This is a genomic window from Streptomyces pseudoechinosporeus, from assembly GCF_054783935.1.
In genome coordinates this window covers 41575-99245 of sequence record NZ_BAAGPS010000032.1, presented here as the reverse complement: position 1 = coordinate 99245, position 57671 = coordinate 41575, and the positions used below count along the sequence as shown (strand labels likewise).

49 protein-coding genes and 2 pseudogenes (1 of these 51 running past the window's edge) are annotated in these 57671 nt (G+C 69.4%); 15 read left to right on the top strand and 36 right to left on the bottom strand.

Translation table 11 applies throughout. The features are described 5' to 3' along the window. Together ACYVO6_RS30415 and ACYVO6_RS30410 are read left to right on the top strand one after the other, a co-directional pair. A protein-coding gene (locus ACYVO6_RS30415) for a GNAT family N-acetyltransferase (RefSeq protein ID WP_461066748.1) crosses the window boundary here: on the top strand, window positions 1–493 show its 3' portion. 545 nt of this gene lie to the left of the window's left edge; the window shows 493 of its 1038 coding nt (coding positions 546–1038); its start codon lies off the left edge, out of view; its stop codon occupies window positions 491–493. A gap of 65 nt (window positions 494–558) precedes the next feature. Next, window positions 559–1410 carry a transglutaminase family protein gene (locus ACYVO6_RS30410; protein WP_461066746.1) on the top strand — a complete coding sequence of 284 codons (852 nt, stop codon included), beginning with the start codon at window positions 559–561 and terminating at the stop codon, window positions 1408–1410. A gap of 113 nt (window positions 1411–1523) precedes the next feature. On the opposite strand, the gene ACYVO6_RS30405 is transcribed toward ACYVO6_RS30410, so the two are convergent. After that, window positions 1524–3479 (bottom strand): hypothetical protein, encoded by a 1956-nt coding sequence (locus ACYVO6_RS30405; RefSeq protein WP_461066861.1) that lies wholly within the window; start codon window positions 3477–3479, stop codon window positions 1524–1526. Window positions 3480–3516: 37 nt separating this feature from the next. Between ACYVO6_RS30405 and ACYVO6_RS30400 the strand changes: the two genes are divergently transcribed. After that, window positions 3517–3915: a hypothetical protein gene (locus ACYVO6_RS30400; RefSeq protein ID WP_461066865.1), complete on the top strand. Its 399-nt coding sequence runs from the start codon at window positions 3517–3519 to the stop codon at window positions 3913–3915. A 222-nt stretch (window positions 3916–4137) separates the two neighbouring features. Here the strand turns inward: ACYVO6_RS30400 and ACYVO6_RS30395 are convergent, their stop codons facing one another. The 3 genes from ACYVO6_RS30395 to ACYVO6_RS30385 all read right to left on the bottom strand — a co-directional run bounded on the left by ACYVO6_RS30395 (window position 4138) and on the right by ACYVO6_RS30385 (window position 5847). Beyond that, window positions 4138–4530 (bottom strand): DUF6113 family protein, encoded by a 393-nt coding sequence (locus ACYVO6_RS30395; RefSeq protein WP_461066744.1) that lies wholly within the window; start codon window positions 4528–4530, stop codon window positions 4138–4140. 50 nt (window positions 4531–4580) lie between these two features. Continuing rightward, the gene (mshB, locus tag ACYVO6_RS30390; RefSeq protein ID WP_461066742.1) at window positions 4581–5516 is read right to left on the bottom strand and encodes an N-acetyl-1-D-myo-inositol-2-amino-2-deoxy-alpha-D-glucopyranoside deacetylase; all 936 of its coding nucleotides are present in this window, start codon (window positions 5514–5516) and stop codon (window positions 4581–4583) included. A 136-nt stretch (window positions 5517–5652) separates the two neighbouring features. Continuing rightward, a complete protein-coding gene (locus ACYVO6_RS30385) occupies window positions 5653–5847 on the bottom strand; it encodes a hypothetical protein (RefSeq protein ID WP_138049154.1) in 195 nt (64 codons plus the stop codon). Window positions 5848–6003: 156 nt separating this feature from the next. On the opposite strand from ACYVO6_RS30385, the gene ACYVO6_RS30380 reads away from it, so the two are divergent. Next, window positions 6004–8166 carry a S9 family peptidase gene (locus ACYVO6_RS30380; RefSeq protein WP_461066739.1) on the top strand — a complete coding sequence of 721 codons (2163 nt, stop codon included), beginning with the start codon at window positions 6004–6006 and terminating at the stop codon, window positions 8164–8166. 343 nt (window positions 8167–8509) lie between these two features. Here ACYVO6_RS30380 and ACYVO6_RS30375 read toward each other — a convergent pair whose 3' ends face one another. From ACYVO6_RS30375 to ACYVO6_RS30365, 3 genes are read right to left on the bottom strand one after another with little or no spacing between them, the layout of a single operon-like run. Then, window positions 8510–8698 (bottom strand): hypothetical protein, encoded by a 189-nt coding sequence (locus ACYVO6_RS30375; protein ID WP_461066737.1) that lies wholly within the window; start codon window positions 8696–8698, stop codon window positions 8510–8512. An 11-nt stretch (window positions 8699–8709) separates the two neighbouring features. Then, window positions 8710–8889, bottom strand: coding sequence for a hypothetical protein (locus ACYVO6_RS30370; RefSeq protein WP_461066735.1), 180 nt, complete (start codon window positions 8887–8889; stop codon window positions 8710–8712). 14 nt (window positions 8890–8903) lie between these two features. Then, on the bottom strand, window positions 8904–9281 hold the full coding sequence (locus tag ACYVO6_RS30365) for a VOC family protein (protein ID WP_461066859.1): 378 nt from the start codon (window positions 9279–9281) through the stop codon (window positions 8904–8906). Between the two features lie 229 nt (window positions 9282–9510). Here ACYVO6_RS30365 and ACYVO6_RS30360 point away from each other — a divergent pair, with 229 nt between their 5' ends. After that, a complete protein-coding gene (locus ACYVO6_RS30360; RefSeq protein ID WP_461066733.1) occupies window positions 9511–10188 on the top strand; it encodes a GNAT family N-acetyltransferase in 678 nt (225 codons plus the stop codon). Window positions 10189–10288: 100 nt separating this feature from the next. Here the strand turns inward: ACYVO6_RS30360 and ACYVO6_RS30355 are convergent, their stop codons facing one another. Next, window positions 10289–10498, bottom strand: a complete 210-nt coding sequence (locus ACYVO6_RS30355; protein ID WP_461066731.1) for a DUF397 domain-containing protein — start codon at window positions 10496–10498, stop codon at window positions 10289–10291. 11 nt (window positions 10499–10509) lie between these two features. Next, the gene (locus ACYVO6_RS30350) at window positions 10510–11394 is read right to left on the bottom strand and encodes a helix-turn-helix domain-containing protein (protein ID WP_461066729.1); all 885 of its coding nucleotides are present in this window, start codon (window positions 11392–11394) and stop codon (window positions 10510–10512) included. Between the two features lie 130 nt (window positions 11395–11524). Here ACYVO6_RS30350 and ACYVO6_RS30345 point away from each other — a divergent pair, with 130 nt between their 5' ends. Together ACYVO6_RS30345 and ACYVO6_RS30340 are read left to right on the top strand one after the other, a co-directional pair. Then, window positions 11525–11932 carry an ATP-binding protein gene (locus ACYVO6_RS30345; protein WP_461066727.1) on the top strand — a complete coding sequence of 136 codons (408 nt, stop codon included), beginning with the start codon at window positions 11525–11527 and terminating at the stop codon, window positions 11930–11932. A gap of 61 nt (window positions 11933–11993) precedes the next feature. Beyond that, window positions 11994–12881, top strand: coding sequence for a GNAT family N-acetyltransferase (locus ACYVO6_RS30340; RefSeq protein ID WP_461066725.1), 888 nt, complete (start codon window positions 11994–11996; stop codon window positions 12879–12881). A gap of 123 nt (window positions 12882–13004) precedes the next feature. Here the strand turns inward: ACYVO6_RS30340 and ACYVO6_RS30335 are convergent, their stop codons facing one another. From ACYVO6_RS30335 to ACYVO6_RS30305, 7 genes are all read right to left on the bottom strand, one after another. Further along, window positions 13005–14141 carry an ABC transporter ATP-binding protein gene (locus tag ACYVO6_RS30335; RefSeq protein WP_461066723.1) on the bottom strand — a complete coding sequence of 379 codons (1137 nt, stop codon included), beginning with the start codon at window positions 14139–14141 and terminating at the stop codon, window positions 13005–13007. A 13-nt stretch (window positions 14142–14154) separates the two neighbouring features. Continuing rightward, window positions 14155–15216: an ABC transporter ATP-binding protein gene (locus ACYVO6_RS30330; protein WP_461066721.1), complete on the bottom strand. Its 1062-nt coding sequence runs from the start codon at window positions 15214–15216 to the stop codon at window positions 14155–14157. Between the two features lie 15 nt (window positions 15217–15231). Beyond that, window positions 15232–16209, bottom strand: coding sequence for an ABC transporter permease (locus ACYVO6_RS30325; RefSeq protein WP_461066719.1), 978 nt, complete (start codon window positions 16207–16209; stop codon window positions 15232–15234). 99 nt (window positions 16210–16308) lie between these two features. Beyond that, a complete protein-coding gene (locus ACYVO6_RS30320) occupies window positions 16309–18102 on the bottom strand; it encodes an ABC transporter substrate-binding protein (protein ID WP_461066717.1) in 1794 nt (597 codons plus the stop codon). 101 nt (window positions 18103–18203) lie between these two features. Continuing rightward, a complete protein-coding gene (locus ACYVO6_RS30315) occupies window positions 18204–19247 on the bottom strand; it encodes an ABC transporter permease (protein ID WP_461066715.1) in 1044 nt (347 codons plus the stop codon). A 418-nt stretch (window positions 19248–19665) separates the two neighbouring features. Further along, window positions 19666–21573: a translational GTPase TypA gene (gene typA, locus ACYVO6_RS30310; RefSeq protein WP_461066713.1), complete on the bottom strand. Its 1908-nt coding sequence runs from the start codon at window positions 21571–21573 to the stop codon at window positions 19666–19668. 306 nt (window positions 21574–21879) lie between these two features. Beyond that, window positions 21880–24162, bottom strand: coding sequence for an ABC transporter family substrate-binding protein (locus tag ACYVO6_RS30305; protein WP_461066711.1), 2283 nt, complete (start codon window positions 24160–24162; stop codon window positions 21880–21882). 368 nt (window positions 24163–24530) lie between these two features. Here ACYVO6_RS30305 and ACYVO6_RS30300 point away from each other — a divergent pair, with 368 nt between their 5' ends. From ACYVO6_RS30300 to ACYVO6_RS30285, 4 genes are read left to right on the top strand one after another with little or no spacing between them, the layout of a single operon-like run. Continuing rightward, on the top strand, window positions 24531–24818 hold the full coding sequence (locus tag ACYVO6_RS30300) for a hypothetical protein (RefSeq protein ID WP_328768868.1): 288 nt from the start codon (window positions 24531–24533) through the stop codon (window positions 24816–24818). Between the two features lie 20 nt (window positions 24819–24838). Beyond that, window positions 24839–25660, top strand: a complete 822-nt coding sequence (locus tag ACYVO6_RS30295; RefSeq protein WP_461066709.1) for a hypothetical protein — start codon at window positions 24839–24841, stop codon at window positions 25658–25660. Continuing rightward, on the top strand, window positions 25660–27603 hold the full coding sequence (locus tag ACYVO6_RS30290; RefSeq protein WP_461066707.1) for a fumarate reductase/succinate dehydrogenase flavoprotein subunit: 1944 nt from the start codon (window positions 25660–25662) through the stop codon (window positions 27601–27603). The genes ACYVO6_RS30295 and ACYVO6_RS30290 overlap by 1 nt, the downstream gene beginning before the upstream one ends. Continuing rightward, complete coding sequence (locus ACYVO6_RS30285) at window positions 27600–28370, top strand: succinate dehydrogenase/fumarate reductase iron-sulfur subunit (protein WP_461066705.1); 771 nt, start codon at window positions 27600–27602, stop codon at window positions 28368–28370. The genes ACYVO6_RS30290 and ACYVO6_RS30285 overlap by 4 nt, the downstream gene beginning before the upstream one ends. Before the next feature lie 33 nt (window positions 28371–28403). On the opposite strand, the gene ACYVO6_RS30280 is transcribed toward ACYVO6_RS30285, so the two are convergent. The 9 genes from ACYVO6_RS30280 to ACYVO6_RS30240 all read right to left on the bottom strand — a co-directional run bounded on the left by ACYVO6_RS30280 (window position 28404) and on the right by ACYVO6_RS30240 (window position 40813). Beyond that, entirely contained in the window at window positions 28404–31127 is a 2724-nt protein-coding gene (locus ACYVO6_RS30280) for a SpoIIE family protein phosphatase (protein WP_461066703.1), read from the bottom strand. A 245-nt stretch (window positions 31128–31372) separates the two neighbouring features. Further along, window positions 31373–31780 (bottom strand): ATP-binding protein, encoded by a 408-nt coding sequence (locus tag ACYVO6_RS30275; RefSeq protein ID WP_461066701.1) that lies wholly within the window; start codon window positions 31778–31780, stop codon window positions 31373–31375. A gap of 282 nt (window positions 31781–32062) precedes the next feature. Next, complete coding sequence (locus ACYVO6_RS30270; RefSeq protein ID WP_461066699.1) at window positions 32063–32500, bottom strand: (deoxy)nucleoside triphosphate pyrophosphohydrolase; 438 nt, start codon at window positions 32498–32500, stop codon at window positions 32063–32065. Window positions 32501–32510: 10 nt separating this feature from the next. Further along, the gene (locus tag ACYVO6_RS30265; RefSeq protein ID WP_461066697.1) at window positions 32511–32702 is read right to left on the bottom strand and encodes a UBA domain-containing protein; all 192 of its coding nucleotides are present in this window, start codon (window positions 32700–32702) and stop codon (window positions 32511–32513) included. A 608-nt stretch (window positions 32703–33310) separates the two neighbouring features. After that, a complete protein-coding gene (locus tag ACYVO6_RS30260) occupies window positions 33311–34063 on the bottom strand; it encodes a GntR family transcriptional regulator (protein ID WP_461066695.1) in 753 nt (250 codons plus the stop codon). A 167-nt stretch (window positions 34064–34230) separates the two neighbouring features. Next, complete coding sequence (locus ACYVO6_RS30255; RefSeq protein ID WP_461066693.1) at window positions 34231–35445, bottom strand: DUF4190 domain-containing protein; 1215 nt, start codon at window positions 35443–35445, stop codon at window positions 34231–34233. Window positions 35446–35769: 324 nt separating this feature from the next. Next, window positions 35770–37350 (bottom strand): S8 family peptidase, encoded by a 1581-nt coding sequence (locus tag ACYVO6_RS30250; RefSeq protein WP_461066691.1) that lies wholly within the window; start codon window positions 37348–37350, stop codon window positions 35770–35772. A gap of 275 nt (window positions 37351–37625) precedes the next feature. Continuing rightward, window positions 37626–39812 carry a DEAD/DEAH box helicase gene (locus ACYVO6_RS30245; RefSeq protein ID WP_461066689.1) on the bottom strand — a complete coding sequence of 729 codons (2187 nt, stop codon included), beginning with the start codon at window positions 39810–39812 and terminating at the stop codon, window positions 37626–37628. A 254-nt stretch (window positions 39813–40066) separates the two neighbouring features. Then, window positions 40067–40813 carry an SAM-dependent methyltransferase gene (locus ACYVO6_RS30240; protein WP_461066687.1) on the bottom strand — a complete coding sequence of 249 codons (747 nt, stop codon included), beginning with the start codon at window positions 40811–40813 and terminating at the stop codon, window positions 40067–40069. A gap of 418 nt (window positions 40814–41231) precedes the next feature. Here ACYVO6_RS30240 and ACYVO6_RS30235 point away from each other — a divergent pair, with 418 nt between their 5' ends. Continuing rightward, the gene (locus ACYVO6_RS30235; protein WP_461066685.1) at window positions 41232–41480 is read left to right on the top strand and encodes a type II toxin-antitoxin system VapB family antitoxin; all 249 of its coding nucleotides are present in this window, start codon (window positions 41232–41234) and stop codon (window positions 41478–41480) included. Further along, a complete protein-coding gene (locus tag ACYVO6_RS30230) occupies window positions 41477–41890 on the top strand; it encodes a PIN domain-containing protein (protein WP_461066683.1) in 414 nt (137 codons plus the stop codon). The genes ACYVO6_RS30235 and ACYVO6_RS30230 overlap by 4 nt, the downstream gene beginning before the upstream one ends. A gap of 48 nt (window positions 41891–41938) precedes the next feature. Here ACYVO6_RS30230 and ACYVO6_RS30225 read toward each other — a convergent pair whose 3' ends face one another. The 6 genes from ACYVO6_RS30225 to ACYVO6_RS30200 form a co-directional block, all read right to left on the bottom strand. Then, on the bottom strand, window positions 41939–43477 hold the full coding sequence (locus tag ACYVO6_RS30225) for a sensor histidine kinase (protein WP_461066681.1): 1539 nt from the start codon (window positions 43475–43477) through the stop codon (window positions 41939–41941). Continuing rightward, complete coding sequence (locus ACYVO6_RS30220) at window positions 43474–44178, bottom strand: response regulator transcription factor (protein ID WP_461066679.1); 705 nt, start codon at window positions 44176–44178, stop codon at window positions 43474–43476. The genes ACYVO6_RS30225 and ACYVO6_RS30220 overlap by 4 nt, the downstream gene beginning before the upstream one ends. Window positions 44179–44259: 81 nt before the next feature. Then, window positions 44260–45144, bottom strand: coding sequence for an ABC transporter permease (locus tag ACYVO6_RS30215; protein ID WP_461066677.1), 885 nt, complete (start codon window positions 45142–45144; stop codon window positions 44260–44262). Beyond that, complete coding sequence (locus ACYVO6_RS30210; protein ID WP_461066857.1) at window positions 45141–46073, bottom strand: ABC transporter ATP-binding protein; 933 nt, start codon at window positions 46071–46073, stop codon at window positions 45141–45143. The genes ACYVO6_RS30215 and ACYVO6_RS30210 overlap by 4 nt, the downstream gene beginning before the upstream one ends. Before the next feature lie 505 nt (window positions 46074–46578). Beyond that, window positions 46579–47601, bottom strand: coding sequence for an aldo/keto reductase (locus ACYVO6_RS30205; protein WP_461066675.1), 1023 nt, complete (start codon window positions 47599–47601; stop codon window positions 46579–46581). A gap of 423 nt (window positions 47602–48024) precedes the next feature. After that, complete coding sequence (locus ACYVO6_RS30200) at window positions 48025–48390, bottom strand: aldo/keto reductase (RefSeq protein WP_461066673.1); 366 nt, start codon at window positions 48388–48390, stop codon at window positions 48025–48027. Between the two features lie 281 nt (window positions 48391–48671). On the opposite strand from ACYVO6_RS30200, the pseudogene ACYVO6_RS30195 reads away from it, so the two are divergent. Beyond that, window positions 48672–49167, top strand: a pseudogene (locus ACYVO6_RS30195) (alpha/beta hydrolase); the annotation flags it as partial. Here the strand turns inward: ACYVO6_RS30195 and ACYVO6_RS30190 are convergent. Both ACYVO6_RS30190 and ACYVO6_RS30185 read right to left on the bottom strand, forming a co-directional pair. Further along, window positions 49139–49477, bottom strand: coding sequence for a hypothetical protein (locus tag ACYVO6_RS30190; RefSeq protein WP_461066671.1), 339 nt, complete (start codon window positions 49475–49477; stop codon window positions 49139–49141). The pseudogene ACYVO6_RS30195 and the gene ACYVO6_RS30190 sit on opposite strands and share 29 nt — an antisense overlap. Further along, window positions 49470–51185, bottom strand: coding sequence for a choice-of-anchor P family protein (locus tag ACYVO6_RS30185; protein ID WP_461066669.1), 1716 nt, complete (start codon window positions 51183–51185; stop codon window positions 49470–49472). The genes ACYVO6_RS30190 and ACYVO6_RS30185 overlap by 8 nt, the downstream gene beginning before the upstream one ends. Before the next feature lie 588 nt (window positions 51186–51773). On the opposite strand from ACYVO6_RS30185, the gene ACYVO6_RS30180 reads away from it, so the two are divergent. Next, window positions 51774–53357 carry a phosphodiester glycosidase family protein gene (locus ACYVO6_RS30180; RefSeq protein WP_461066667.1) on the top strand — a complete coding sequence of 528 codons (1584 nt, stop codon included), beginning with the start codon at window positions 51774–51776 and terminating at the stop codon, window positions 53355–53357. 431 nt (window positions 53358–53788) lie between these two features. Here ACYVO6_RS30180 and ACYVO6_RS30175 read toward each other — a convergent pair whose 3' ends face one another. The 3 genes and pseudogenes from ACYVO6_RS30175 to ACYVO6_RS30165 form a co-directional block, all read right to left on the bottom strand. Beyond that, complete coding sequence (locus tag ACYVO6_RS30175) at window positions 53789–55207, bottom strand: ATP-binding protein (protein WP_461066665.1); 1419 nt, start codon at window positions 55205–55207, stop codon at window positions 53789–53791. Window positions 55208–55404: 197 nt separating this feature from the next. Then, window positions 55405–55752 (bottom strand): annotated as a pseudogene (locus tag ACYVO6_RS30170) (dTDP-4-dehydrorhamnose reductase); the annotation flags it as partial. A gap of 134 nt (window positions 55753–55886) precedes the next feature. Further along, on the bottom strand, window positions 55887–57671 hold a 1785-nt coding region (locus tag ACYVO6_RS30165; protein WP_461066663.1), incomplete at its 5' end, for a DEAD/DEAH box helicase.

Below are 57671 nucleotides of genomic sequence, written 5' to 3'. Positions count from 1 at the left end.
GAGCGCCGAGCTGTGGACCGGTGCGCTGGCACCGCTCGGCGATGTTCCGGACCCTGCCCGCCCGGTGGTCCTCTCCCGCACGGCGAACGAGGCATGGCTGGGCCGCTACCAGCGCAAGGGCATGAGCGATGTGGCGCTCAAGGTGCTGGAGAGCGGACCTTCGGTGTGGTTCGCGACGGTGCCCGGTGCCGAGCCGGGTTCACCGGCGGCGATCGGCCGCTGTGTGGTGGACGGCCGCTGGGCCGGTTTCGCCGCGGTCGAGGTGGACCCGTCGCTCCGCCGCCAGGGCCTGGCCACCATGGTGATAGGCGCTCTGGCCCGCCAGGCCCTGAGCGAGGGCGCCTCGGCGGCGTGGCTCCAGGTGGAGACGGAGAACGCGGGGGCGCGGGCGCTGTACGGGGGGATGGGGTTCGCGGCGCATCATGCGTACCACCACTACCGCGAGCCGGAGACCCTGGAGAGCGACTCCGGCGGGCGCGCCGGAGCCCAGTAGTGCGGTGAAACTGGTGGAAGCAGCACGCAGCGGTATCGATCGGCGTGAAAGGGCACGAGGCAGCTATGGGTCCCCCTCATCCTCCTGGGCCGGAGCAGAGTGCCGCGTGGCGGCGGCGGTTCGCTGATGAGGCGCGGGCCGAACGGCCTGATCTGGCGACGCTGTGCCTTCTCATCGGGGCCGAAGCGGACGGGTCCCTGGACGAGGCCGGCATGGACGCCGCTCAGATCGAACTGGACCGGCTGGCCGGGGAGTTGCCGTTCCGGCCGGGTGGGCCGCGGGCCTGGGCGACGGCGCTGGCCGAGCATCTCGGCGGGCGCTGTCGGTTCCGCGGTACGCCCGGTGACTATCAGCGGCTGGAGTCCTCGCTCCTGCACGCGGTGCTGCGGCGGCGGCGCGGGCTGCCCATCCTGCTCTCGGTGGTCTGGATGGAGGTCGCGCGCAGGGCGGGGGCACACGTGTACGGGGTCGCCCTGCCGGGCCATTTCGTGGTGGGCTTCGGTTCCCTGGAGGAACAGGTCCTCGCCGACCCTTTCGACGGTGGCCGCGTCCTGACCGGCCCCGATGCGGATCTGCTCGTGGCGGGTGCCACCGGTGCACCCCTCGACCCGTCGATGCTCACGCCGGCCGACCCGCTCGACGTCGTCCTGCGCATCCTCAACAACATCCGCGCCTGGGCCGCCGCCCGCCCCGAACGCGGCGACGTTGCCCTGTGGGCTGTGGACCTCTCCCTACTCCTCCCGTCCCACCCCGCCCGCCTCCGCTACGACCGCGCCCAACTCCTCGTCCAGCGCGGCGACTTCCTGGCGGGCGCCACGGAACTCGACGCGTACGCCGACATCGTGGCCCCCGTCGACGAACCCGCCGCGGACCGCGTACGCCAACAGGCCCGCGCGGCCCGCGCGATGCTCAACTGACCCGCGCCGCACCGGCCGGGCGTACGACGAGCCCGGTCGACGTTGCGTCGACCGGGCTCGTCGTGGAGATCTGACCGGCCGTCACGCAAGCGCGAACTGCCTGATCGAACCGTCTAGTTCGGGTTCGTCTCGATTTCGCCGACGCGGTCCGCCTGCGACTTGCCGCGGAGCGCGGGGGCCAGCGCGTTGACCACGTCCTGGGGCGTGACGGCCGTCCGCTGGCCGCTGGCCCGCTCGATCGTCACGCCGTCGAACGTCGTGCCGTAGAGCTCCTTGAGCGCTTCGAGGTCGTACGTCTCCACGAGCTTGCCGTTGACGGCCTTCACTCCGAGGAACTTCCACAGGGAGTTCTCCGGGCTGAACTGGATCGGTGTGGCACCGGCGGCCTCGATGGTGACGATGCCCGACATCGCCGGCTCCGCGAACTCCTTCATCATCCGGTCGACTTCGGCCTTCGTGACCGCCGGCTCCTTCGTCGTGGTGGGAACCTGCACGGGGTCCGTCTTCCCGGTCTCCACCTGCGCTCGGTACGCCTCCTCGACGGCCTTCGTCGACTGGGCGATGGCTATGCCCTTGCCCGCCTTGCCGTACACGGGGACGGCCTTGCCCGACTCAAACTTGATCGTGCCCTCGGTCGCCGTGCCGACGCCGCCCGCGGCGCGCTCCAGGGCGGCCCGCAGCTTCTCCTCGTCGACGGGCATCTCGGGCTCGACGACGCGCTCGCCGCCGAACAGCGAACCGATCACCGACACGGGGTTGTAGTCACTGCCCGCCGCGCCACGCACTGTGGCCTGGCTGTCGAACTGGAGGCCGGCCTGGTCCGGCCTGAGCGCGACGGTGTCGCCGTCGACCGAGAGCTGGAGCGGCTTGGCCGCATCTGCCTTGAAAGCGTCATCGAGTTTCTTGACAGCCTCGTCGCGGGTGCCGCCGCCGATGTCGACGCCGAGCACGGTGGTGCCCTTGGGCACGTCGGAGTGGTTCATGAGCAGCCCGGCGCCGTACGCGATACCGGCGACGCCCACCACACCGACCCCCAGGAGCACCAGCTTGTTGCGCCCCTTCTTCTTCGGCTTCGAGGCCGCGGGCACGGTTGGCGAGACCGGCTCGGGCAGCTTCGGGGGCTGGTGCGTCATCGCGCCGTCGGAGGGCGCGCCGGGCCCGAACGGCGAGTTCTGGTGCGACGGTACGACGGGAATGCCGCTGGTCAGGGTGTGCCCGGAGACGTTCTCGCCGGGCCCACCGGCATAACCGGGCGGTTCGGGCGCCGGCTTCTGCGGGGTGAGGATCGCGGTGTCGTCGCTCAGGCCGCCACCGGGGTGACCGGGGCCGCCGGGACCACCGGCTGGGGCGCCGGATCCGCCGGGGCCGCCGGGGCCATTCGGGGCGCCCGGACCGTTCGGGGCACTCGGGGAACCGGGGCCTCCCGGACCTCCGGGACGCCCCGGGCCACCGGCCGGGGCGCCGGGTCCACCGGGCCCTCCGGGAGTACTCGGCCGACCCGGTCCACCGGAAGCACCATGGATACCCGGGACTCCCTGACCGCCAGGCCCGCCGGGACCACCGATCCCGCCAGGACCACCGAAGCTCTCAGGGCCTCGCTGACCCCCCGGCCGCCCGGCACCGGCAGGCGCCGCCAACGGCCCGTCACCCGTGACCGGTCCACCGGTCGGCCCCGAGGGACCGCCCGGACCGACCTGGCCACCGGGACCGCCCTGGCCGCCCCGGCCTCCCTCGGAGAAGTACGGCAGATCATCGCGCCGCGACGCGTCGTCACCGCCTCCGGCACCGTTCGCGTTCCCAGGGCCACCCCCGCTACCGGCCGCCCCCAGCGGCCCGGCCGCCAGCACGCCGGAAACGTCGAAGGACCCGGTACCGCCACCATGCCCCGGCGCCACAGCACTGGTGCCGCCCGCACCGGGCAGCCCCGCACCATTCGTACCGTTCGCGTTCCCACCACCGGGCCGAGGCGCTCCACCAGGACGCGCACCGGGACCGGGACGAGCGCCATCAGCACCCGCCCCACCGGAGGCACCCGAACCCGAGCCCGTACCCGCCGAACCGACGGAGATACCTGCCCCGTTGGTCGAGCCACCACCCTGACCGCCCTTGGGCGCACCGGACCTACGGGGGGCGAACCAGTCGCTCGTCTTCTCCTCGGCGGAAGCGCCGGAGCCGGAAGAGGGCGCGGGATCCGAGGACCTGGGCGCACCCGAGGAAGCGCTCGGCCCCGGCTCGGTCGCGGCCGACGCCGGTCTGGCCGACGCAGACCCGTTCGCACCGTTCGTACTCGTCGACGAACCGCTGTCAGAACTCTCCGAGTCCCCGACGGGCGTCCGCACGACGACCGGCGGAATGGGCCTCGATCCAGGGATGTTGATCCGGATCCGCGTCGTCAGCGTGGTCTCGGTCTTGATTTCCTCCGGCCGTTCACCGGCGGAACGCCCCGCGTCAGCACCGTCTTCGGAACCCGTGGGGGTCCCGTACGGCGGCGTACCCGACGGGTAGGCGGTTCCGCCGCGCCCGTTGGGCCCGGAGGACGAACTGTCAGTTTCACGACTCAAGGCAGGTTCTCCCGGTTGGCTCCGCCGCCCGTGTACTCGACCTCAACCTCGTTTCGGGCGGCTCGGCGGCGCGCACCACCATACTGGCCACCACTGGTGCTTATCCGGCGACCGCTGAGGAAACCCACACCGGACCCCCACCTGCGTTCTGCGGCGAAGTAGTACGTCACTTGGCAAGTCGGGCGTCGGAGCCATCCGGTTGCCGCCCCGAGCCAAGGGTGGCGCACATCACAGCCACAGCCATCCCGCCGAGGATGAAGAGGTAGGAGCCGACTCCCGCGGCGAAGAGGAAGTCGCCCTCCGGGCGGCTGGCGGTGAGCAGGATGACGGCGACCATCCACCCGGCCGCGGGCGCCACCGCCCCGGCCCGGCTGCCGACCGCCCGCGCCCCGCCCAGGAAGAGCCCGGCCGCCCCCGCGAGCGCGAGCAGCAACCCGCCCGGGAACCAGCCGGACTGGACCAGTCCCCCGGCCGCCCCGACCACCGCCCCCAGCACGAACAGCCCCAGGTAGGCGGCGATCCGGACCCCCGACGGGGGCCCCAACGGCTGGGCGAGCATGCTCCCGGTACCTGCGCCGCTGCGCGCACTCGATCTGTTCGCCGTACTCATCACGCACCCACTCCAGAAGTCCCCGATTTCCGGGATGTCCCCGATATCCCCGCGAACAAGTCCGTCTCCCGAACCTCGGAATGCGCCCCGGCAGGCGCACCACCCCGCTCACCCCGCACCAACTCGTAATACTCGACGAGAAAAATCGGCTGCGCGAGCTGATTCGACAGCGCGAACCACGGCTCGACGACCTCGATCTGCGTGGCATGCGCCCGCATCGCCGCGGCCTTGGCGGCGGCGTGGGCCGTGCCGTCGATCTCCGTCGTGATCAGGGCGTCGTCCACCACGCCCGGCACGTCGTCGACGGCGGCAGAGGCGGGGAAAGGCAGTTCGTCCAGTACGTCCTTCAGGCGCGCGAAGGCCTCTTCGGCCACGGAGCGCGGTACGCGGTTCCAGTAGATCTTCGTGATCGTCCACGGCGAGCCGAGGTCCGGGCGGAAGTCCGGCTCGGCGGCCAGGTCCGCGGCGCGCATCGCGACCCGGTGGGCCTGGATGTGGTCGGGGTGGCCGTAACCCCCGTCGGGGTCGTATGTGATCAGCACCTGGGGGCGTACCTCGCGGATCACCCCGACGAGTTCCGCGGCGGCCTCGTCGATGCCCGCCTGCCAGAAGCAGCGGGGGTCGTCGTTGTCGGCCAGGCCCATCATCCCGGAGTCCTGGTGGCGGCCGGGGCCGCCGAGGGAGCGGAAGTCGTGCACGCCGAGCGCGTCCATCGCCGCCGCGAGTTCCGTGCGGCGGTGGCTGCCGAGGGCCTCGCCCGTCAGATGGGCGAGCTCGGGCGGGATGACCTCGCCGCGCTCGCCCAGCGTGCAGGTCACCAACGTGACATGGGCGCCCTCGGCCGCGTACCGGGCCATGGTCGCGCCGTTGTTGATCGACTCGTCGTCCGGGTGCGCGTGCACCAGGAGCAGTCGGCGGCCGGGCAGTTCCGTCATGGGCCCACCCTATGAGTCCCGGCCGTACGCGGCTCCCCGAGCCCGGGCCTTACGTTGCTTCCCGAGCCGCGTCCGTACGAGGCTTCCCGGGGCCCCGCCCCCACAGGGCCCCCGGCGCATGCCTATGAAGCGCCGCTCAGAACTTGATGTCCCCGATCATGCCCGCGATGTTCGTCGTCAGCTCGTTGATCGTGGGTGCGATCGTCGAGCTGGCCAGGTAGAAGCCGAGCAGGACGCAGACGACCGCGTGCCCGGCCTTCAGTCCCGATTTCTTGACCAGCAGGAAGACGATGATCGCCAGCAGCACCACCGCCGAAATCGAGAGTGCCACGGCGGTTCACCTCCAAGGTTCCCGGGGACGCGTTTGGTCAGTACGGCAGCCAGCGGGTTCATACCCAGGCAGCGTCATTGATCATAACTATTCCCACCTGCGCATCGCTCGGCGCACGGCCGCACAAGGGGGCGCATGGCCAATATGGTCGGGGGCATGACGACCGAGCCTCTCTCCTTTCCGCGCCGGCAGGCGCGCACCCTGCGTTTCACACTCGGCGCGCCCCGCGCGTTCACCGTGGCGCCCGACGGTTCCCGGGTCGTGTTCCTGCGGTCCCGCTCGGGTACGGACCGGGCGAATCTGCTGTGGATCCTCGATGTCGCGGACGGCGCCGAGCGAAGCGAGCTGGGGGTCCCCCCGGCCGGAGGCTGGGGGAGGGTCGCCGCCGACCCGCAGGCGCTGCTCGGCGGCGCCGACGAGCGGCTGTCGGCCGAGGAGAGGGCGCGCCGGGAGCGCAGCCGGGAGGGCGGCGCGGGCATCGTCGGCTATGCCACCGACACAGCGGTGGAGTTGGCGTCCTTCGCGTTGTCCGGGCGGCTTTTCACGGCCGAGCTGCGGGCCGGTACGGCACGTGAACTGCCCGTTCCCGGCCCGGTGCTGGACCCGCGCCCGTCCCCCGACGGGCGGCTCGTGGCGTACGTCACCGAGGGCGCCCTGCGGGTGACCGGCGCCGAGGGCGAGGGCGACCGGGCGCTCGTGGAACCCGAGTCGGAGACGGTCACGTACGGCCTGGCCGAGTTCATCGCGGCGGAGGAGATGGGCCGTTCGCGCGGCTTCTGGTGGTCGCCGGACTCGGACCGGCTGCTGGTCGCGAGGGCCGACGACGCGCCCGTACGCCGCTGGTGGATCGCCGATCCCGCACGGCCGGACCAGAATCCGCAGCAGGTCGCGTACCCGGCGGCCGGAACCGGCAACGCGGACGTACGCCTCTTCGTGTTCGCCCTTGACGGGGCGCGTACGGAGGTCGTGTGGGACCGGGCGCGCTACCCCTATCTGGCACGAGTGCACTGGTCAGCGGCCGGAGCGCCGCTCCTGCTCGTGCAGGCGCGGGACCAGAGGAGCCAGCTTTATCTGGCCGTGGACCCCGACACCGGGGCGACCCGGATGGTGCACGCGGACGAAGATCCACAATGGCTTGATCTTTTCCCCGGCGTGCCGTGCTGGACTCCCGGCGGACAGCTCGTACGGATCGCCGACGAGGGCGGGGCGCGGGTGCTCGCAGTGGGTGAACGCCCGCTGACGGGCCCGCAGTTGCACGTACGGGCTGTGCTCGACGTCTCGGACGACGATGTGCTGGTGTCCGCGTCGGCGGGCGAGGCGGCGGCCACGCCCGAGATCGGTGAGGTTCACGTCTACCGGGTCAACGACCTTGGCGTGGAACGGCTTTCGCAGGTGCCGGGGGTGCACTCGGCGGTGCGCTCCGGCCCCGTGACGGTGCTCGTCTCGGCGGTACCCGGCCGGCCGGGGGCCCAGGTGCAAGTGTTGCGCGAGGGCAAGGTCGCGGCGACTGTGGCCTCGTACGCCGAAGACCCGGGGCTGAGCCCGCGCGTGACGCTCATGGAGGCGGGCGAGCGCCGTGTGCCCTGCGCGGTGCTGCTCCCCACTGGCTACACCGACGGCGACGGTCCGCTGCCGGTCCTGATGGACCCGTACGGCGGCCCGCACGGCCAGCGGGTGCTGGCGGCGCATAACCCGTACCTCACCTCGCAGTGGTTCGCCGACCAGGGCTTCGCGGTGATCGTCGCGGACGGGCGCGGGATGCCGGGCCGCTCGCCCGCCTGGGAGAAGTCCATCAAGGACGACATGGCCGCGCTCGTCGTGGACGACCAGATCCACGCGCTCCAGGCGCTCGCCGAACGCTTCCCACTGGACCTGAACCGGGTCGCCATCCGCGGCTGGTCGTTCGGCGGCTACCTCGCGGGACTCGCGGTGCTGCGCCGCCCGGACGTCTTCCACGCGGCCGTCGTGGGCGCCCCGGTCACCGACCAGCGCCTGTACGACACCCACTACACGGAGCGCTACCTGGGCGACCCGAACCGCCAACCCGAGGTCTACGCCGCGAACTCCCTGATCGACGACAACGGCCTGGTCGGCGCCGCTGAGCCGGTCCGCCCGATGATGATCATCCACGGCCTGGCCGACGACAACGTGGTGGTGGCACACAGCCTGCGCCTGTCTTCGGCGCTTCTGGCCGCCGGCCGCCCGCACGAGGTGCTACCGCTCTCCGGCGTCACGCACATGACCCCGCAGGAACAGGTGGCCGAGAATTTGCTGCTGCTCCAGGTGGATTTCCTACAGCGCGCTCTGAAGCTGGGCTGAGCTGCGAGAAATCCGCAGAGCACCGCAACCATCAATTGAGGAACCCAGACGAGACATCAGCCAGGTCCGCGAGAGCGGCGCCGGTTTAGGCGCAAAGGGGGGCGTGCGACCGGCCGGGGAGACATGGCGCGCCCCGGCCGGTCTACGGCACCCGCACGGCCGTACGCTGTCGAGCTTGACGCGTCCGTATATCGGTATCGGGTCAGCGAAGTTGCTTGCGTGTTAACGCGATTGATGCGCATTTGTGCCACTATGCCGACTCGCCGCGCGCCAAGCGCGAGCGCCCGCTCAACCTCCTCGGCGCGGGTACGCCCCTTTCCGTACGGGGCCTGAAGGTGCGCTTCTAGGAAACAGCGGCTGCCGCCTTGGGGGCGGCGGCCAGCCGCAGGCCGACCTCCACAAGGGTCCAACCGAGGCGGGTACGGAGGTCCCGGGGACGCCGGGCCGCGGCGGCGAGGCGGTACGCGTCGGCTTCGGCACGGAGCTCGGCTGCGCGGGCGTGGTGCAGGGCGAGATGGATCTCGGGGTGCATCGGGCGGCCTCTCAGTCCGTGCGGATGGGAAGGATGTGGGTGTGGACGCGGACCTGCTCGGTGTCCGGGGTGCCGTCGTCGGGGGCCAACGCGCGGTAGCTCTCCAGGAGGTCGTGCATCTTGTGGTTGAGTTCGGGTGTGAACGGGCGCAGGGCACACGCACACCGGTTGGCAGCGAACCTTTCGGTCACAGCACCAGCCACATCTAGCCCAACTCGCCCCGCTCCACACAGAATTCGTTGCCCTCGGGGTCGGCCAGTGTGACCCAGCCCCGGCCGTCCGGCCGGGTGTGGTCCGCGATCAGCTGGGCCCCGAGCCTGATCGCCCGCTCGACCTCCTCCGCACGGGTGCGCCCCTGCGGACGCAGGTCGAAATGCACTCGGTTCTTGGCCGACTTACCCTCGGGCACGCGGACGAACAGCAGGCCCGGACCGCCGGCGGGATCCGCGATGAGCGCCTCCGGGTCGCCGGGCTTGTCGTCGTCGGCCAGCGGCCGCCCGAGCAACTGGCTCCAGAACAGCCCGAGATCGTACGGATCTCCAGTGCAGTCGAAGGTGATGTGGCGGATGACGGGGTTCAACAGACGCCTCCAAGGGCTGTGATGTGGCTACAGGGAGGGAGCATCCCCGCCACCCGCCCGGACAGCGAGCGAATATCACGGTCCGCCGCCAGAACTCCCTTGCCACCAGCTTCACTTCCGGTCGTCCGCATTCTCCAGTGGGTGTAGCTCTCCCCCTGGGAAGATCACCATGCTCAGGCCCCGGGCCGAATATGTGATGCGCGCCATGCTGGCCGGCCCCTAGGGTGCGCCCATGCCGACGACTGCCTCGCCTTTGTCCGCGTATCCCCCGTTGAACGTGCAGGTGCACACACCCCGACTGTCCTTGCTAGGGGCGACAGATGAGCTCCTGGAGCGCTTGGTCCCCACGGTCCGCAAGGGCGTGGTGACGCAGCCGCCGTGGCCCTTTGACGATCCGATGTCCCTCTATGAGGACAGCCCGGAGCGCGAGTGGGGCTGGCTGCAGGGGGTGTGGCGCGGCCGGGGCCGGGTCAGCGCGAGCCTTTGGCGTCTGTACTTCGTCGTGGTCATCAACGGCGAGCCGGTGGGCATGCAGGATCTGATCGGCACCGACTTCGCCACGTTCGGAACGGTCACCACCTTCTCCTGGCTCAGCCCGGACGTGCGGGGTGGCGGCTTGGGCAAGGAGACGCGGCAGGCGGTGCTGCATCTGGCCTTCGATGGGTTGGGGGCCCGTGAGGCGAGCAGCGATGCCTTCTTCGACAACCATGCCTCGAACCGTGTCTCCCAAGCTCTGGGTTACGTGCCGAACGGCGTCTCCTGGGACACCCGGCGCGGCGAGCCGGCGGAGATCAAACAATGGAGGCTGACCCGAGAGCAGTGGATTAAGCGGCGGCGCGACGACATCGAACTCGTCGCCGTTGGCGACTGCCTGCCAGTCCTCGGGATTGACCCGCCACCAGCTGACTGATCACCAAGCCCTCCGGGGAAGACCCGCCCTCTCCTCTCGTGGGCCGCCGGCCTCGCCTTCGCCTGGATCGACATCAGGGCTGACTACCTCACAACAAGATTCAGGATCTTCCCAGCGGAAGAGCTGCACCCATCCCACCTTTGATCCCGTCGAGCAGCGCCGCGAGGGCGGACGGAGCGGCGTTGGCGACCGTAGCGGGGGCTTCGCTCTCGCGGAGGTGCACGGTGCCGGTGGGGTCGAGGGCGAGTTCGACACAGGTGTCGGAGCCGGGCTCGCTGAACGTTGATTTCCGCCACACGAGTTGCGCCATGCTCGCCTTCTCTAGAGCAACGGGTACAGAAGGCGCTGGATGAGCCCCCGCGAGTCCTTGACTGCGTACGAGTCGTGGCGACGGTCTAGGTTCGCCGGCGGCAGCGCCACTTCGCACAGCCTAGCGAACCAGTCGTCGTACCTGGCGAGGGAGTCGCCGTCCCCCAGGTACAGCGATCGCTCGATGTGCGCCACGATCGCCGTGCTCAACTTCCGCACCGGAGGCCGCAGAACCGTGAAGGAGGTACCGAACGCAACCGCACCCTCAAAGGGGAGGACCTGGATCGTGACGTTGGGCAGCTCCGCGGCCTCCAACAGCCGGATGAGCTGGCCGCGTCTGATCGCCGGGTCACCGAACGACATGTGCAGGGCCGCCTCATGGATCACGGCGTGCAAGCGCGGCGCGTTCTCCCCTGTCAGTACTGCCTGGCGCCGCACCCGGAACTCGACTTCCCGGTCCTGCTCCAAACGCGATGCCCCGGTGTAGCCACCGCGATAACCAGCAGTGGCGTAAGCCTCGGTCTGCAACAGCCCCGGAACGAACATCGGCTCGTAGCAGACGATGCCGCACGCGCCGTCCTCCAGTTCCGCCAAGTCCCTCAAGGACGGACGCAGAGGATCCCGGTACTGGCTCCACCAGCCCTTGCCCGAAGCCTGCCCCAGTTCCACCAGCCCATCCAGATAGGTTGTGTCTTTACAGCCCGAGGCCGCAGCCAGCGCACGCAACCGCTCCGGCGACAACGACGTACGCCCCGACTCCACACTGCTGATGTGCGACGCATGCATCCCCATGGCCGCAGCCGCTTCACCGGCGGTCAGGCCACCACTCTCACGAATCGCTCGCACCTCAGCACCGAACCGCCGCTGACGGTACGTCGGATTGGCCCTCAGCCCCACACACCCCTCCTCGTTCTGCGCCTCAGCATCCCCAACCAGCGAATCACTGAAGCAGGTTGTAAATACACGACACAGATCGCTACTTTACGTATGTCGCCAGTCACAGACAACTACACCTGGAGGCTGCCATATGCGCACGCCCGAATCCCCCAACTCCCGCTGGACCTACGGCATCTCCATCCCCCACGACCCTCGCGCCGTCAGCGTCGTCCGGGCGACCATCCGCAGCATCCTCAACGTCGCGCGACTCAACTGCCTCGTGGACTCAGTGGAGTTGATGGTCTCCGAGATCGTCACCAACGCCTACCGGCACTCCACCACGGAGACCTACGTCAGCATGGAGCGCACCCCGGACGACTTCCGGGTTACGGTCTGGGACCACGGCCAGGGCACCCCGACGCCCCGTAATCCCGCCGACAGCGACGAGCGCGGCCGTGGCCTCGGCATCGTGGAGACCTGCGCCGACGAGTGGGGCGTACGGACATACCCGTACGGCAAGGCGGTGTGGTTCAGCATGGCACCGCAGGAGGAGGCGTGAGGTCGGTCCTTCCCTCTTGAGCAAGTGCTCCCCGAGTCGAGGACATCCGGGATCATGAAGCATGCTCCCGGATGACTGGCACCTCACTCAAGACGTCGACGATTTCCTCGCCCGAGCCGGGGACTTCCTGTGCTCGCGCCCCGCCCTGCACAACACGCCGCTGACGGACATCGAGAAACTGCGGATACGCGGCGCGGCCGAACACGACGCCGAAGCCGCCGTTTTCGGCCGACTGGAGTCAGGAGGCGAGGTTCGCGCGATCTTCTATCTCACTCCGCGCGGCCGCCTGGGCCTCACCCCCCTCTCTGTCGAGCAGACGGACACCCTCGCTGCTCACCTGGCCGGCCTCGGCCACTCCCCCTCCACCGTCATCGCGGACCACGACACCGCCGGCGCTTTCGCCGAGTCATGGCAGCGGCACACGAGCGCAGCACCGGTACCTTTCTGGCGGACGCATCTCTACCGTCTCGGCACGCTCACCCCACCGCAGCCACGCCCAGCGGGCCAGGGACGCATCACGGGCGGTAAGGACCGTGAGCAAGTCGTGCGCTGGTGCCGTGAGTTCTGTGTCGATGTCGGAGAGCAGTCCTCCATCGACTTGATCGACGCCGGCTCCTGGGACGACTCGCGTTTCGGCGACAGGCACTTCACGTTCTGGGAAACCCCGGACGGCACCCCCGCCTCGATGGCGGCCGCGACCTCGATCGTCGGCGGCATGGTCCGGGTGGACCCCGTCTACACCCCCGCCCATCTCCGCGGCCGCGGCTACGCGGGGGCCGTGACGGTCGAGGTGAGCAGGGCCGCGCTGGCCGCGGGGGCGACGGACGTTGTCCTGTTCACGGACCCGGACAACCCCACCAGCAATGCCCTCTACCAGCGCATTGGGTACGTCCATGTCGCCGACTTCGCCGGGTACAAGTTCTCCTACGGTGCACCACAAGCCGGGTAGGGGCGTGATCGACGCAAACACACCTGCCACCAGTACCGGCTGCGACTGCCGCGAAGCGGCTAGGGCAAGGCGTGCGGATGTGACAGTTTCCCCGGAACTGTCACACCTTCGCGGATGCCTGGGTCAGCCCTTCGTGACCTTCGCGTCCACCACAGCCGCGTCCTGCTCCAGCGCCTTCAGCGCCGGGTCCATCACGACATCCTCGTCACGCGCCTCCGTGGTCGGCTCCTCCGGGAAGTGGCAGGCCGTCAGATGGCCGCCACGGTTCCCGGAGAGCTGGATCAGCGGGGGCTCTTCGCTGGCGCACTTGTCCTGCGCCTTCCAGCAGCGCGTGCGGAAGCGGCAGCCGGACGGCGGGTGGATCGGTGAGGGCACGTCGCCGGCGAGGCGGATGCGCTCGCGGTCCTCGGAGTCCTCGGTGGCGACCTCGGGGACCGCCGAGAGCAGGGCGTGGGTGTAGGGGTGCCGGGGCCGGTTGTAGATCGAGTCCCGGTCGCCGACCTCGACGACCTTGCCGAGGTACATCACGGCGACGCGCTGCGTGAAGTGACGCACGATGGCGAGGTCGTGGGCAATGAAGAGGAAGGCGATGCCCAGCTCTTTCTGGACCTTCTGCAGCAGGTTCACGACCTGCGCCTGGATCGACACATCCAGCGCGGAGACCGGCTCGTCCGCCACGATCAGCTTCGGGTTCAGGGCGAGGGCGCGGGCCACGCCGATGCGCTGGCGCTGACCGCCGGAGAACTCGTGCGGGAAGCGGTTGTAGTGCTCGGGGTTGAGGCCGACGAGCTCCAGGAGTTCGCGTACGCGCTTCTCCTGGCCGCCTTCCGGATCGATGCCGTTGACCTCCATCGGCGACTTGATGATGGTGCCGACGGTTTGCCGCGGGTTCAGCGAGGAGTACGGGTCCTGGAAGATCATCTGGATCTCGGACCGTACGGGGGCCAGCTGCCTGCGCGAGGCGTGCGTGATGTCCCGGCCCGCGTACGTGATCTTGCCGGCGGTCGGCTCCAGGAGGCGGGTGATGAGCCGGCCGGTGGTCGACTTGCCGCAGCCGGACTCGCCGACGAGGCCGACGCTCTCGCCGACACCGACGGTCAGGTCGACCCCGTCGACGGCCTGCACAGCGCCGACTTTTCGTTTGATCGGGAAGCCGCCGTAGATCGGGAAGTGCTTGGTCAGGCCCTCGACCTCGAGCAGCGTTTCGGCCGACGTCCCGGTGGAGCCCTGTGGTGCGGGGAGGGTGAGGTTGTCGCTCATGTCTCGGTTCTCCCTAGCGCAGCCGGGGCTGGATCTGGTCGATGAAGATGGTCTGTTTCTGCTCGCCCGTGAGGTGGCAGGCGGCGGCGCGGCCGTCGGCCAGCGGGGGGCGCTCGTCCGTGCAGCGATTGCCCGCGACCTTGTCCGTGAAGGTACAGCGCGGATGGAAGGGGCAGCCCGACGGGGGGTTGAGCAGCGAGGGCGGGGTGCCGGGGATCGGCGTCAGCATCTCGTGGATGTTGCCGTCCAGGCGCGGCATGGAGCTGAGCAGCCCCCAGGTGTACGGGTGCTTCGGCTCGCGGAGGACCTCCCGGACGGCGCCCCGCTCCACGGCCCGGCCCGCGTACATCACCAGCAGGTCGTCGGCCATGTTGGAGATGACGCCCAGGTCATGGGTGATGAAGATGATCGCTGTGCCGAACTCCTGCTGCAGATCCTTGAGCAGGTCGAGGATCTGCGCCTGTACGGTCACGTCGAGCGCGGTGGTCGGCTCGTCGGCGATCAGCAGGTCGGGGTCGCACATCAGCGCCATGGCGATCATCGCGCGCTGGCGCATACCGCCGGAGAAATGGTGCGGATAGTCGGCGAAGCGCTCCTTGGGCTGCGGGATGCCGACCTTCGTCAGCATCTCGATGGCCCGCTCCTTGGCCTCCTTCTTGGAGGCGCCGGTGTGCTTCATGAACGGCTCGGAGAGCTGCCGGCCCACGGTGTAGTACGGCGACAGGGCCGTCAGCGGGTCCTGGAAGATCATCGCCATCTTGTTGCCGCGGAGCTTCTCCAGCTCGGAATCGGTGGCGGTGACGAGCTCCTTGCCGTCGAGGACGATCTCGCCGTCGACGGTCGTGGACCGGGGGTTGTGCAGGCCGAGGATCGTCAGGTTGGTGACGGACTTGCCGGAGCCGGACTCGCCCACGATGCCCAGGGTCTTGCCGCGCTCGACGTCGAAGGAGAGCCCGTCGACCGCCTTGACGATGCCGTCCTCGGTGGAGAACTGCACCTTCAGATCGCGGACCGAGAGAAAGCTCTCCGGCCCGGTCGGGGCCGGGGCGTCCTCGGTCTTGGTCAGTGTGGTCACGGTGGTTGGTTCTTCCTAGGAGAGCCGGACGCGCGGGTCGATCCAGGCGTACACGATGTCGACGAGAATGTTCAGCATCAGGATGACGCAGGCTCCGACCAGCATGACGCCCATCGTCAGCGGGAGGTCCTTGTTGACTGCGCCGTCCACCGCGAGGCGACCGATTCCCTGCAGGGAGAAGGTCAGTTCGGTGACCACACCACCACCGAGCAGCGAGCTGAGGTCGATTCCGAGGACGGTGACGATCGGGATGAGCGAGCCGCGCCAGGCGTAGCGGAAGAAGACGTAACGCTTCGGCATGCCCTTGGCCCGGGCGGTGCGCACGTGCTCCTCGGCGAGCTGCTCGATGAGGGAGGCGCGCGCCATACGGGTGTACTGGGCGGTGAAGATGGTGGCCATCACGGCCATGGGAATCCACAGCCCGGCGAGCCAGCCGAACGGATCGTCCGTGAACGGCACGTACTTGGGGTCCTCCACCCAGCCGGTGCTGTAGACGAAGATCAGCAGCACGATGGGGCCGAGGAAGTAGATCTGGAACGAGCTGAGCACCATGGACGTACCCGTGGCGAACTTGTCGATCACAGATCCGCGCCGGTAGGCGGCGAGCATTCCCGCGCCGATGCCGACGGTCAGGAAGACGACCATGGCGCCGACCGTCAGCGAAATGGTCAGCGGGAAGCGGTCCATGATCGTGTCCCAGACCATGTCGCCCGAGTAGAACGACTGGCCCAGGCACGGAGCCGGGCAGTGGCCGTCCGGGAAGTCACGGCCCACCACGATGGCGGACATGAAGTCCCAGAACTGCTGGCTGACGGGCAGGTTGAGGCCGAGCGCCTCGCGGATGTCCTCCAGTCTCGCTGGGGAGCAGTCCCTGCCACAGGCCAGAGACGCGTAGTCGGATGGCGCGGCGACGAAGAGGAAGAAGGTGACGGCACCGATGAGGAACAGGGTGACGAAGGCACCGACCAAGCGCCGGATGATGAACTGAAGCATGGCGGGGAGGCTGCTCTCTGCGGAGACGGAAGGGCGGTTTCACGGAACCGCGAGGGTGCGCTCCGCCTGGTGCGCACCCCCGCGATCAGCCGTAGAGAGTTACGACTTCAGGAACAGTCGGGTGACGTCGATGTAGCTCGACTCGGTGCTGTAGCGGGCACCGCCGATGTTCGAACCGTAGAGCTGGATCTGCTTGGTGTACCACAGCGGAGCGGCGGGGTTGATCTCCTTCAGGATGCGGTGGTGCGCCTCCTGCCAGGTCTTCTCGGCCTCGGTCGGCTCCTGGGTGATGGCCTTCTTGATGAGCTCCTGGACCTTCGCGTCCTTGATGTGCGAGTAGTTCGGCGAACCGTCAGCGATCTGGTCACCGTCGTACACCGGCGTGACGACCGTGCCCGGCGACGGCCAGTCCTGGCCCCAGCCGCTGATGTAGATGTCGTACGGGTTCTCGACCTTGCCGATCTGCTCGTAGTAGCTCGCCGCGTCGATCTCCTTGGCGACGACGTCGATACCGACCTTGGTCAGCGCGTCCTCGACGGCGACCTTGCGCTTCTGCCCGGCCTCGGAGTTGGCGTAGGCGAAGACGAGCTTCTTCTCGGCGGCCGGGACGTCCTTGAGGAGCTCCTCGGCCTTCTCGATGTTGCCGCTCGGGTTCTTCAGACGCTCGTACGGGTCGTAGTTCGGCTCGTAGCCCGGCAGGGTCGGGGCGAACAGGTTCGGAGCGACGTCACCGCCGTACGCACCACCCTCACCGGCGATCAGCGACTTGGAGTTCACCGCGTAGGTGATGGCGTCGCGGACCTTCTTGTTCTTGACCCGGTCCAGGTTGAAGTTCAGCACCTGGACGTAGGGCTGGTAGCCCTTGATCGTGCGCTGGTTGACGGACGAGGTGCTGATGACGTCCTGGATCGAGGTGGACTCGACGCTGCCGGAGAGCTGGATGGCGTTCTTCGCGTCGCCCTGGTCGGCGATCAGACGCTTGGTCTGCGTCGACTCGGTGACGCCGAAGTCCATGTTGAAGCCGTCCACGTACTGGTGGCGCACGGAGTCGGTCTTCGGGTCCCACTGGTCGTTCTTCACCAGCTTGAGGGACTTGCCGACCTTGTACTCGGCGATCTTGTACGGGCCGAGGGAGACCGGCGCCTTGTCGTACTTCTCCTTCGTGTCGGTCTCCTCCGGAACGATGGAGTAGCCCGGCATGGCGAGCGTCTGCGGCAGGTCCGGACGCGGCACGTCGAAGTGGAAGACGACCGTCTTGTCGTCCGGGGTCTCCAGGACGTCGTCCGGCAGGTGCTTGTTGCCGTAGCCGCCATCCGGCAGGGCCTTGCGGTAGTCCGGACCGCTCAGCCAGGTCTGCAGGTAGGTCGGACCGTCGAAGATGAACTCGGCGTAGGTCCGCTCGATGGTGTGGCGGACGTCGGCCGAGGTGATCTCGTTGCCGTTCTGGTCCTTGACGCCGTCCTTGAGCTTGAACGTCCAGGTCTTGCCGTCGTCGGAGGACTGACCGGAGTCGGTGGCGAGGTCACCGACCACGGCGACACCGCCCTTTCCGTCCTCCTCGAAGTTGGTCAGACCGCGGAACATCAGGTTGGCGACCTGGCCGGCGTCGGACACGTAGATCTGCCCCGGGTCCAGGTGGGACAGGCCCGCCTCCTGGTAGACCTGGATGGTGCCGCCGGGCTTGGCGCCGGGCACCTCCTCGGCGGGGCCAGTCGACGCTGCCGCGTCACCGTAGGTGACCGGCTTCGACTGGGCGGCGGCCGCCTTCTGGTCGTCCGCGGTGTTTTCCTTGGAGTCCGTGCCCTTGTTCTCCGAGCAGCCGGTGAGCGCGAGTGATCCGGCCGCGATCGCGACCACTATGGCGCGCGCTCTGCGCGAGGTGAGCGACTTCATGCGGTGTAAGCACCTACCTGTCGGTTGTTATCCATGAGTACTGCCTGACGCGGCTGGTAGGCCGACGAGGGGGCGGCAGCTCACCCCCCACAAATGGACGATCAGCGCCCGGACTTGGGGTCGAAGGCATCCCGTACGGAGTCTCCGAGGAGGTTGAAGCACAGGATGAAGATCACCAACGCCACGCCCGGGAAGAACATGAACGCCGGGTCCTGCTCGGCGTACTTGGCGCCGGCGGCGAACAGTCGTCCCCAGTCCGGAGTCGGCTCGACGAAACCGACACCGGCGAAGGAGAGGAAGGCGATGGTGAGGATGGTGCTGGGCAGCTGATACGTGAACTGGATCAGGATCGGCGAGACGATGTTCGGCAGGATCTCCTTGCGGACGATCCGCCCCGGCGACGCACCGGAGACCTTGGCGGCCTCGACGAACTCCCGCTCACGCAGGGACAGCACGGTGGAGCGGACGATGCGCGCCATACCCATCCAGCCCAGCAGCCACAGCACGATCAGAATCGCCACCGCGCGGAAGTACGTGGGGGTCTCCTCCCGCGGGTCCACGAAGAACGAGGTCACGACGGGCATGAAGGCGATGAAGAACAACTGCTGCGGGAACGAGAGGAAGAAGTCGGTGACCCGGCCGAGCCAGTAGTCGGTCCGACCGCCGAAGTAGCCGCCGACCATGCCGATGATGACGCCGGTGATCATCAGCAGCGTGGTCACGCCCAGCGCCATGAACAGCGAGGTGCGCATGCCGTACACCAGCATGGCGAACAGGTCGCGGCCGAGCTGCGGTTCGACGCCGAACCAGTGATCCCCCGAGACGCCGCCGAAATAGCCGAGCGGCAGACCGAAGTCGTCCAGCACGGGGTCGTCCGCGTAGGTGGGGTCCTGCCCGTACAGCGTGTACGGGTTGGTGCCACTGATCGCGGTGAGCAGCGGGGCACACAGCGCGATCACGAAGTAAAAAATCACTACCCCGGCGCAGAACATCCCGGTACGGTCACGCTTGAAGCGCTGCCACATCAGTTGGCCGGGGGAACGGCCCTCAAGCTTCTTGGGCACGGCGACATCGGTGGTCGCCGCCAGCTCAGGGTCCAAGGCGACCGACGGGCCGGAGCCCTCGGCCTTGGTTGGACTTGTCATGTGTGTTCTTCCCCCGGGGGACGGAAAGTTGAGCGCAGCACAGATACCGGCAGGTTCTGTGGTTTGGGGGAACTTTCGCCAAGGGAGTCAACGCGCGTCAAGCCCGGAAGACATAGGGATCTCCCTACCGTCCATATTTTGAGCAAAAATTGCAAAGACTGACACCTCATCGCGCTTGACAGGTGAGACTGAATTCTCGCATAACGGACATAGAGGGACCGTTTTCTGTTTACATGTCCGAAACTTGATCGCTCGCTCTCCGATAGTCGAACGTCGCTGACAGCGCACGGACAGCAAGCCCGTGAGATCCTGCCACGGTGTCACCCGCACAGGGTCTGAAGGCACACCGAAAACCCGGCTCTCCTCTCGGCGGAGAACCGGGTCAACCGGCTTTTCAGGAGCCCTCGGTGAGGAGGCGTCAGCCGTGCTTGGCGCGGCTCGCCGCCCTGGCGCGCTCCCGGCCGTCCAGCTTCACCTTGCGGATGCGGGCGGCCTCCGGGGTCACCTCGACGCACTCGTCGTCGCGGCAGAACTCCAGGGACTGCTCCAGGGAGAGCTTGCGCGGCGGGACGATCGCCTCGAACGAATCGGCCGAGGCCGACCGCATGTTGGTGAGCTTCTTCTCCTTGGTGATGTTCACGTCCATGTCGTCGGCGCGTGAGTTCTCGCCGACGATCATGCCCTCGTACACCTCGGTGCCCGGCTCCACGAAGAGCACGCCGCGCTCCTGAAGGTTCGTCATCGCGAAGGCGGTGACGGCGCCGGCGCGGTCGGCGACCAGTGAACCGTTGTTACGGGTCTGGAGGGCGCCGAACCACGGCTCGTGGCCCTCGTGGATGGAGTGCGCGATGCCCGTGCCGCGCGTGCTCGTCAGGAACTCCGTACGGAACCCGATGAGACCGCGGGACGGCACGACGAACTCCAGTCGCACCCAACCGGAGCCGTGGTTGGACATGTTGTCCATGCGGCCCTTGCGGACGCCCATGAGCTGCGTGACCGCGCCCATGTGCTCCTCGGGGACGTCGATCGTCATGCGCTCGACCGGCTCGTGCAGCTTGCCGTCGATCTCCTTGGTGACGACCTGCGGCTTGCCGACCGTCAGCTCGTAGCCCTCCCGGCGCATGGTCTCGACGAGGATCGCGAGCGCGAGCTCACCGCGGCCCTGGACCTCCCAGGCGTCCGGGCGCTCGGTGTCCAGCACGCGCAGCGAGACGTTGCCGATCAGCTCGCGGTCCAGACGGTCCTTCACCTGACGGGCGGTCACCTTGCGGTCCTTGACGGCCGCCTTGGCGTCCGCGCCCTTGCCGGTGCCGCCGCGGCCGACCAGCGGCGAGGTGTTCGTACCGATGGTCATCGAGATCGCGGGCTCGTCGACCGTGATGAGCGGCAGCGCGACGGGGTTCTCGGGGTCCGCGAGGGTCTCGCCGATCATGATGTCCGGGATACCGGCGACGGCACAGATGTCACCGGGGCCAGCCTTCTCGGCGGGCTTGCGGGTCAGCGCCTCGGTCATCATCAGCTCGCTGATGCGGACGTTGCCGACGGAGCCGTCACGCTTGATCCAGGCGACCGTCTGGCCCTTGCGCAGCTCGCCCTGCTCGACGCGGAGCAGCGCGATACGGCCGAGGAAGTTGTCGGCGTCCAGGTTGGTGACGTGCGCCTGGAGGGGGGCCTCCTCGTCGTACACCGGGGCCGGGACGTGCTCCAGGATCGTGGAGAAGAACGGCTCCAGGCTGTCGCTGTCGGCCGGGACGGTGCCGTCCTCCGGCTTGGTCAGCGAGGCGACTCCGTCACGTGCACACGCGTAGACGATGGGGAACTCGATCTGGTCCTCGTCGGCGTCGAGGTCCAGGAAGAGGTCGTACGCCTCGTTCACCACCTCGTCGATACGGGAGTCCGGGCGGTCCGTCTTGTTGATGCACAGGATGACGGGCAGCCGGGCCTGCAGGGCCTTGCGCAGCACGAAGCGGGTCTGCGGCAGCGGGCCCTCGGAGGCGTCGACGAGCAGGACCACCGCGTCGACCATCGACAGACCGCGCTCGACCTCACCGCCGAAGTCGGCGTGGCCGGGGGTGTCGATGATGTTGATGGTGATGACGTCGCCGCCGGCCTTCGGGTGGTACTTCACCGCCGTGTTCTTGGCGAGGATCGTGATGCCCTTCTCACGCTCCAGGTCGTTCGAGTCCATCATGCGGTCGTCGAGCGACTCGGCGGCGTGCGCGGCGAAGGAACCGGCCTGCTTGAGCATGGCGTCGACCAGAGTGGTCTTGCCATGGTCGACGTGGGCGACGATGGCTACGTTGCGGATGTCGTGGCGCGTGGCCATAGTGAGGCGCTTCTCCCGGAGTGAGTGAACGGCCGACGCGCAGATCTTGTTTACGCGGGCCCTGCCGGGCTGAACGTGCCACGGCCTTACCCCATGGTACGGGGCCGCTGGCCGCTGGGGCTCCGCAGGGCTCGTTGGGGTCGGTTCTCACGTGCGGGCCCGGTGGGGGCTTGTCGCGCCCACGCGGCGGAGCCGCAAATGTCACAGCCCCGCGCCCCGCCTGGGGCGCGGCCCTGCTGAGCCCGCGCCCCAGGCGGCGGAGCCGCGATGTCACAGCCCCGCGCCTCTATCGGGACCCGACTCTGCTTACGAGACCCGCTTCATGCCCTTCTTCAGGTACCCCATGTCCTCGTACACCGGCGTTTCGAAGCCGAAGGCGCCCGCGTTGACGAGGTTCGGGCGGGCCGCTACGAGCTGGGGGCGCTGGTAGAGGGGGATCGAGCCGGCGGCGGCCCAGATGCGGGCGTCGGCCTTGCGGACCAGGGAACGGGACTCGTTCTCGTCCAGTTCGGCGACGGCCTGGTCGAAGAGCTGGTCGACCTGGTCGGTGCCGACGCGTGTGTAGTTCTGCTCGACGTTGAGGGAGCCGTCCGCGGCCGGCACCGGCTTGGCGTAGATGGGGCGGGCGTCGGTGGCGGGGAAGGCGGACGCGGGCCAGGAGTACAGCGCCAGGTCGTACTGGCCGGAGGCGATGTGATCCTTGAAGTAGCTCGCGTCGGAGACCTTGGAGATCTCCGTACGGACGCCGATACGGTCCAGCATCCGCGCGATGCGCTCACCGACCGCCCGCAGCGGCTCCGTGCCAGGTCCTGACGGGAGCACGAAGCGCAGCGACAGGGCCTTGCCGTCCTTGGCCAGCGGCCTGGCCGCGGCACCTGCGGGAGCGGCGGTGCCCTTCGGCGCGTACGCACCTGGCTCCCCGCCGTCCTTGAGCTCCCCGTCCTGCGCCGGTTCCTGCTTCTCCTCGTCGGCCACGCGGCGCTCGGCCTGCGCGGCGGCCTGGTCGAGGAGCGCCGTGCGCAGCTGGGCGATGGGCGTGGGCGCCAGCACGGCGGAGGTGCTGTGGCCGCCGGGCTTGCTGTCGTCGCCGGCGCTCTCGTCGGAGGCCGGGTCGTACGCCGCACCGGGCTTGTTGTCCTCGCCGACGATGTACGTACCGTCGTCCGGCTTCCCGGAGGCCTCGCTGCCGGCCCCCTTCGCCTCCTTCTTCGCCTTCTTCTCCTCGACGGGCCCGCCCCGTACCCAGCCCGCGTCCGCCAGCAGTGCCTGCGCCTCCTCGGTGTCCTGTTCGCCGAGGGCGCCGCTGTTGTCGGCGTACGCGGCCTGTCCGGCGAGGGCGAGATGGCTGCCTACGGGTTCGGCGGGCAGGCCGAGGGGCTGGAGTACGACTCTGGCGAGTTCGTCGCGGTCGAGGGCGCGGGCCACGGCGCGGCGGACGCGCTCGTCGGCGAGGGGGCCCTCGGCGCCGTTGAGGGCGAGCTGGGTGTAGGCGGGTTCGAGGGACTTGCGGACCACGAAACGGCGCAGGGCCGACTGCTCCTTGTTGTACTTCGCGATCGCCTTGCTCCGCTGCTCGCGGGCGGTGGTCTCCTCGTCGGCCGCCTCCCCGTCGGAGCCGTTCGCGATCGCCCAGGAGCGCAGCGCCTGGGCGGGCGTGAGCGCGGCGCCGGGGCCGTGGGCGAGCGGCGCCCCGGCGGAGCCCTTTCCGCCGGCGGCGGCGGTGATGCGCCGCGCCGCGGAGGGGTCGATCTCGGCCAGATCGAGCCGGCCTGCGGCGAGCGCGGCGGCGCGCTTGTCGCGCGGTACGGCGCGCAGCACCAGCTCGGAGAGCTTGGGCTTGTGGCCCCACCAGCGCGGGTTGCGCTTCAGCTTGACGTCACCGGCCTTGCGGTTGATCTTGTCGATCACGAAGGGTCCTGCGGTGACCTTCAGCTTGCGGCGGGCGCCGTCGTTGAAGGTGTCCGGGGTGCCCATCACGCCCTTCGGGTACAGCGGCGAGAACAGCGACTGCCAGTCCGTGTACGGCTTGTGGAAGGTGACCCGCACCTCGAGGTCGCTGTCGCCGCGCTCGATCTTCTCGATGCGTTCGTAGCCGGCGTTGCGGGCCGTCCAGTACGCGGTGTCCTTGCCGGACAGGGCGCGCCACTGGGCGGCGAAGTCGGCGGCGCCGATCTTGCGGCCGTCGCTCCAGACGGCCTGCTGGTTGAGCTTGTAGAGCACGACCTGCTTGGGCTCGCGCTCGACGATCTTCGCGGACTCCAGGTAGTCGGGGTTGCGCTCGGGCCGGCCCCTCTCGTCGAGCCGGTACATCGAGGGCAGGACCGCGCCGACGACCCGGGAGGTGGTCGCGTCGGCGTCCGACTGGAAGGTGTTGAGGGTCTCCGGGACGGTGTCCACGGCCCAGCGCACGGTGCCGCCGTCGGCGATCCGGTCACGGTCCGCGGGGGCGATGTCCTGACCGGCGAGGGGCCGCCGGGTGGCCGGGTCCTCCTCGCTGCACGCGGCGAGAGAGGGCACCGCGAGCACGCCCGCCGTAAGGAACGCGACCGAGCGCATGACCGCGCGCGGTCCGACGCCGTGGTGGGACATGACTGATACCTCCGGGGCGGTTCTGATCACGTGGACTGATCGCGTGTACCGATCACGTGGAATGTCGCATTTGGGCTAGCTAGATCACGTTTGGCCGTATAATGGAGCTGATCAGATCTATCGCCCTACTGAAGGGGCAAGCCCCCGAGTCGGAGCGGCGCCACGGCGATGGGTACGCGAAAGCTCACCCATGCGGCCCAGCAAAGGGCGCGCTTGCGGCTGCGGGGGCGCGCGCCTGATGTGAATGCACGACACGATCGGTTAATCCATGCAGATCCCTTCCCAGGGGCCGATGTGACGCGCGACACTCGCAGGCGCATGAACGTTGCCGCCTTGGGCCGCTGGGTCCGCGGAAGTGAGGGCAAGTCATGTCCGTGCAAGACGACCTGACAACAGTCCAGCGCGCTCTCGACGACCTGTACCGGTCCGTGGGGCGCCTGGAACAGCAGATCGGTGGCGGTCTGGAGATGCGCCGGGTGCGCACCGACGCCGACCACCTGCGCGAGAGCGTGGCGCTGCTGCGCGAGGCCGCCCCCGGCCTCAAGACACCGCGGCGCCCCGACCTCGTATCCATCCCCGACACCCCGTACGACAGCACTCTGTGGACGGACTCGGACGACGAGGGTCTCGGCGCCCGCGACCGGCACGCACCCTGATCCGACTGGAGTCCACCCCCTTGGCCACTGGTACGGAACCCGAACTGAACAGCGGCGGCGTAAGAACCCCCACGCGCGCCGCGATAGCCGCCCCGCATCTGCGGACCGACCGCTGGTGGCTGCAGCCCGCCGCCACCGCGGGCGGTCTGCTGGCCTTCATCGTCTACTCGACGTGGCGGGCGTTCGCGAACACCGACTACTACGCGGCGCCGTACGTCTCGCCGTTCTACTCGCCCTGTCTGGCGGAGAACTGCGAGCCGATGCGGGCGGGCCCGAACTGGGAGATCTTCGGCGGCTGGTGGGGCCTGTCCCCCGCCCTGCTCATCCTGATCTTCCCGCTCGGCTTCCGGCTGACCTGCTACTACTACCGCAAGGCCTATTACCGGGGCTTCTGGGCCTCGCCACCGGCCTGTGCGGTCGCCGAGCCGCACAAGAAGTACACCGGCGAGACCCGTTTCCCGCTGGTCCTGCAGAACATCCACCGCTACTTCTTCTACGCCGCGATCCTGGTCGCCGGCATCCTCACGTACGACACCGTGCTCGCCTTCCGCGACGAGCACTACGAGTGGGGCCACATGGGTCTCGGCACCCTGGTCTTCCTGGTCAACATCGTGCTGATCTGGGCGTACACCCTCTCCTGCCACTCGTGCCGACACATCGTCGGCGGGCAGCTCAAGCACTTCTCCAAGCACCCCGTGCGCTACCGGATGTGGCAGTGGGTCGGCAAGCTCAACGCCCGGCACATGCTGCTCGCCTGGGCCTCGCTGGTGAGCGTGGCGCTCGCCGACTTCTACGTGTATCTGGTCGCGTCCGGTGCCTTTGACGATCCGAGGTTGTTCTGATGCCCGTAGTTGACCGGCAGGAGTGGGACGTCGTCGTGGTCGGCGCGGGCGGCGCCGGGCTGCGGGCCGCGATCGAGGCGCGTGAGCGCGGGGCGCGTACGGCCGTGATCTGCAAGTCGCTGTTCGGCAAGGCGCACACGGTGATGGCGGAGGGCGGCATCGCGGCGGCGATGGGCAACGTCAACGCCGGGGACAACTGGCAGGTCCACTTCCGCGACACCATGCGCGGCGGCAAGTTCCTGAACCAGTGGCGGATGGCCGAGCTGCACGCGCAGGAGGCCCCGGACCGCGTCTGGGAGCTGGAGACCTGGGGCGCCCTCTTCGACCGTACGAAGGACGGGCGGATCTCCCAGCGCAACTTCGGCGGGCACGAGTACCCGCGGCTCGCGCACGTCGGCGACCGTACGGGCCTGGAGTTGATCCGCACGCTCCAGCAGAAGATCGTGTCCTTGCAGCAGGAGGACCACAAGGAGACCGGGGACTACGAGTCGCGGCTGAAGGTCTACCAGGAGTGCACGGTCACCCGGATCCTGAAGGACGGGGATCGGGTCTCGGGTGCCTTCTGCTACGAGCGGGAATCCGGCCGTTTCTTCGTCCTCGAAGCCCCCTCGGTCGTGATCGCCACGGGGGGCATCGGCAAGTCCTTCAAGGTGACGTCGAACTCGTGGGAGTACACGGGCGACGGGCACGCGCTGGCGCTGCTGGCCGGGGCACCCCTCCTCAACATGGAGTTCGTGCAGTTCCACCCGACGGGCATGGTCTGGCCGCCGTCCGTGAAGGGCATCCTCGTGACCGAGTCGGTGCGCGGTGACGGCGGGGTGCTGCGGAACTCCGAGGGCAAGCGGTTCATGTTCGACTACATCCCGGACGTGTTCAAGGAGAAGTACGCACAGTCCGAGGAGGAGGGCGACCGCTGGTACGAGGACCCGGACAACAACCGGCGTCCGCCCGAACTGCTGCCGCGTGACGAGGTGGCGCGGGCCATCAACGCCGAGGTCAAGGCGGGCCGTGGTTCGCCGCACGGCGGGGTCTTCCTCGATGTGTCGACGCGGATGCCCGCAGAGGTGATCAAGCGGCGGCTGCCGTCGATGTACCACCAGTTCAAGGAGCTCGCCGACGTCGACATCACCGCCGAGGCGATGGAGGTCGGGCCGACCTGCCACTACGTGATGGGCGGGATCGCGGTCGAGTCGGACACGGCGGCGGCACGCGGGGTGCCGGGACTGTTCGCGTCCGGGGAGGTCGCGGGCGGTATGCACGGCTCCAACCGGCTCGGCGGCAACTCGCTCTCCGACCTGCTGGTCTTCGGCCGCCGGGCCGGGCTGCACGCGGCGCGGTACGCGACCGATGCGGGCGAGCGGCCCGCGGTGGACGACGGCCAGATCGACGCGGCGGCGGCGGAGGCGCTTCGGCCGTTCTCGGCGGAGGGTCCCGAGGGGGGTGCGGAGGAGGCCGGACGGCCGCCGGAGAACCCGTACACCCTCCATCAGGAGCTCCAGCAGACGATGAACGACCTCGTCGGCATCATCCGCCGGGAGGCGGAGATGGAGTCGGCGCTGAAGAAGCTGGCGGATCTGCGCGTACGGGCGCGGCGGGCCGGGGTCGAGGGGCACCGGCAGTTCAACCCCGGCTGGCACCTCGCGCTCGACCTGCGCAACATGCTGCTGGTCAGCGAGTGCGTGGCGCGCGCCGCCCTGGAGCGTACGGAGTCGCGCGGCGGCCACACCCGTGAGGACCATCCGACGATGGAGCGGGAATGGCGGCGGATCAACCTGCTCTGCCAGCTGACCGATCCCACGGGCGGCTTGGCGGCCACGGATCCGGTACGCGGCCAGATCAGGCTCGTCCGGGAGACCACCGAGCCCATCCGCCAGGACCTGCTCGCCCTCTTCGACAAGGAAGAGCTGGTCAAGTACCTCGCCGAAGAGGAGCTGTACGAGTGAGCAGCTATGAGGCCCGCTTCAAGGTGTGGCGCGGGGACGCCGAGGGCGGTGGCCTGGAGGACTTCAAGGTCGAAGTCAACGACGGCGAGGTGGTGCTGGACATCATCCACCGCCTCCAGGCGACCCAGACCCCGGATCTGGCCGTGCGGTGGAACTGCAAGGCGGGCAAGTGCGGTTCGTGTTCGGCGGAGATCAACGGCCGGCCGCGGCTGATGTGCATGACGCGTATGTCGGTGTTCTCGCGCGAGGAGACGATCACGGTGACTCCCTTGCGGGCGTTTCCCGTTGTACGTGATCTCGTCACCGACGTCGGCTTCAACTACACGAAGGCCCGGCAGGTGCCGTCCTTCGTGCCGCCCGCCGACCTCGGTCCCGGCGAGTACCGGATGATGCAGGAGGACGTGGACCGCTCGCAGGAGTTCCGCAAGTGCATCGAGTGCTTCCTGTGCCAGGACACCTGCCATGTCGTACGGGACCACGAGGAGAACAAGCAGGCGTTCGCGGGGCCCCGGTTCCTCATGCGGGTGGCGGAGCTGGACATGCACCCGCTGGACGCGGCGTCCGAGAGCGGCCTGGACCGCAAGACCACCGCCCAGGACGAACACGGGCTCGGCTACTGCAACATCACCAAGTGCTGCACCGAGGTCTGCCCCGAGGGCATCAAGATCACGGACAACGCCTTGATTCCCTTGAAGGAACGGGCAGTTGACCGCAAGTACGATCCGCTGGTGTGGCTGGGGTCGAAGATCAGGAGGCGTACCTCCTAGACCTCACAGAACCTCCTGGACCTCCCAGACCTCCTAGAACAGGCTCAGCAAGGCCTCCGCGGGGTCCGTGAGGCCTGTGTCGCCGTTCGGCAGGGGGAGTTCGAACCAGACGGTCTTGCCGCGCGGCGTGCGGCGCGAGCCCCACGCCGCGCTGAGCAGCCCGACGAGCTGGAGGCCTCGGCCGCCCTCGTCCGTGTCGCGGGCGCGGCGGCGGCGGGGCTGGACCAGGCCGGCGTCCCAGACCTCGCAGACCATGGTGCGGTCGAGCAGCAGCCGGAGCCTGATCTCGCCCTCGCCGTAGCGCAGGGCGTTGGTCACCAGCTCGCTGACCAGGAGCTCCGCGGTGTCGACGAGGGGTTCGAGGTCCCAGCTGATGAGCTGGCCGCGGGCCAGCTCGCGTGCGCGGCCCACGCTGCGCGGCTCGCGCGGCAGGGTCCAGTCGCCGACGGACTCGGCGGGCAGCCCCTGGACACGTGCCATCAGAAGGGCGATGTCGTCCTCGCCGTGGTGGGTGTCGAGGGTGTTGAGGACGTGGTCGCAGGCGTCCTCCAGCGATCGGGAGGTGTCGGCGCGCCGCGCCGCCGCCCCGGGGTGGTGACCGGGTGACGGGTGGGACGGGTCCGTCAGGGCGCCCACGAGGGCCTGCAGGCCCTCGTCCAGCGGGTGATCGCGCGATTCGACCAGTCCATCCGTGTAGAGCGCCAAAAGCGAACCTTCGGGAAGTTCGACCTCCACCTCCTCGAACGGCTCGCCGCCGACACCCAGCGGCATGCCCGGCGGCACGTCCAGCATCAGCGCGTTCTCACCGGGCTCCACCAGTACGGGCGGCAGATGGCCCGCGTTGGCGAAGGTGCAGCGGCGCGTGACGGAGTCGTAGACCGCGTACACGCACGTCGCCAGGTACACCTCGGAGAGGTCGGCGTCGCGCTGCGACTGGCGGCCTGCGGTGCGGGTGGCCTGCTGGATGCCGCCGGGCGTGCCGAGGCCGCGGGCGATCTCGTCCAGGGCCGAGAGGACCTCGGCGGGTTCGAGGTCGAGCAGCGCCAAGGTGCGTACGGCCGTACGGAGTTCACCCATGGCGACGGCGGCGCGCAGGCCGCGGCCCATCACATCGCCGACCACCAACGCCGTGCGGTGCCCGGGGAGTTCGATGACGTCGAACCAGTCGCCGCCCACCTCGGTCGCCGCGTTCCCGGGAAGGTAGCGGCAGGCGATGTCCAGGCCGGAGGCCTCCGGGTCGCCCGGGGGCAGCAGGGAGCGCTGGAGTATCAACGCGCGTTGGTGCTCGCGGCGGTACAGGCGGGCGTTGTCGATGCAGACGGCGGCGCGGGCGGCCAGCTCGACCGCGAGCCCCCGGTCCCGTTCGCCGAACGGCTCGCTGCCCTTCGTACGCGAGAACTGGACGAGGCCGACGACCATGTCGTGCGCGACCATCGGGACGGCGAGCGTGGACTGGATGAGGCCGCCCTCCTCGCCGGGGACGGTCTTGGGGCGGGCGGTGCGCAGGGCGTCCGCGCAGGCCGAGTTGAACGCGAAGTGGTGCACGGCGCCGACGTTCACCGGTTCGGGTCCGCCGATGAAGGGCGCGTCGGAGACGGCGCTGGCGAAGGCGACGCGGCGCAGCTCGGCGCTGCCGTCGGCGAGGCCGGGCGGGGTCTCGTCTCCGGCGAGAAGCCCCTGGTAGAGGTCGACGGAGGCGAGGTCGCAGAAGCCGGGGACGGCCACGTCGAGGAGTTCGCGGGCGGTGGTCTCCAGGTCGAGGGAGTTGCCGATGCGCGCCCCGGCCTCGTTGAGGAGGGCGAGATTGCGCCGGGCGGCTGCGGCCTCGCGGGCGGCGGCACGACGCGCGGTGACGTCCGTACCCAGCCAGGCGATTCCGATCGGCCGGCCCGCACCGCTGTGTACGCGATAGAGGTTGATGGACCAGTTGCGGCGCTCGGGGGAGCCGGGCACGGTGCCCGTGACCTGCATGTCGGTGACGGATTCGCCGGTCTCCAGGACGCGGCGCAGAATCGCGGCGACCCGCTCGACCTCGCCCCCTGTCAGATAGTCCCTGACAGTGCGCCCGCGATGGTCGTCGGCGGTGCCGCCGAAGGTCGAGGCGAACCGTTCGTTGGCACGACGAATCTTCAGCTCTGTGTCGAGCAGCAGGAAACCGAACGGGGATTGGCCGAAAATCGACTGAGAAGCGGCAAGATCCGCCTCGATCCCGCGCAGGGTGCGGACGTCGACGACGATGCACAGGGCGGCTCGCTCGCCTTCCTCCGTACGCGTCGGCATGACGTAGACCTCGGCGAGTCCCTCCGTACCGGCACCGGACTCCGCGTCGTCCGGCACACGGAAGGGGACGACGCCCGTCCACTCCCGGCCGTCGAGAATCTCGGCCATCTTCCGCTGACCCTGCTCACGCAGGTCGGGATCGACGAAGGCCTCGATGGGGTCCATGCCCACGGCCCGCTCGGACCTGATGCCGAAGAGCTGCTCCGCGCGCAGACTCCACTGGTCGACGAGGCCGTCGGGGCCGATCGAGAACGAGGCGACCTTGATGTAGTCGTAGATCGAGCCGGGTGGACTGCTCTGCCAGACCACGCCGCCGGCCTCGCCGTCGCCGTCACCGACCGGCACACCGGCCATCGCGCCGCCCCCCGGTTTCTCGGAGTCCATGGGCTCCATGGACTCCGAAGTCTCCGTGGCCTTCGCTGGTATCTCGCTCACGCGAACCGTCCCCTCCAGCTCACCGCGTCCGGCATCGGTCACCGGGGGCGGCTGCCCGCAGTATCCAGCAGTACGGCGCCGCACAACACGGTGTTCACGATCACAGCACGATCCCGATGCATTTTGGACCGGCCGCGACACACACTCCCAGTCTTCTAACCAGGGCGCACCCCGTCGAATCCCAGTCTCCTGTAAGCCGTCATGAAGCCGGTACGAAGCCGTCATGGCCGAACTCCGGTAAACCCTCGTGACCCAACGGCCCCGACCGGCCCGCAAGTCGCTCCCGCTCAGCCCGGCAGGGCCAGTTCGAACCACACCGTCTTGCCCGTCGCGCCGGGCCGGGTGCCCCAGCGCCGCGAGGAGCACGCCACCAGCTGGAGCCCGCGGCCCCCCTCGTCCTCGGGGCGCGGGGCCCGCTCGTGGGGCAGGTCCGGCAGCGGGTCGGAAACTTCCACGAGTAGCCCGCCGGGCGGCTCCGCGGGGCGTACGAGGCGTACACCGATGGGCCCCATGGCATGCTGCAGGGAGTTGGTCACCAGCTCGCTGACCAGCAGCGTGGTCACATCACCGAGGGATTCGAGGCCCCAGGCACGCAGCTGGCTCCGCACGAAAGTACGGGCGGTTCCTACGGAACCGGGATCCGCGGGGAAGGTCCACTCGGCGACTTCGCCATCGGTGTGGATCACGCAGATCACTCCCGGGCCTGAAGCGGATTATGTCCGGTTTCGTGTGGTTAATGGGGACATACCCGGTATACGAGGCGGGGTACCGCACGCACCGCATGCCGGGGCTCGCTGTGGCACGAACGGCGTACGGGGGCGGGGGCCTCGGGCGTCATCCACGCCTCGCGCTCCTGCGCCCGCGGGCCCCCGGAGGAGGGGCATCGCGCGCCCCGTGGCGTTGTGTATGTCACAGCTGCGGCGGCATCCGCGTACGGGTTGCCTCCGGCGGCATCCGCGTACCCCTCGGCGCGGGCCTCACGCCTCCGGCGCCGGGGTTCCCCAGGCGTGGCGGGCTACCTCCATGACGGCCGGTACGTCCTGATCCAGCCAGTCGACGTCCCAGATCTCGTCCGGTGTCAGCCAGCGCAACTCGTCATGATCTTCAAGGGGTTTGGGGTCGCCGGAGCCGGGGAGCAGCCGAGCCGTCCAGACCTGGAGGGTGTACGGGGGCTTCAGGAGCCACTCCCCCGGGATCCGTACGACTGGCTCCGCCTCTACGCCGAGCTCTTCGCGCAGCTCGCGTACGAGGGCGTGCTCGGGGGTCTCGCCGGGCTCGATTTTGCCGCCGGGGAGTTCCCAGCGGCCGGCCAGGTCCGGGGGTGCGCTGCGGCGGGCGGCGAGTAGGCGGCTCTCGCCATCGCTCTCGCCGCCGCTCAGTACGGCGGCTCCGACCACCACGATTCGTTCCGTCATGCGGCGGAGCCTACGGGCTCCCGTTCTGGCCGTTCTGTTCGATGCGCTCGATCAGGTACAGCTGGTTGTGGCCGTGGCGTTCGAGGCGGTCCGCGATCTTCTCGGCTTCGGTTCTGGTTGCGCACCTGCTGACTGTGTAGCGGTTGCCGTTGTCGTCGCGACGCACGACGAGCCAGGGCAGCGTGATGGTGCCGTCGCTCATCGCGCTCCCCCTCTGCGTTCCGCTCCGTGCTCTGACCCGCTCCATAAGGAAACCGCAATCCGCATATGCCCGAGCCTACGCCTAACCTTCACGCTGCGCGTACGGGTTTTTACAGGTTGGGTTCGTTTTCGCGTGCGGGTTGCCTCCGGCGGTTGCGCGGGGTGCCTACGGGGGTGGGGTGCTGGATTCGTGGGCGACTGCAGGCCCGTCGTGGCTGGTCGCGCAGTTCCCCGCGCCCCTAAAGGGCGCGTCCCTGGAGCCCCCAGCCACCACGTGCCCGCACTTGCCCGCCGGCGGGAGGGGCCGTGGGCCGGTGCGTCGTATGCCCGTCGCTTAGGTTCTGTCTCGGAGAACCAGGACCCTGTACCAGCAAAGGGCCGTACGCCCGGCCTGCGACGGGCTGACGCACCGGCCCGCGGCCCCGCACCCACCACGCACCTAAGGGGCGCGGGGAACGGCGCGACCAGCCACCCACAACCCGCAGCCGCCCAACCGCCGGAGGCACCCCGCGGGGAACGGCGCGACCAGCCACAACGAACCCGCACTCGCCAGTGAACCGAACCCGCCCTCCCGGTAGGCGCCCCCGCTCAACCGCCGGAGGTAGCCGGCTACCTCACCGGCAGGTGGTACGACACCCGGTATCGGTCAGCCGGTACCACCACGTCCGCCGTTTCCACCGGTTGGCCGGAGGCGTAGAACGTGCGGTGGATGACCAGGACCACGTGGCCGGGAACGCCGCCCAGGGCGGCGAGTTCCTCGGCGAGGCCCGGTCGGGCGCCTACTTCCTCCGTGACGTTGTCCACGATGACGTTGATGGCCGCCATGCGTTCGGCCACGCCCATGCCGCCGAGGGGGCCCTCTTCGGGGAGCATCACGGGTGTGCGGCCCGTGACGGCCAGCGGTTCCCAGGACGTGGAGAGCATGATCGTCTCGCCTGCGTCCCGGAAGACGTACTGCGTACACATCACGCGGTCGCCCGGAGCGATGGCCAGCCGCGAGGCGATCGCGGCGCTTGCCTCGGCCTGGCGGCTGTGCGATTCCCAGGTGCCGCGCGCCTCGGCGTCGGCCTGCTCCTGGCGGAACGGGGTGGCGCCGCTCTCCGGCCGGTACCCGGAGCGGGCGATGCGGCGTGGCACGGGACGTGCGCGCACATACGTACCGGATCCCGAGCGGCCCTCGACCAGCCCCTCGGCCATCAGCACCTTGCGGGCCTCCAGGGCGACCGTGTCCGAAACGCCGTACTCCTGGCGGATTTTGGCCTGGGACGGGAGCCGGGTGTGTGGTGGCAGCGAACCGTCGACGATCTTCTTGCGGAGATCACCCGCGACACGGAGGTACGCCGGCTGCTCACCGAATGCCACTGGCCGCTCCCATCAGGTTGCACAGACAGCAACAGCGTGGCAACCCAGGGTTGTATCAAGCAAGTAAAGGCCAGAGAATCACTCGATGTGATGACAGGGGGTGGGGCAGGTCTTTACCAGGCGCTTTCTCTCCGCTATGGACGCCGAGATCTGCGTATGGCCGACCGTCACACCTCGGCGCCGCCGCCCCCGGTGCTGCCGCCGCCTTCGCCGGGCTCCTCGTTGTAAGTCGGCGGGGTCGTGGTGAGACCCAAAGCCTTGCGTGCGGTGATCGTCCCCTTGGGGTCGGTGAGGTTCGCGGCCTTCTCGTAGTGCTCGTAGTAGGCGTCCGGGTCGGCTGCCGTGGCAGCCTTCTGCCACTCCTTCTGGGCCGCGTCGAGGTCCTTGACCAGCGCGGTGACCGGGCCTTGCGCTTCGGCGCCCCAGTCGTGGCCGCGGAGCATGCCGACCTGCTCGGTGAGGGCGCCGGAGACCCGTGTCGCCCACTGCTTGTGGCCGGGCAGGTCGTCCTCGACGTACTCCTCCGTGGGTGCCGACTCCATCGCCTCGTTGTGGACCTGATCCGCCTTCAGGTAGGCGATCTGGTCGGCGTCGAGCGTGGTCTCGTCGCTGCGCAGCGAGCCGGTCAGGCCGGCCGAGGCGTCCACGTTGCCGAACAGGCAGCTGATCTCACGGTCACCCAGGCCCCAGCTCTGCCGGGTCGGGGTGAAGTAGTAGATGTCGACGTCGTCCGGCAGGGCCCAGGAGTCCATGGCGTACGCGTACTGAAGCGTGTAGCACTTGTCGTCGGCGGCTTCGGTGATGGCGGCGTCACCCGGGTAACCGCCGTTGTCCAGCTGGAAGTTCGCGAAGACCTCGCCGTCGTGCTCGCCCGCGCACGGCACCTTGTCGACGTCGTACGCCACGCCCTCCAGCGAGCCGCCCGGCGCATCGAAGCACTCGCCCTTGTCGACGGAGAAGGTCGCGCCCTCCCGCGCGCCCTCCTTGAAGCCCTCCCAGAACTCGGACGCGCCGCCGCTCGCGAACGCGAACACGAGGAACGCGGCGCCGATCCCGGAAAGGATCATCCCGGCGATCGCCATGCCCTTGCCGCGCTCGCCCTTCCTCTTGATCTGCGCCAGCGCGATGAGGCCGAGGATCAGCCCGATCAGCGGCAGGAAGCAGAGGATGCCGAGCACCAGCGCGGCGATGGCGAAGCCGTTGACGGGAGGAGCGGGAGGGGGAGGGGCGTATGGGGAGTGCGGAGGGTAGCCCTGGCCCCAGGGCTGATAGCCGTACGGGACCGGTCCCTGGCCCTGGCCGGGTGGAGCGCCGTACGGGCCGGGAGGCGGGTACTGGCCGCCTTGGGGCTGCTGAGGCCCAGGGGGCGGAGGTATGTCCACTACTACCGTGCTCCTCGTCCGAGCGGTGCGAGAACTGACGTACGACAGGCGCATGGTATGCGGGGGGCGGATGGGGGCGGAACGCGGATGACGAACGCGTCGATTCGGCCGGCCGGGACGGCGGTCGGCGCGGTCAACGGGCTGATGGCGCGATGGGCCGAGGCGGCAAGAGGCGACACGGTCTTCTCGGCCGCCGGGGTCTGGCCGCTGCTCGCCTTTCTGGCGGACGGCGCCGCTCGCGCCTCGTCCTCGCGGCGGGCCGGGTCACGGACCCGAAGCCGTACCGCGAGGACGAGGGTTGAGGACGGGGTTACTGACGAAGGCTCAGAACTGCAGCGCCCATGAGTCGATCCGCCCGGTGTCCTGCGCCGCGTTGTCACTCACTCGGAGTTTCCACGTGCCGTTCGCCACCTCCGACGAGGCGTTCACGGTGTACGTGGTGTTGATGTTGTCGGTGGAGCCACCCGTGCCGTACGCCTTCAGCGTGTAGGCGGTCCCGTCTGGGGCGATCAGCTGGACCTGGAGGTCGCCGATGTACGTGTGGACGATGCTGACCGGCACGCTCAGGGCCGAGGGTGCGTTGCCCGTGACGCCGGTGACCGCGAGCGGTGACTCGACCGTGGCGTTGTCGGCGATCGCGTAGTCGCCGCCGTTCTCGAAGCGTGAGCCGGTGGGCGGCGGGGTGGTGCCGCCGCTGCCGACGCGCAGGAGGCGGTTGGGCGAGCCGGTGCCAGGGCTGGTGACGACTCCGGTGGTGGCGGAGTTGACCAGTGCGGTCTGGACGGCGGCCGGGGTGGCGGTGGGGTTGTCCGCCAGGTAGAGGGCGGCGGCTCCGGCTACGTGCGGGGTCGCCATGGACGTACCGGAGATGGTGTTCGTCGCGCTGTCGCTCGTGGCCCAGGTGGAGGTGATGGAGGAGCCCGGGGCGAAGAGGTCCAGGACGGTGCCGAAGTTGGAGTAACTGGCCTTGGCGTCGGTGCTGGTGGTGGCGCCGACGGTAATGGCCTCGGTGACGCGGGCGGGCGAGCGGGTGTTGGCGTTGACCGTCTCGTTGCCGGCCGCGACGGCGTAGGTGACGCCGGAGGCTATGGAGTTGCGTACGGCGGTGTCGATCGCGGTGTCGACGGTGCCGCCGAGGCTCATGTTGGCGACGGCCGGCTTGACGGCGTTGCTCGTCACCCAGTCGATGCCCGCGACGACCTGGGCGGTCGTGCCGGAGCCCGAGTTGTTGAGTACGCGGACGCCGACGATCTTCGCCTTCTTGGCGACGCCGTACGCCGTACCGGCGACCGTACCGGCGACGTGCGTGCCGTGGCCGTGGCCGTCCTGGGCGGTGTTGTCGTTGTCGACGGCGTCATAGCCGTTGGCGGCCCGGCCGCCGAAGTCGGTGTGGGTGATGCGGACACCGGTGTCGATGATGTAGGCGGTGACGCCCTCGCCTGCGGTGTCGTCGTAGGTGTAGCTCTGGTTGAGCGGGAGGGCCGCCTGGTCGATGCGGTCCAGGCCCCAGGAGGGCGGGTTGGGCTGGGTCGCCTCGATCGAGAAGACGCGGTTCTGGACGACGGAGGCCACGGCCGGGTCGGCGGCGAACTTCTTCGCCTCGGCCTCGGTCGCCTCGACGGCGTAGCCGTTCAGCGCCTTCTTGTACGTACGCTCGATGGTGGCGCCGTACTCCTTGGCCAGTGCCCTGCCCTCGGCGGAACCGGCCTTCGCGGCGTCCGCGTCGAGGGTCACGATGTAGCTGTTCGCGATCGTCCCGGGTGCGCCCGCGTACTGGACGGGGCCCACGGGGGCCGCGGCGGCCTGGGCGGGGATTGCGGTGACGAGGCCTGCGACAAGGGCCGTCGCACTGATTCCGGTGCCGATTCCGGCAAGTCTTCGCCGGGCATGACGCATCACTGCCATCTGAGGGATCCTCCTCAATCGGTGGCGCGCTGGTGGGGGGTGGTGCCGGTGGAGCTGCACGTGGTTGTGCCGGTGGAGCACACGCGGGTGGTGCGGGCACGCAAAAGAAGACAGGGTCATGCCAAGTTCGGTGACAACCCTGTGCGTCAGCCGAAAGATTGAGGCTTCCACAGGAATTGCACAAGAGCCCTGCACGGACGTAACACAGGCGCCATATGCCAGTCATGACACAACGTCACAAAGCGCGGGGGCTGGGCCGTGCGGGGAGTCGGGTCTCATGTGACGGTAGCCAGCCGTTGCTGTTCCTCCTCCACTATGCGGCGGGCGAGGGTGCCGTCCGAGACGTCGACGGCGTCCGGGGTCGCCTCGGCGACATCGCTGCGGCGGGCGTACGCGTCGAAGAGGCGCGCCTTGTTCTCCAGGATGCGCAGCAGCCGGTCGTCCACGCTGTCCGTGGCCAGCAGGCGGTGCACCTGGACCGGGCGGACCTGGCCCATACGGTGGGCGCGGGCCACGGCCTGGTGCTCCAGGGTGGGCTTGACCTGCGGTTCGCACAGGATCACCACGGACGCCGCCTGGAGGTTGAGGCCGACGCCGCCCGCCTCTATCTGGCAGAGCAGGACTGCGTGGCCGTCGGCCGCCGTGAACTCATCGACCAGCTGCTGCCGGCGAGCGGCCGGTACGCCACCGGCCAGCGGTCCCAACGCGCCCTCCCCCAGGGCATGTTGGACCACGGCGAGTACGTCCCGGAAGTACGAGAACACGACCACCTTGAGCCCGTTCTCGGCCGCCTCGGCCACCAGCTCACGCAGGCGTTGCAGCTTCGCGGACTTCTCCGCGTCCGCATACGCGGCTCTGCGCATCGCCATGAAGTTCCCGGCGGCGACCGCCTCGCGGTAGGCGTCCTGGTCGGCGGCGCTGAACTCCTCCCACTCGTCGACCTGGAGCAGCGCGGGCAGTTCGGTGAGTACGTCCTGCTGGTTGCGGCGCAGATAGGCGGGGGCGACGGACTTGCGGAAGGTGTTCGGGCCCGCGACCACGTCGCCGCCCTGGATTCTGGGCACCAGCTCGGGCTGGAGGTAGCGGACGAGCGTACGGAACTCCTGGACGCGGTTCTCCATCGGCGTACCCGTGAGGAACAGGACGCGCTCGCACCGGTCGGTCCAGGCGGCGACGGCGCGGGAACGGCGGGCGTCGGGATTCTTCACGTAATGGGCCTCGTCGACGACCAGTGCGGCCGGGGGTGCTGTCGCTCTGTCCGGCGCGGGCAGGCTGTGGAGCACGTCGAAGGTGGTGACCGCGACGCCGCCACGCTCACGCCACTCCGCGTACGCCTGCTGCCGCTCGGGGCCGTGCACGGGCACCGCTCGCAGGGTGCTGCGCGAGCGGATCTCGCGGGTCCAGTTGATCAGCACGCTCGCCGGGCAGACCACCAGGAAGTGACTGTGCCCGTGCGCCGCCAGGTGCGCGAGCACGGCGATGGCCTGGACCGTCTTGCCGAGCCCCATCTCGTCGCCGAGCACCACCCGCCGCTGTGCGAGCGCGAAGCGCGCGCCGAAGGACTGGTAGCCGCGCAGCGAGACCCGGCGGTGGGTGTCGTCCAGCCCCTGCGCATGCACCCGCTCGGCGATCTCCGCCGGCAGGAAGCCCTCGGCGGCCGCGACGTCGGGGGCGCTGCCGGCGACTTCGGCGATCTGGCTGTAGTACTCCGTGGAGCGCAGCTCGAAGTCGACCCACGCCTCGGCCTCGGAGGCGGACTCGCGCAGCAGATCGGTGGAGGCCTGCGCCAGCAGCAGTCGTATGTCCTCGGTGTCGGCGGTGAGTTCGTGCAGCTCCGCGACCGCTACGAGCGCGCTCTCCCGCCGGGCTCTCGTGGACAGCGCCATCCGCAGCCGCCCACCGGCTGGCCGGGCCGCCGGAAGCAGCACCTTCAGCTTCCGGTCCAGGCGTTCGGCGGCGTCCACGGCTCGGCGCAGCTCGGGCCCCGCCTCGACAAGCCGCCGCAGCGCGATCACGAGAGCGGTGGTCCGGGGCTCCGGGTGATCGACGTCGATCCGTACGGACACGGTCTCCTCGACCGCCCGGGCGATCTGCCGGGCCGCAGCGAGCGCCTGATCGGCGGTCTGCGCCCCGACCCCCGGGATCTGCCGCAGCTCGAACCGGCTCGCCTCGTACACCTCCCGCACGGACCCGACCCCGGCCGCTTCCAGAGCCGCGATCCGCAACCGCCCCTCGGTGGCGTCCTTCAGCCGCGAAACGGGAATCCCCGCCAACTCCTCGACGACGAGCCCGGCCTGGATCGGCGCGAGTGCGCCGCGGACCTCGTCGACCGCCCGCCTGTGATCGTCGAGCACGGTCCGAGCGTCCCGATGCAGCCGCTCCCCCCGCGCCAGCACCTGCCGCGCCTTCCGCCCCACCGGCGCGAACACGGTCCCGCCACTCACCCCCTCACCGACTGCCATGCCGCCCCTCTTGCCCCGTACTTGTGCCGCTTCTGTACCGCTTGTGTGCTGTCTGCCGCGATGGAGACACATCTTTCCATGGGGGACTGACAGCGGCGGGTTGGTCGTTGGGGGGCGGTACGTGCCGTGCCCGTGATTCCGGCGGCACGTTGGCGAAGTACAGACACAGCTGGTCGGTGCGGTGCCGCGCGAGTGAGCCCCGGCAGGTTGCGCCGGGGCTCACTCGGAGTGGTGTGTCAGCGGTGGGTGGTGTGTCAGCGGTCCATCAGTACGAAGACGCCCCACCCGAGGTATTCGCGCTGGTACCTGGCGTGCTGGACGGGTGACGCAGTGAGTTCCGCGCGCATCTCGTCGGCGAGCTCGTCGTCGGGGTCGGCATCCAGCCAGCGGCGGATGTTGAGCCACTGCGCCGCGACGTACCGGTCCCAGCTGTCCTGGTCGGCAAGGACCATTTCGACGACATCACAGCCCAGGGCGCCGAACTGTTCGAGCAGTTCCGGCAGCGGGAGCAGGTCGTCCTTGCGGGCCATGTGGCAGCCCTCGACGGTGGCCTGATCCTGAGGCTCGCGGCGCCAGTACGGTTCGCCGATCAGCATCATGCCGCCGGGGACGAGGCTGCGCCGCAGGAGTTCGACGGTGCCCGGCACGCCGGGGCCGATCCAGGTGGCGCCGACGCAGGCGGCGATGCCGACCGGATCGTCGGCGACATGGCCCGACGCGTCCGCGTGCACGAAGCCGACCCGGTCGGCCACGCCCAGTTCCACGGCCCGCGCGCGGGCGGCGTCGATGAAGACGGTGCTGATGTCCACCCCGGTGCCGGTCACACCGTGGTCGCGTGCCCAGGTGCACAGCATCTCGCCCTTGCCACAGGCGAGGTCGAGCATGCGCGTGCCCGGCGACGGGCTGATGGCCTGACCCAGGATGGCCAGTTTTTCGCTGGTGAACGGGTTGGAGATGCGATGTCCGCTCTCGCGGATGGTGAAGCTACGTGGCAGATCCACTACTGGGATTCCTTCGGTCCGAGGAGGTCAGAACGGCTGGGGAAGGCGGCCGGCGGAAACTGGCCGCGATTACCTGGACCGTCATCAAATGCACCTCTTCGGACGCGGGAAGGCCGAGACCGGTCGACGGTACGGCCGCTGCGATCGTCGTGTCCATCGCATTTCGCGCTGACGCCTGTCGTGCCCGGTCGGTGAGTAGTCGGCTCGGCTTGCTCGAGGCAGAGCAAGCCGAGCCGGAGCAAGCCGAGCCGGTGGACCGTGGGCGGGTCTGAACGGCAACTGAGCCTGCGGCGCCCCGCGTTCAGCAGGTCGGGCGAGCCCGTGAGGGCCACGTGCCGAAGCCGGGGGTTGCCGCTGGGCGACCCTCGCCCCCTATGTATCCATGCTAGATTTTGGATATACAAATGAGGGGTGTCACATGGGCAAGACACTGATCGAGATCGACGAAGAGGCACTGGCCGTGGCGCAGGACGCGTTCGGCACCAAGACGAAGAAGGACACTGTCAACCGTGCCCTGCGGGAGGTCAGCGACCGGGTCAAGCGCCACGAGGCCCGCATGGCGGCAGAACGCATCGCCGCCGAAGCCCTGGACCTCGACGCCCTGACGGACAAGTCCGTCTACCGCCCCGGCCTCACTGTCGGCGACGACCAGGAACGGGCTGTGTGAAGTACCTGGCCGATACCTCAGCGGTGGCGCGCTTCCTGCAGCACGGCGCGGACACATGGGGGTGGGGAGAAGCGCTGGACTCCGGACTGGTCGGCATGTGCGAGGTCACGGAGCTGGAGGTCCTCCGCTCCGCACGGTCAGCTGCGCACCACAAGCAGATGGAACAGTACCTGGGCGGGTTCTACACCTGGGTGCCAGTCCCGGACGACACCTTCCGGCGGGCCCGGCAGGTCCAGCAGATTCTTGTGGATCACGGCGAGCACCGCAGCGCCGGACCGGTCGACCTTCTTGTCGCGGCGGTGGCCGAACTGTCCGGCCTCACCCTGCTGCACTGCGACCGCGACTTCGAGGCGATCGCCCGGCACACCGGTCAGCCCACGCTGATGCTCACGGACGGCTCCCGGCCGTAAAGAGCGCCACGAGGTCGCCATCCCACGCCGCCACCCGCCGCACATGCGCTAAGGGTGCAGCGGCAGCAGCATGCGAAAGGTGGCGCCCGTGCCAGGGGCCGTGCTGATCTCCACCCGGCCGTGGTGAGCTGTCACCAGGGAATCGACGATCGCGAGGCCGAGGCCCGCTCCGCCTCCCTCTGCTCGGCCTCGGGCGTTGTCCGCGCGGTAGAAGCGGTCGAATGCGCGGGCGGCCTGTTCGGGTGACATGCCTGGGCCTTCGTCGGACAACTCCAGGACCGCCAGGCCGTCTTGGGCGCCGACGCCGATCCGTACCGGCGTGCCGGGCGGGGTGTGGGCGATGGCGTTGCCGACGAGGTTGGAGGTCACCTGTCGCAGTCGCGCTTCGTCGCCGAGGACCGGTGCGCCGCCGGGCGGGCCTCCGCCAGGGCCGGTGAGGGAGACCGGCCGGCCGGGGTCGAGCGCGCGCAGGTCGTGCAGGGCGTCGGCGGCCAGGGTACGCAGGTCCATGGGGGTGAGCCGGAGGGGCAGGTCCGCACCGGCGGCGTCCTCGTCGAGGCGAGCGAGCAGCAGCAGGTCCTCGACCAGCCGGACGAGCCGGACTGCCTCCCGCTCGATGCGGCTCATCGCGGCGTCGACGTCGGTGCGTTCGGGCATGCCGCCCATCCGGTACAGCTCGGTGAAGCCTTTGATGCCGAAGAGAGGGGTACGCAGTTCATGGCTGGCGTCCGCGGTGAAGCGGCGCATACGTTCGGCGGTGGCGGCCCGCGCGGCGTCACCTGCTTCGATCCGGTCCAGCATGCCGTTGAGTGCGGCGGACAGGCGGCCCAGCTCGGTTCGTGTCGAGGCCGGCTTCGGGACGCGACGGGAGAGGTCGCCGGCCGCGATGGCCGCGGCTGTCGTCTCGATCCGGCGCAGCGGACGCAGCCCGGCGCGTACGGCGAACCACCCGACCCCGCCGAGCAGCGCGAGCACCAGGGAGTCGATCACGAGCACCCGGACGCCGAGCTGGCGGATCGTCGCGTCCACCTGGGCGAGTGAACCGGCGACGACAACACTCCCGCCCTGGGCGGCCCCTGCCTGTTGCCCCTGCCGCTCGCCGTCCGGCGCGGCCACGGATACAACGATCACTCGCCAGGCATCGCCGTCGCTCTCGGCCGGGGCCTCGAAGGGATGTCCGCTGCGTACGTCGACCGCCGCCGCGTCGAGCTTCGGCAGCTCAGGTGCACTGGCGGTAGCCGGCCGAAGGACTCGCCGCACGCGCCCGTCCGGGTCGAGGTAGGCCAGATAGACGTCTCCCGTCAGCTCCCGTTCCACGGTGTCCCGCACCTGTGGCGCCGTATCGCCCGGTGTGCCAGACAGGTCCGGCAGACGCGCCGCCACCCTGGCAGCGGTATGCAGCCGGCCGTCCAACTGGTGCACCAGGTTGCGCTGGAGCAAGGCGACGAGCAGGGCATTGCTGCCGAGCAGGGCCACTACGAGCAGCAGCAGGGAGATGATCACCAGTCGGCCGCGCAGCGAGAGCCGTCCGCCCGGGCCGCGCAGCGAGAGCCACCAGCCGGGGCCGCCCACCGGCGACGCGCTCACGGCCGGGGCCTGCGCAGTACGTAGCCGGTGCCGCGCACCGTGTGGATCAGCTTCGGTTCGCCTGCGTCGATCTTGCGGCGCAGGTAGCTGACGTAGGAGGCGACGATGCTGTCGTCGCCTCCGAAGTCGTAGTGCCAGACCAGTTCGAGGAGCTGCGCCTTCGACAGCACCCGTCCGGCGTTCTCCATCAGCACACGCAGCAGGCTGAACTCGGTCGGGGACAGCTGCACGGGCTGCCCGCCCTGCGTCACCTGGTGGCTGTCGGGGTCCAGTTCCAGGTCGCCCACGACCAGCCGGCCGTCCGGGTGGCGACCGCTGGTGCGGCGCAGCACGGCCTGGATGCGCAGGATGAGCTCCTCGAGGTTGAACGGCTTGGTGACGTAGTCGTCTCCGCCGGCCCTGAGCCCGCTGATCCGGTCCTCGGCCGCGTCGCGAGCGGTGAGGAACAGCACCGGCGGGTGGCCCGCTCCCGGAGCGGGATGCCGCTCACGCAGGCGGCGTACGACCTCGAAACCGGCGACATCGGGCAGCATCACGTCCAGGACGATCAGGTCGGGGCGCTGGTCACGCACCGCGGCCAGCGCCTGCGCGCCGGTCGCGGCCGAAACGACGTCGAACCCGGCAAGCCGCAGGCTCGCCGACAGCAGCTCACGCAGCGTCGGCTCGTCCTCCACCAGCAGCAGCCGTTGTGATGCCGTCATACGTCCCGCCCCCGACCGATCGTCCAGTCCCAGTCCCAGTCCCAGTCCCAGTCCCAGTCCCAGTCTCCGGCTCCTGGCCTGCTAGGCGTCGCGCCTGCGGAAGACGACGAACGCCGCCGTCAGCAGGACTGCGACACACCCCGCCATGACCGTGAGCCCGGTCCAGGGAGCCAGCAGCGCCGGATCACGGTAGCCGGTGATGATCTGTCCGCCGGCAATGGGCGGCCAGTACTTCGACACCCAGTCGCCGACCGCTCCGGGCAATGCCGGTGCGAACGCCTGCACGATCAGCATCACGCCGAACAGCGTCGTCACCGTCGCCGTCGTACTGCGGATCACGGTGCCGAGCGCCAGCCCGAACAGAGCGGCTAGGGCCAGGTACAGGCCGCCGCCCCAGATGCCGCGCAGCGCCAGGCCGTCGGACAGTCCCAGGTGCGGAGCGTTCGCCCCGGCCAGCGACGCCTGCCCGACAAGAAACCCGGCGAGCGACACCAGCAGCCCGACCGGCAACGCCACACCCACGAGCACCACGGCTTTGGCCGCCAGCACCCGGCCCCGATGCGGCACGGACGTCAGCGTGCCGACGATCGTGCGGGCACCGTACTCGGCGGTGATCACCAGACCGCCCAGCAGACCGAGCGCGATCTGCGCCAGCAGATAGCCGCGCAGACTGACGGCCAAGGGATCGAAAGCGGCCTGGTCCACGTCCGTCATGTCCGCGTACTCGGTTCCGGCGGACGTGCCGTTCAAAGCGGCGAGCCCCACACAGAACGCCAGGGTGCCCAGGACCACGTACAGGGTCGATCGCATCGTACGAATCTTGATCCACTCGGCGTGCAGACAGTGCCAGAACGACGCCCGGCCCGCCGGCTTCGGGGCGGCGGGCGAACTGTGCGGCCGCACTCGCGCCGGCGCGTCCCCTGACCTCAGCATCCCCAGCCGGATCTGCGTGGCCATCCGGCTCATCGGCTCGCCTCCTTCTCCGCCTTCTCCGCCTTCTCCGCCCGGAATTCCAGCGCATCACGCGTCAGGTCCATGAACGCCTGCTCCAAAGACGCTTGACGTGGTGTCAGCTCGTGCAGCTCCACATCGCCGGCCGCGGCCAGCGACCCGATCTCAGCCGCCTCCAGACCGGTCACCACCAGTCCGTCCGCACCATCCGTGCGCACGTCCACGGCCGAGGCCAGCATCCGGTGCAGCACGGCAGCCTCTGGACTGCGTACCAGGACCTCACGGTCGGAGTGCGCTTCGATGAACGCCTTCATCGTCATGTCCGCGATCAGCCGACCGCGCCCGATGACGATGAGATGGTCGGCGGTCAGCTCCATTTCGCTCATCAGGTGGCTCGACATCAGCACGGCGCGCCCCTCGGCGGCCATCCGCCGCATCAGCGAACGGATCCACACAATGCCTTCCGGATCGAGACCATTGAGAGGCTCGTCGAAGACCAGCACCGGCGAATCACCCAGCAACGCCGCGGCGATCCCGAGCCGCTGCCGCATCCCGAGCGAGAACGTCCCGGTTCTGCGCCGGCCCACGTTCTCCAGACCGACTTCCGCCAGTACCTCCTCCACCCGGCCGCGCGGGATGCCGTTCCCTGCCGCGAGCGCCAGCAGATGGTGGTAGGCGGTACGACTCGGCAGCACCGCCCCCGGGTCCAGCAAAGCCCCGACCGCTCTCAGCGGCGCGGGCTGCGCAACGTACGGCCGCCCGTTCACGGTGGCAGTGCCCGAACTGGCGGCGTCCAGGCCCAGGATCATGCGCAGCGTTGTCGACTTCCCCGCGCCATTGGGCCCCAGAAATCCAGTCACCTCCCCTGGGCGAACAGCGAAGGTCAGCCCATCCACGGCGAGGACCTCGCCATACCGCTTGGTCAGCCCATCCACTTTGATCATCAGGACTCCAGAACCGATGGTGTGCGCCATACGCGCGATCACCGCGCGCACCACCCACACTCATCCACCTGTCTGGGCCCGACCTGCACGAGCGTGAACGCTCCATGGGAATCGAGGGCCACGCCCGCCGGAAAACACCACGCCACGGCGTCCACCCCGCCGAAGACTCACACAGAACTCACAGAATGCGGCAGCCGGGTGCCGCCGTCGCGGAGAAACAGCAGGCTCTCGGATCCGGCTAAGAGCTCCGAACAGAATGGGAGTCCGATCAGCTCGCGGCGTCTGGTGCGTGCGATCGCAAGGCGCCGGAAGGTCCTCGATGGGGGTCCCCCCGCTCGAGCGAAGCCGAGAGTGGGGGAGGAGCTACTAGGGCCTTTTGGCAACGCGGCGAGCGTGCGTGCCAGGCGTCGCGAGCCGGGCGCCCATTCTGTTCGGAGCTCTAAGTGCCCACGCGCGCGGGCTGAACGGCCTGCGCTACGGCTCGGGTCGAGGGCGGCGGTGCCGTTCACCTCTCGTGGTTCATTTCCACGTCACACGTGGGCGTGGGCGCGTGTTCGGGTAGCAGTGCCGCCGCCTTCACGGCGGTCCAGAAGTCCGCCGGCACGGGATGGTTGAGGAGATCCACGCTCCCGGCCACCTCGTCGGCGGAGCGAGCGCCGACCACCACACTCGTGACAGCGGGGTGCCCGAGAGGAAACTGCACGGCCGCCGCGAGAGGCGGTACGTCGAAGTCCTCGCACACCTTCCTCAACGCCCCGATGCGCGCGGCCAGTTCGTCGGGTATCGCGGTGTATCCGTGCGGCGCTCCGGGACGCGGATCGGCCAGCAGCCCGGACTGGTAGACACCCGCGGCCATCACCGCGATCCCGCGCTCGGCGCACAGCGGCAGCAGCTCGTCGAGCCCGGACTGGTCGAGGAGGTTGTAGCGCCCGGCCAGCAGGACACAGTCGGGGCCGGGCGAAGCGGCTTCTTTCAGGAAGCGGACCGCCACGGGCGCGTGGTTGACGCCGAGCGAGACGGCACTGATGACGCCCTCGGAGCGCAGGTCGGCCAGTGCCCGATAGGCCTCGCCCACCGCGGCACCGAAGTCCTCGTCGGGGTCGTGCACATGGAGCACGTCGACGCGATCGAGACCCAGCCGCTCCAGGCTGTCCTCGACCGAGCGCAGCACCCCGGCATACGAATAGTCGAGCCGAGGCCCGACGCCCGCCGGAGGGTCCGCCCAGATCGGCTGGGTGTCGCGGCCTCCCGGTTCGATGAGTCGGCCCACCTTGGTGCACAGCACGTACGCGTCGCGAGGCCGCGACGCGAGGGCAGCGCCCGTACGGGTCTCCGAGCGCCCGTAGCCGTACACGGGGGCCGTGTCGTAGAGCCGTATGCCCAGATCCCAGGCGATATCGAGCGTGGCGGCCGCCCGCTCGTCCGACACCGACTCGAACAATCCGCCGAGAGAAGCAAGTCCCAGCCCGAGGCGGCTGACTCGCAGTCCCGTGCGGCCCAGCGGCACAAGGTCGTCTGCTCTCACCACCAACCCCTCCCCCACTCCACGCAGTTGAGCACCGAGTACCCCGACTACGCGGGTAAACGAACGGCGCGACAGACCCGAAGGCCGACGTGATCCACGCCGCGCTCACTCTGGTCGCGTTCAACCGGCTGCACCACCTCTACGACTCGCCGAGTGAGATGTTCCGGCCGCCCTATGACCGCCGTATCGAGCGGCTGCTGGACGGTATGCACACCAGTCAGAAGGTCATGGCAGGCACCCCCGGCACCCTCGACGCACTGCTGACGCCGCGTGCCCTCGCGGCGCTGGCGCACCCGACCGGGCGGCTGGCCGACGCCTTGCGGCTGGCCGACGGCGTGTGCACCGACTGGACGCCGCGGGCACCGATACGGCTGTACGCCGCCGACGGTCCCGGGGAGCCGTCACCGATGCCGACGGGCGGTCACGTCAGGAGTGGCCGAGGACTCGGTGGGGCTGGTACGGGGCCTCCAGGCGGGCGATCTCCTCCTCGCTCAGAGACACCTCCACCGCCGCGACCGCGTCGTCCAGATGGTTCAGCTTGGTCGCGCCCACGACCGGTGCGCTGATCGCAGGCTTGCCGAGCAGCCACGCCAGGGCGATCTGCGCAGGCGGCAGCCCCCGCTCAGCGGCGACCTCGCGTACCGCGTCGACCACGTCGAAGTCGGCGTCCCCGTACAGTTCCTCGGCGTACTGGTCGCTGCCCGCGCGGACCGTGAGCTGCTTGCCGCCGCGTTCGCGGGAACCGGCGAGCAGCCCGCGCCAGCGGGCTCCAGCAGAGGGAGCCCGGCTCACTGCGGGAACTGCGTATCGACCAGGCGCCTGACCAACGTGGCATCGATCGCGGGGCGGGCGTCCGGAGTCCTCTCGGTTGCCAAGAGCAGCTCCTGGAGTCGGCCCACTCCGTGCGGCGGGCAGTCGGGGCCATCACAGTGGTCGCGCACTCGTCTGTCGACCGGATTTCTCCACCGCCGTCATCTGCTACGGGACTCCGCGCGCCAGCTTCTCGAAGCCGACCCAGCATGTCCCCGAACCCACTGATCCATCCCTGAAAGTGGCTGCACCGAACGCTCGGGCTCGTCCTCCGCCTCGCCGCACGCCTCGACCATGAGCCCCTCACGTGGCCCGGCGCCAACCCGGAAGAGTCAACGGCAACGTGTTCCGCCAGATGATGCTGGACAGCCTCTACGACCCCGACGACTGTCCCGCCCTGGCCAAGCTGATCCTGGCCGCCCAGAAGGGCACCGTGCCGCCCTCGCCCCAGGCGCCGCCCGAGCCGGTTCTGCAGAACGTCACCGCGGTCAGTGCCGCCGCCCTCTGCAACGACGTCGCTTGGCCCAGGTCCTCGGCCGGTACGAGAAGGGGGTCGCCGAGAGCCGCGCCAAGTTCCCGCCGACCGCGGGGATGCCGAGGAACGCGGCGATGTGCGCCGCCTGGCCGTACACGCCGAAGGAGCCCGCGGTACGGATCACCGACCGTGGCCCCTCCACCGTCCTCATGGTCCAGAACCGGCGTGACGTGGCCACCCCCCTCAGCGGCGCCTTCAGAGGTCGACCGGCGACGTGTCGTCGCCGGTCGAGGGGTGTACCCCTGTCAGCAGTCGTTCTTCCAGGACGGTTGCGTAGATGGCGGCGCGGGTGGCCGGGGGGTGACTCGGGGGCCAGATCCCGCGCCGGAAAACGCAGCGGCGGCCGCGGAAGAGCACCACTGCCGTGGCGGCGACGACCACGTCGCCCGTGGCACCGGGTACGGCTTCGTGCGTGAGCGACTCGAGTTTGCCGCCCCGGCGTTCGCACAGATCCTGGACGGCCGGGAGGGCGGACCGCAGGAATACGTCCGTGTATTCCTGCGGTCCGCCCCATGTGGCGTGGCCGTCAGTCACCGCAGTTGTGCATCGCGGTGTCTGTCGAGGCCAGGACGACCTCGCCGCCGTCGGCGGGAAGGACGAGGTGGACTCCGTTGACCTTGAGGCCGGCATCGGCGCCGGTCGAGGGCAGTTGTTCATTCACGATGAGCCGGCCACCTCCGACGAGCGGGATCTCCGTATTCGGATCACCCGGCACGGTAACCGGAACTCCCGCGATCTTCAGGGTGAGCGTGGTGCTGCCCGTGGTCGTGCCGCACTCACTGGTGGAGGTGGCGGTGAGTCCGGACACCTCGATGAGCGGCACACCGGTCAGCCCGATGCGTGCCTGCGCCACGGTCGACGACGCCGTGACCTTGCCGGGGGCGAGTGTCGTGGTGACCTCGGGGCAGAGCTTCTGCACCGACAGCAGGGGTGAGCTGTACTCGGCCGAGCACGGGGTGTCGGTCGTGGTCGCGTCAGCCGTGCGAACGGTTCTGGTGTCGGGCTGCGGCTCGACGTCCAGGAGCGGTACGCCGAGGAGGTCGGCGTGCGCCGAGACGCCGTAGGCACGGCCCGTCGCGTACTGGAGCTTCAGCTGCGCGGAGGTGTCGGAGGCCAGGTAGCCGGCGTCACCGGCGAAGGAGGCGCGCAGCGGGACGGTGGCGGAGTCGTTGAGCGGCTGGTCGACCGAGGCGACGGTGCAGGTCGCGGCCCCCGTGTCGCTCGTCGTGCCGGTGCACGTCTGCTCGTCGTCACCCGTGCCGAGGGCGAACCGCACACTGCGCCCCGGCACCGCATCACCGTGGAAGTCGGTGAGCTTGGCCGACAGTTGGGCCGCAGTGCCGTTGGCGAGATTCCGTACGCCGGTGTAGTCGAGCTTCGTCGGTGAGGTCAGGCCCAGTTCGGCGGATGTGCTGGACGGGTTGTAGTCGTCGTCACCGGCGAAGGTGACGGCCACGGGCACCGTGTTCGACCCCTGCGGCTGGTCGACCGAGGCGACGGTGCAGGTCGCCGTGCCCGATGCCGTGGTGGTGCCGGTGCACGTCTGCTGCGTGGCCCCCGTTCCCAGGGCGAACCGTACGGAACGGCCGTTGACCGGCGTCCCGAAATTGTTGGTCAGCTTGGCCGAGAGGCTGGCCGGGGATCCGTTCACCGCAGTGCCGGCACCGGTGTAGGCGAGGGTGGTATCCACCTTGTGGGGCTGCTCGGGACCGGGACAGTCGGCGGCCTGGAAGCATGGGAGGAAGAAGTAGGCGGTGATGATCCCGAACGGCCTGCCGTCGCCCGAGCGTGGATCGTTGTGGGTGGCGTACACCACGACGAGGCTGGCCTCCGTGTTGGTACAGATCACCCGGTCGTCCGGGGCGGGGACGCAGTAGCCTCCCGTGCCTACGGTCTCCTGGATGTCCTCGTGGTCGGGCACCACACCGTGTTCCTGGATGTGGCGCCTGCCGAAGCCGTCCACCGGAGGGTCGCACGGAGGTTCGGTGCTTGCGGTGCAGTCGATCTGCCCCTCTCGCAACGGGATGTCGTTGCCCGCCACACCCTGGAAGGTGTCGACGACGGTCCAGTCGATCATGTGCGGATTCGGGTCGCCGGGGTCGGCGGATGCGGTGGCGGGTGCCACGAGTGCCCCCAACAGACCCAGGAGCAGGGCGAGTACGGCGGTTGACAGACGTCTGCGTACCCGGCTGTCGGCCCGGGTGCGCGTAGGCGTGCGCGGATGGCCATGAAGGACCTGCACAGATCCCCTCCTCGTGACCAGGCCGCCTCCGTGACGGTCCGGTGCCCCCGGCGATGCCCTGACCGCCGCGGGGGCACCCACCCTGCCGTTCAGTAAAGGACATGACAAATGGTTGGCGCGCGGCGGCGTGTCCTGTCAGCGCAGGCTCAGCCGATACGTGACCAGGGACCGGTCGGTGACCACGTCCCTCGTGCACCGTGGCACCCCGTGGACGGCCAGCCGTCGGATGCAGAGATCCGCAGGAACGGGCGCGGGTCCACTCAAGCTGCCGGAGACCGGCCAGGCTTCTGCCCCTGCCGTTCAGTCAAGGCCATCCGGGCTCCGGCGCGGTCCGCCGCCGAATGACGGGGCGCCAGGGTGCTTGGGCAGGGCCATTTCGTCCGTGAACGCGAACTCACCCATGGTTGACCCGAGGCAAGTTCACTGGCCGGACTTCCGGTATTCACTCGTGGGTTCAATCGTCGCTCGGGAACTCGCGTTCCCTGCGCAAGGAGTTGCGCTTGCCACGCATGAACGCGCGTTCCGAAACCATGTCATGTGTGCAAGTCAGCTGTGCACGCGATGCTCGTCCGCGACCTAGGAGTGCCTGTGGCCCTCGCACGCCGTCCGTTCAGAGTTGCCGTGAAGGCGTCGGCGGTTGCCGTCGCTACGGCGGGACTTGTCGCTCCCGGTGTTGTCGTCGACCAGTACGACAACACCGCGGCCGCCGCTTCGACGACCGCCGCCGTCCCTCGGCCGATCGCCGGCTGGCAGCATGATCGTCTCGCCTCCGGAGTCGATCTGTACCAGGGGAGGATCTCGGGCCGTCCCGGTGCGGACCACTGGACGGTCACAGTGCGCGCCGACGGCGCTCACCTCGCCACCGAGCAGGGCGCGGAGGCGCTGGCGGAGCGGCTGCGTGGCGCCGGATTCAGCGCTCGTAGTGAGCGGGTCGAATGGCCGCGGGGTTCGGACCGCAGCGGGCTGGTCGGCGTGCGAGTCCGGGTGGGAGAGTACGCCGACCGGACCGAGGCCGACGCGCAGCGTCAGGCCCTCGCGGCCGCGGGGTTCGACGCGGTCAGCGAGTGGACCGGCGCGGACGGTGTGCCCGGCACCGGTCTTGCCCAGGTCAAGGTGGCGATCATCGACCCGAAGCGCTATGGCGGTGCGCTGAAGGCCACGTACGGCATGGGTGTCGCCGGCCGGGAGAAGGTGAGCGACATGGCCGTCGGCGACGACGCCCTGCTCGGCGTCAACGCGGGCTTCTTCGTCATGGAGGGCAAGGACGGCGTGCCGGGCGCCTCGGCCGGTATTGCCGCGTACGACGGGGAGTTGCAGAGCGCGGCGACCAACGGCCGGATCGCGGCGGTGCTGCGCGGCGATGGTCTGCGCCCGGAGTTCAAGAAGCTCCGCACGGAACTCAGCGTCCGAGCGGGCGGGGCGTCCGCGATCGTGGATGGCGTCAACCGCGTGCCCGGCCTGGTCCGCAACTGCGGTGGCGTCGGCGGCGACTCCCCGACCGAACGGCCGCAGCACGATGTGACCTGCACCGATCCCGACGAGATCGTCGAATTCACCGACGAGTTGGGCGCGAGCACCCCGGCCGGTGACGGCATCGAGGCGGTGCTCGACGCGAGCGGCCGGGTGCGGGAGGTGCGTCAGCGCGGCGGTGCCGTGCCGGATGGCGGCAGCGTCCTGGCCGGCATCGGCGAAGGAGCCTCCTGGCTGCGTACGCACGCGAAGCCGGGCAGCGAACTGAAGGTGCGGCAGCGGATCCTGGACGAGCGCGGCCGCGAGCTCGAACTCGGCCCGCAGGACGACATCGTCAACGGCGGCCCCGAGCTGGTACGCGACGGAAAGGTCGCGGTGAACTACGCAGCCGACGGCATCGAGCGGATCGGCGACCCGTCCTTCGCGTACACCTGGGGCATCAAGCGCAACCCGCGCATGCTCCTGGGCGTCGACCGGCGGGGCCGTGTGCTCCTGGTCACCGCGGACGGCCGCCAGCCCGGCTACAGCGACGGATTCGGGCTGGGCGAAGGGGCGGAGCTGATGAAGTCGCTGGGTGCGGTGCGCGCCATGGCTCTTGACGGCGGTGGTTCGGTCACCACGGTGGTGAACGGCAAGGTGATCAACTCGCCGTCGGACGGCACCGAACGGACGGTGGGCGACGCGTTGCTGCTCACCCGCTGACGGCCGGCGTCACCCCGGCTGTCAGGTCTTGTGTCAGGCGGTGCGGGCGCAGGGCTGCGTTCTGGTCGGACGCGGGCCTTTCACGGGCGGCCGGTGCGTGATGCGGCCTGCAACGGCGGGGCTCCAAGCTGCCGCCAACCCGGCCCGTCCTGGCGAAAATGCCCTGACCTGCACAAACGCAAGTCAGGGGGCGAGTTCGACGCGAAACTAAACGTTGAACCGGAACTCCATCACAACCCGTTTGACCTGCGGAAACGCGAAGTCATCCCAGCACCATCCCAGCACGGGATTCACGACAAAGTACGAGGGGGCTCAGGATCGCCAACGCTACACAACAGCGCCGGCAAGGGGCCGAGGTCCGAGGAACTCTCCGCAACATCTGCGGCCTGATCGCGCTCACCAACTCCCATACCTCGCCTGCAATCCGCCACTCACAGCGGCCAAGCGGTGAGCAAATCGCCGGGGCCGTAGGTGGCATCGAGGCCCGGAGAGTCGACGCCGCTCCGCGAGACCGCCACAACTGGAACGGGTTCGTCGGTGAGGGCGGCTCGGTGTCGATGGAGAGCTGCCAGGTCGTGCCGGTCGAAGGGTGACTGCTCCAGCCACTTGATGGAGCCGAGGAAGAGCAGCTCCTTGGCAATGGGGGCGCGGTCCGCACCAACGATGTCGATCTCGACGTCGTTGGTGCGGGTCCAGTAGCCGCCCACTGCCGGGGCTGCAGGGAGCTGGTCGTCGGGCAGTATCCGGGCGAGCGCCTCGCGGATGAGCGGCTCGACCGCCCGGCCGCGCCAGCTGGTCCAGCTCTCCCGGATCCGGGCCAAGGTCAGATCGCCCCGCCCCCGCTCGATCTCCTCCATGGAGGGGCCGAGCAGGTGCAGCCAAAACCGCAGGTAGGGATCTGTCACCCGGTAGCGGCGATCCTTCGACGGACGCAGCGATACGGGCAGCTCCGCAGCGACGATCCGCTTATCCGTGAGCAGCCCCAGCGCTCGCTGCAACGGCGTGGCCCCGATTCCGCCAGCTGCACGAGCGATGTTAGTGAAGGTCCGCTCGCCGCTGCCGATAGCTGCCAGCACCGTACGTGCCTGAGCCTGCGGGGGAAATTCGGCAGCCAGCGAGCGTTCTGCCGACACCAGCAGGGCCGAGACCGGGTCACTCAGCGCCTCACCGAGGAAATCCCACAGCCCTGCGCCCCGCGGCCACTCCGCGCAGATCAGCGGCAGCCCGCCGGTGACCAGCGCGGCGTCGAAGGCTTCCGCCGGATCCAGCCCGAGCATCCTCCCCACCTCGGCGGGGTTCAGCGGTCCCAGCACCATCTCCCGGCCGCGCTGATGGAAGGGTCGTCCGTAGCTGTTCAGAGCCTCCATCATCGACAGATCGGAGCCGATGAGGACCAGCAGCACTGGCTTGGTTTCCAGAACCCGATCCCAGGCCCCCTGCAGCACCCCCTCAAAGGCGCCAGCGGTATCCATCAGGTACGGCACTTCATCGATGACCAGCACGCTCGCCCGGTCGGCGGGCAGCGCCGCGGCCAGCACATCGAACGCGGCATCCCAGTTCTCCGGCCGCGCGGCGGCCACCAGCCCAGCCAACGGCAACGTCGACGCTTGGGCATCCCGGGCCAGCCGTGCCAGATCATCCCTGGGGGACGCACCGGTCGCCGCATAGAACAGGAACGGGGCTCCGGAGCGCTCCGCAAACCGCTCGACCAGTCGCGACTTGCCCACTCGGCGCCGCCCGCGCAACATCACGCACCGACCGGGCCGCTCCCCGCCAACCTCTGCCGCCACCTTCTGCAGCTCTCGCTCCAGCGTCGCCAGCTCCTGCCGACGGCCTACGAAGTCCACCATGCCTACCGACCTCCACTCGTGATACTAACGTCAACGTTAGCAACATTGACGTTAGTGCGGTGCCTTTACCAGGTATCGCTCACGGTCAAGAGTCGTGGATCCGACGTCCCTCCGGCCGTGCGACACCGGGCCGGTCGTGCCACGCAGGGGCCAAGGCCAGCATCACGGTGCCCGCCAAGGGGGAGCCCGCACTTCTCCTACGCCTCGCCGAGGAACTCCCGGGCACCACGGAGCCTGGTAGTAGGCGAAGCTCAGTAGCGCGGCTGTCGAGCCGCACGTCGAGTGGCCCGGGCAGGCGCGTGTCCGCTCGGCGCCCGGACGGCAGACGGGATGCGTCCAGGCCGTCGCGCCGGGCGATGCGCGTACCGAGGTCGTAGCGGCTGAGAGCGTCGGGGCCGGCAAGGTGGAAGAGGCTGGCCCCCGTCCGATCGCGTGAGTTCCCACAAGGCGGCGGCCAGGTCCTCGACGTGCACGGGGCAGCGCACGTCGTCGGTGAAGAGAACACCTTCCCGCGTTCCGGCGATCAGCGCGTGCGCCAGGCGTTCGGGAATCAGTACCCAAAGATGGTGCCTGCAGTGCGAGTTAGTGGCCGCGGCCCCTGGCAGCCGGCCTCAAGCGGGATGGGTCCACCGACTTGGGGACCATGCTGGCCGCGCTGCGGGGAGAAGAAGGCGTCAGCTCAGCGCTCCGGGGTCCATCTGTGGATCAGCTCGTGCTGCGCCAGGTCCTTGAAGTAGCGGTGTCGCGACCAGGCGTCGAAGTCGCCGATGACGATGAGGCGCCGACGGGCGCGGGTGACCGCGACGTTGAGGAGGTTGGGCTTTTGAGCGGCCCAGTTCCGAGACCCCACCTGGGCGGCGCCGGTGCCCAGGACCAGGATCACGATGTCCGCTTCCTTGCCTTGCGTGGTGTGCACCGTGCCGTAGCGCTTGGAGGTGAGAGTCCTGCCCACAACCTTGCCGAGGTCGTGGACGACATCGCGGAACGGGCTGATGACAAAGACGGAATCGTTCAGACGGCGCTTTCGCGCTGCGGCATGGTCGCCTCCCTGCGCGGCACCGTGCAACGCCTCGCCGGTGTGCAGGCTCTCCTGCCGGATCGCCTCGTCAATGCGGGTGCGGATCCGGTCAAGGGTGGCTTCCAGGGCCCTTCCTTCCTCGGGGTTCCACTTCTCCTCGCCCGGCAGGGCGCGGACGTCCCACCACACACTGCGCTGCGCCAGCGGGAAGTCGTCCTGGTCCCGATGCACCCCGTAGACCATCATCCCGTCGTAGGCGATCTTGTTGCTGATGTCGAACATCAGGCGATCGCAGCGGCGGTGTACCCGCAGGGGCGAGCCGAGCCAGATGTCCTCGCCGTCCTGGTCCTTCAGCCAGGTGCCGTACGGGTTGAGGCGGTCGGCGAGTGCCTGGACGGAAGCGGCGGCCGGGGCCCACTGCCGGTCCACCGCGAAGTGTCCGGCCAGGCGCTGCTGGCCGGTCCACGGGAGGGTGACCACAGGTTCGAGCTGCAGCGGATCACCGACGACGACGGCGCGGCGGGCTCGCCACAGGGCGCCGACCACCTCCTGCGGGGCGGCTTGGCCAGCCTCGTCGACGAACAGCCAGCCCAAGGCCTCGCTGCCCAGCTGAGCGAACATACGGCCCATCGACGCGAAGGTCGTCGAGACCACAGGGACAACCAGGAACAGCAACTGCCAGGCGGCCAGCACTGTTTCAGCGTCCAGGTCCGCCGGCGCCTGGCCTTTGACCACCTCCATCACGGCCTGCAGATTTCTGCGCATGCGCTCGGGCGCGGTAGCCAGCAGCGCGCGGTGCAGATCCAGGGCCGCGAGGAAGAGTTCCGAGCGTGCCTCGGCGAATGCGGCGTCCATCCAGGGCGCTGACTGCTCGCGCGCCTCCATCGCCTGACGGTCATCGAGGGCCGCCTGCCATTCGGCTCCCGGCACCCGGTCGCCCCACCGCTCCTTAGCCATGGCCAGCCGGCGTTGCTCGGCTTCCCGCTCGCGGCGCCGTCGGACTACCTGCTGTCCAGCCTCGGCGGTTGTCGTGACCTGCCGCGCGCGAGCCTGCTCGCACGCGGTCAGCCGGGCCTGGGCGCGCACAATGGCGGCCAGTGCCTGGTCCAGATCTCCCTGGGCGGTGCGCAAAGCGGCGTGCCGTGCGGCACGTACGGATTGCAACTCGGAGAGACGGACGTCCGCGGCGTCCACATCCGCCTGGAGGGGGAGGCGTCCGGCCTCCCAGCGCCGCATGGGCTCGCGGGTGACCAGCCTTCTGATCAGGCCGGGTTTGCCCGCGTCGTAGGCGTGGAGTGCCGACTCCGCTGTCCTAACGCCTTCCTCGCCGTGGCGGACCGCGGCTTCGGCCAGGTCGAGCCGCGTTCGCTCGGCGGACATCGCTTCCTGGCACCGGGCATGCTCCTCCCGGTGGCTGGCAAGTTCGACTTCGACGCGCTGCTGCTC

Bases quoted from the DNA above. Each gene is read 5' to 3' on its own strand.
- ACYVO6_RS30375 (WP_461066737.1), bottom strand. From the start codon at position 8,698: ATGCACCCCGAGATCCATCTCGCCCTGCACCACGCCCGCGCAGCCGAG.
- ACYVO6_RS30245 (WP_461066689.1), bottom strand. From the start codon at position 39,812: ATGGCAGTCGGTGAGGGGGTGAGTGGCGGGACCGTGTTCGCGCCGGTG.
- ACYVO6_RS30300 (WP_328768868.1), top strand. From the start codon at position 24,531: ATGTCCGTGCAAGACGACCTGACAACAGTCCAGCGCGCTCTCGACGAC.
- ACYVO6_RS30380 (WP_461066739.1), top strand. From the start codon at position 6,004: ATGACGACCGAGCCTCTCTCCTTTCCGCGCCGGCAGGCGCGCACCCTG.
- ACYVO6_RS30270 (WP_461066699.1), bottom strand. From the start codon at position 32,500: ATGACGGAACGAATCGTGGTGGTCGGAGCCGCCGTACTGAGCGGCGGC.
- ACYVO6_RS30220 (WP_461066679.1), bottom strand. From the start codon at position 44,178: ATGACGGCATCACAACGGCTGCTGCTGGTGGAGGACGAGCCGACGCTG.
- ACYVO6_RS30320 (WP_461066717.1), bottom strand. From the start codon at position 18,102: ATGAAGTCGCTCACCTCGCGCAGAGCGCGCGCCATAGTGGTCGCGATC.
- ACYVO6_RS30305 (WP_461066711.1), bottom strand. From the start codon at position 24,162: ATGTCCCACCACGGCGTCGGACCGCGCGCGGTCATGCGCTCGGTCGCG.
- ACYVO6_RS30315 (WP_461066715.1), bottom strand. From the start codon at position 19,247: ATGACAAGTCCAACCAAGGCCGAGGGCTCCGGCCCGTCGGTCGCCTTG.
- ACYVO6_RS30360 (WP_461066733.1), top strand. From the start codon at position 9,511: ATGCCGACGACTGCCTCGCCTTTGTCCGCGTATCCCCCGTTGAACGTG.
- typA (WP_461066713.1), bottom strand. From the start codon at position 21,573: ATGGCCACGCGCCACGACATCCGCAACGTAGCCATCGTCGCCCACGTC.
- ACYVO6_RS30340 (WP_461066725.1), top strand. From the start codon at position 11,994: ATGCTCCCGGATGACTGGCACCTCACTCAAGACGTCGACGATTTCCTC.
- mshB (WP_461066742.1), bottom strand. From the start codon at position 5,516: ATGACGGAACTGCCCGGCCGCCGACTGCTCCTGGTGCACGCGCACCCG.
- ACYVO6_RS30175 (WP_461066665.1), bottom strand. From the start codon at position 55,207: ATGGTGGACTTCGTAGGCCGTCGGCAGGAGCTGGCGACGCTGGAGCGA.
- ACYVO6_RS30235 (WP_461066685.1), top strand. From the start codon at position 41,232: ATGGGCAAGACACTGATCGAGATCGACGAAGAGGCACTGGCCGTGGCG.
- ACYVO6_RS30210 (WP_461066857.1), bottom strand. From the start codon at position 46,073: ATGATCAAAGTGGATGGGCTGACCAAGCGGTATGGCGAGGTCCTCGCC.
- ACYVO6_RS30355 (WP_461066731.1), bottom strand. From the start codon at position 10,498: ATGGCGCAACTCGTGTGGCGGAAATCAACGTTCAGCGAGCCCGGCTCC.
- ACYVO6_RS30215 (WP_461066677.1), bottom strand. From the start codon at position 45,144: ATGAGCCGGATGGCCACGCAGATCCGGCTGGGGATGCTGAGGTCAGGG.
- ACYVO6_RS30290 (WP_461066707.1), top strand. From the start codon at position 25,660: ATGCCCGTAGTTGACCGGCAGGAGTGGGACGTCGTCGTGGTCGGCGCG.
- ACYVO6_RS30410 (WP_461066746.1), top strand. From the start codon at position 559: ATGGGTCCCCCTCATCCTCCTGGGCCGGAGCAGAGTGCCGCGTGGCGG.
- ACYVO6_RS30345 (WP_461066727.1), top strand. From the start codon at position 11,525: ATGCGCACGCCCGAATCCCCCAACTCCCGCTGGACCTACGGCATCTCC.
- ACYVO6_RS30335 (WP_461066723.1), bottom strand. From the start codon at position 14,141: ATGAGCGACAACCTCACCCTCCCCGCACCACAGGGCTCCACCGGGACG.
- ACYVO6_RS30265 (WP_461066697.1), bottom strand. From the start codon at position 32,702: ATGAGCGACGGCACCATCACGCTGCCCTGGCTCGTCGTGCGTCGCGAC.
- ACYVO6_RS30325 (WP_461066719.1), bottom strand. From the start codon at position 16,209: ATGCTTCAGTTCATCATCCGGCGCTTGGTCGGTGCCTTCGTCACCCTG.
- ACYVO6_RS30395 (WP_461066744.1), bottom strand. From the start codon at position 4,530: ATGCTCGCCCAGCCGTTGGGGCCCCCGTCGGGGGTCCGGATCGCCGCC.
- ACYVO6_RS30250 (WP_461066691.1), bottom strand. From the start codon at position 37,350: ATGGCAGTGATGCGTCATGCCCGGCGAAGACTTGCCGGAATCGGCACC.